Source organism: Agromyces sp. Soil535 (assembly GCF_001428255.1).
Classification (GTDB): Bacteria; Actinomycetota; Actinomycetes; order Actinomycetales; family Microbacteriaceae; genus Agromyces.
In genome coordinates this window covers 1-55,032 of sequence record NZ_LMRW01000009.1, presented here as the reverse complement: position 1 = coordinate 55,032, position 55,032 = coordinate 1, and the positions used below count along the sequence as shown (strand labels likewise).

Here is a 55,032-nt window from a genome sequence, read left to right as displayed (position 1 = left end):
GAACGCGCCCGTGAGCCGGAAGAGCGGGTCGGTCGTGGTCGGCCAGAACACGGCGGCGTCCATCACCCGCAGGTCGCGCGACGGGAGCACGTAGTCGGCGCGCAGGTTCCCCGGCGCGGTGTCGGCGAAGTCGGCGGTGTCGAGACTCGGATCGCCCTCGTGCGTGAGGTTCGCGCCGCCCTGGAGCACGGATGCCTCGGCCGCCCCGTCGGACATGGGCATGGAGTCGGTCACCCGCGGGTGGTCGAGCAGTTGGTGGATCGCGACCTCCACCGAGTCGCCGTCGAACGGGTCGGCGTTCTGGTCGCCGAGGATCACGAACGACTCGCCGGGCTTCAGCCCGCCCGCCTGCCCCGCGTCATCCGTGATGTACCGCGATGCCGGACCGGGCGTGATGTAGTCGGCCCAGAACCTGATCTCGTCGTGGTTGCGAAGCCCGTTGCGGTCCTCGGGGCCGTCGAACACCGGTGGCGTCGGGTGCGCCGCGAGCACGTGCACGGTGCTGCCGTTCACGTCGACCGGCACGTCCCAGTGCGACTTGCTCGAGAGGCGGAACACGTCGAGCTCCTCGGGGGAGTACCAGTCGGCGGGCGCGGCGGTGTTCGGGTCGTCGGGGAGCAGGGCGCCGGGCATGTCCTTCCAGAGGAAGTGCTGGAAGGTGCGCACGTCCTCCTCGAGGATCGGGTACTTCGACAGGACCGCCATGCCGAACTGGCCCTCGAACTGGCCGAAGCCGAGGGCGTCGTCGCCGTAGCCCGGCGCGAGCGGGGTGGTGACCGTCACGCCGTTGTTGTTGAGGTCGAAGCCGCTCGCGATGCCGGTGTTCGACGGTGCGACGAACGCGTACGGGTACTCGACCGGGTCGGCGCCGCCCTGCGACACCTCGAGGTAGTTGTCGCGGAAGAGGTCGGCCGCGAGCCCGTCGGGCACGAAGTCGAACTCGTTGAGCAGCACGATGTCGGGGTTCGCGCGCTGGATGATCTCCGCCACCGTCTTCGCCTGCACGTTCGCGCCGGTGGTGAGGTCGGCCACGAGCTGACCGGGCGCGTTCCGGTTGAGCGAAAGGTTGAAGGTCGCGACGCGGAGGTCGGTGGGGCCGAGCTCGTCGCCCGGCGGGGCGGCAGCGGCCGGGCCGGCCAGCGCCGTGACGGCGGCGGCTCCGATCAGGGTGGCGGTAGCGGTCAGTGCTGCGGTGGTGCGGCGGTGTCTCGTGGACATGCGCTTCTCCTTCAACGGCTTCCTCGGCGGTGTACGACTGATTACCTCACGCTAGGCGCGTCAGGTGTCGACCGGAAGAACCCACGGTGACCGGATGTCCCGTTCTCGGCAGCGAGCCGGGGGCCACTCGTCGCGGCTAATCAGGATCGCCGGGCATCTCCGCGAACGCCTTCAGCGCACGGAGCATCCGCTCGCTCTCGCGGGCGTAGCGCCCCACGACGATCGAGCGCACGAGCGCGAGCCGCCTGGGGATGCCAAGCTCCACCGTCCGCGTGACGCGCGCACCGATCGAGTTCGCGGAGACGGACATGGACACCGTGCTGTCGATCGTGCCGGCCAGGCTGGGGCGCAGGGTCATCGGCTGCCGGAACGCGACGACGTCGGGGCGTGCGAGCGCGATGACGACTCCGTGCCGGACACCGCGCCGGCTGCGCTCCACGTAGGTGGTGCCGACGGCCATCGGCGGGGGAGAGATCTCGCTCGTGCCCTCGTAGTCGCCGGCCGACGGCAGCCAGCGGCCGTAGCCGTGCAGGTTGCAGACGAGGTCGAACACGACTTCGGGTGATGCTGCGATGTCCACGTGGCGTTCGATCGTCGTCATGGTTCCAGCCTCCCACCGTCGGCGGGGCGCGCGTAGCGTTACGCGACCTCGGCCGCGGCCGCCGTCCGGACAGGCAGGATCACCGCCGACGGGTGGCCGGGGTCGTGGTAGACCGCTTGTTCGGCAGCCAGAAGGGTGGTCGCGCTGGCGATCGGCTCGCCGGTGCCGGGATTGCGGGCATAGCGCGGGAACGCGCCGCTCGAGACCTGCAGCCTGATGCGGTGGCCGCCCGCGAAGCGGTAGGCGGTCGGCCAGAGCCGTACGGTGGCACGGGAGAGCTCGTCGGCGCCCGAGAGGCTGATCAGGCCGTCGCAGATGTTGTGGGAGCGGCCGTCGGGGTCGACATCGCAGAGGCGGACGAAGACGTCGGCGTCGGCGAGGCTGGAGCGGAACCAGATCTCGGCGCTGACCTCGCCGATGATCTCGACATCCTCCTCGAGGACGGCGGTGGTGTACGTGAGCACATCGGTCCGGGCCTCGAGGGCGGTGTTGTCGACGCGACCGCCATTCGTGATGCTGATGCCGCCGGCGCCGGGAGTGGGATCGGCCGGGTCGTAGCGATACCGGTCGGGCTCCGATTCCACAGGCTGCTCGCCGGACAGTCCACCGTCGGCCTGCAGGTGGAAGCGATGCGGCTCGTAGCCCTTCGGCGGCCAGGAGTCGAAGTCGCGCCACGCGTCCTCGCCCATCACGAACAGCCGTACCAGCGCGCGGTCGGCCGGTTGCTCGCCGCGTGCGTGCGCGAGTCCGAACTCGACTGCCTCCAGCACGGTGACGTTCGTGAACTCCGCATGCGTCCACGGGCCGATGGTCAACCGCGCGGGACGGCCCGCATCGTTCAGGAGCCGGAAGTCGCGGAGCTGGCCGGGCAGGAAGATGTCGTACCAGCCGCCGATCGAGCTGACCGGTACGCTCACGTCGGCCACGCGGTGGGAGTGGTCGATTTCGGCCCAGTACTCGTCGGTCGCGTCGTGCGCGAGGACGTCGTGGATGTACGTGGAGCCGTGGCCGATGGCGGCGGCATCGGCTCGATCGAGCGGCAGCGTAGACATCGCGCGAGCGGTCTTCTTCGCCTGGCGCCCCCTCCGGAACATCGCCCCGGGGCGTTCCTGCACGGCGATCTGGACGCCCCACTCGAACGGCAGCTCGAGCGCCCTCCCGTCCGCACGCATGAACTCAAGGGTGAGCGCCGACTCGGTCACCTGCGGGATCATCGCCTTGACCTGCGGCGGCAACCGATCGGCCACCGCCCACTGCACGAACCCGAGGTAGCTCCCGCCGACGAGCACGATCGAGTCGCCGAACCAGGGCTGTTTCACGACCCAATCGAGTGTCGCGAGGCCGTCCGCGCGCTCCTGTCGCATCGGTGCGAAGGTTCCGCCGGAGCCGAACCCGCCGCGGACACTCTGCATCAGGACCTGGAATCCGCGCTCGGCCAGCGGCCTTGCCATGTATGCGCCGAAGATGCCCGCCCGCCCATACGGGGAGCGCAGGAGCGCGGTCGGCAGCCCCTCCCCGCCGTGCCGTGGAGCCCAAAGGTCTGCCAGCAACTCGACTCCGTCGGGCATCGGTACTCGAAGATCGCGTTGCACGACGAGGTCGCGTGTCAACGGCGGTGGCAACTCGAGCTTGCGCTCGAGGAGATGGCTCATCAGGTTCATGTGTCGGGCTCCATGTCGTGTCGTGTGGTCGAGTGGCGCAGTGCGGCGGTCGCGAGCGGCAGCATCCGCATGTGCCGATCGGTGAACTCCTCGGGGTCGAGCGGGTCGGCACCCTCGATGACCCACGTGTTGACGAAGGCGGCTCCGGCGCCGGTCAGGAACCTCGCCAGGTCGTCAGCGCTCTGCGGGTCGAGGGTGTCGCCGAACGCCCGCTGCACGAGCTGCCGGTTCACCGGGATGAACAGACCCGAGAGCGCCCTGTTCAGTGCGAACCCGCACGAGCTCGTCAGCATCGCCCGGTAGAACGCCCGGTGGTCGGCGAAGTGGCGTGCCAGCGCGAGCGCGCGCCCGTGGCTGGTCACGTCGTGATCTGGGTCGGCGATGCGTGGTAGCAGCTCGCGTTCCACCAGATCGAGCGCGCTCTCCAGGAGCAGGGTGTCGCGATCGCCGAAGTGCTGGTACAAGACCGGGCGACTCACGTCGGCAGCATCGGCGATCTCGGAGATGGCGATCGCGGCCGTACCCCGTTCGCTGACGAGGGCGATCGCGGCTCGCATGAGCGCCGCCCGCGAACGGCGTACCCGTTTGTCTTGGGATGCTGCCGTCGATTCGATCGTCATGTCGAGATACTATACAGCTGTCAATAAATTATCAAGTGTCAAGAAACGAACCCTCTCGCACGGCGGGGAGGCATCGGTGTCGACGCGTTAGGCTCGGCACCGTGCTGCGCTCGATGCTCAAGTCCAAGATCCACCGCGCCACCGTCACGCACGCCGACCTGCACTACGTCGGCTCGTTGACGATCGACCGAGACCTCATGGATGCCGCCGAGCTGCTGCCCGGCGAGCAGGTGGCCGTCGTCGACGTCACCAACGGGGCGCGTCTCGAGACCTACGTCATCGAGGGGGAGCGGGGCAGCGGCGTGATCGGCGTCAACGGCGCCGCCGCCCATCTCGTGCACGCGGGCGACCTCGTCATCGTCATCTCCTACGCGCAGTTCGACGACGCCGCGGCACGTGCCTGGCGGCCGCGCATCGTGCACGTCGACGACGAGAACCGCATCAGCGCCCTGGGTGCGGATGCCGCGGCGCCGCCCGAGCCGGCGGCCTGGCTCCGTCGCCCGCCGCTCGCCGTCTGAGCGGCGGCCTCAGCCGCTCGGCCGGCTGCACCGACCGGACACCCACCCCGCTGCGGCCCTCGCGTGACGCCGGTGGTGGATCCATTCCAATCCGGCGGGCGGGTCGGTGACGAACACCGATCAGGCGGCCACTCGGACCGCCCTTCCATCAGGAGGTTCTCATGCGTACTCGCACTCTCGCTGTTGCCGGGGTACTCGGCATCATGGCCAGCCTCGCCCTGGCCGCACCCGCCGTCGCTGCGGACGGAAGCAACTGCTGGGGCGTCGTCTCGTCGCAGGCGGCTCGCTCTGACGGGGGGCTCGGTGCCCACGCCAGCTCCTTCGACGAGCCGCGTCTCGGGATCGGCAATGTCGCGCGACTCTTCAACGTCGAAGGTCCCGGAGGTCTGGGCACGTTGCTCGCCTCGATCGATGGCAACGATGCGACGCACTGCTGACCCCCGCCATCGGGTGGAGAGGGCGCGCCGCGGTCGGGGCACGCCCTCTCTGCGTGGCATCACGATACGCCGCGGTCTGACGTGTCACGTCAGGTCGTCGCGGCACGAGCGTAGCGCTCGGCGAGCGTGCGCAGCCGCGGTCGGAGCTCGGCCGGCGACTCGACCGTGAAGTCCATGCCGAGCATGCCGATGTACGCGGCGATCGTGTCGAGCGAGTCGGCGCCGGTGACGAGCACGGACTCGGTGTCGGAGATCGACTCGACCACGCCGACTGTCGGGTTGATGCGGGCGAGCACCGAATCGGCGGGTGCGGCGACGCGCAGGCGCGCGTGCACCTTCCAGCCGCTCGCGGCGATCAAGCGCATCGCGAATGCGGTGTAGTCGCCGCCCGGCAGCGGCGTGGGGGAGAAGCGTCGCCGGGTCGGCATCCGCGGCTCGATCCAGTCGGCGCGGAACGTGCCCCATTCGCCCGATGAGGGGTCGCGCCCGACGAGGTACCACCGCCGCTCCCAGCTCAGCAGGCGGTACGGCTCGACGAGACGCGGTGTGCCGCGGTCGCCGAAGCGGAACCATTCGGCGTCGCGGATCGCGGCGGCGATGGCGGCGAGCACCGCGGGGTCGACCTCGGGATCCGGGGCATCCGTGCCGGTGTTCTCGGGTGCCCGGTCGACGACGGTCGCGAGTGCCGTCACCGTCGGTCGCAAGCGCGAGGGCAGTACCTGCTCGAGCTTCGCGAGCGCTCGGGCGCTCGACTCCTCGATGCCGGCGATGCCGGTCGCAGCGCGCAGCCCGATGGCCACCGCCACGGCCTCTTCGTCGTCGAGGAGCAGCGGCGGGAGCTTGCCGCCGGCGCCCAGCCGGTAGCCGCCGGCTGCGCCGCGCGTCGCGTCGACCGGGTAGTCGAGCTCTCGCAGTCGGTCGATGTCGTTGCGGATGGTGCGTGTCGTGACGCCGAGGCGCGCGGCGAGCTCGGTGCCCGTCCAGTCGGGTCGCGATTGCAGCAGCGAGAGGAGCGCGAGCAGGCGCGCGGCGGTGTCGGACATGTACCTGATTCTCCTCTTCTATTAGGAACTGAACGTGCCTATATGCACCGTACTGTCGAAGACATGACGAACATCACCGCAACCAGCACCGACATCCGCCCCTTCCGCGTCGAGGTCGCCGACGCCGAGCTCGACGACCTGATGGACCGACTCGCCCGCACCCGCCTGCCGCAGCCCGCGCCCGTCGACGACTGGGACGCCGGCACGCCGAACGCGTACCTGCGCGACGCCGTCGAGCAGTGGCGCTCGGGCTTCGACTGGCGCGCCGAGGAGGCCCGCATCAACGCCGTGCCGCACTTCATCACCGACGTCGACGGCCAGGCGATCCACTTCATCCACGTGCGCTCCGAGCACCCCGGAGCGACGCCGCTCCTGCTCGCGCACACCTACCCCGGGTCATCCGTCGACTACCTCGACCTGATCGACGAGCTCGTCGACCCGGTGGCCCACGGCGGTCGCGCCGAGGACGCCTTCGACGTCGTGATCCCGGATGCCCCGGGCTACGGCTTCTCCAACCCCGTCACCGAGGCGGGCTGGACCCTGGCACGTGTGGCGCGCGCGTACGACGAGCTCATGCACCGGCTGGGGTATGCCGAGTACGGCATCCACGGCTCCGACAACGGCGCGATGGTCGCCCGCGAGCTCGGCCTGCTGAGCCCTGACGGCTTCCTCGGCCTGCACGTGCTGCAGCTCTTCTCGTTCCCGTCGGGCGACCCGAGCGAGTTCGAGCGCCTCGAGCCGCAGGACTACGCGGGACTCGAGCACATGAAGTGGTTCCAGTCCGTCGGCGGCTACAACACGATGAACGCCAGCCGGCCGCAGACCGTCGCGGTCGGGCTCAGTGACTCGCCCGTCGGCCTGCTCGCGTACAGCGAGCTGTTCAACTCCTTCGGCAATGGCACGTCCCTCGTGCCACTCGAGAAGATCCTCACCGAGGTCTCCGTGAACTGGTTCGCGAATGCCGCGGCCGGCATGAGCCGGAGCTACCTCGAGAACGCCCGTGCCCAGGCCGAGCCGCAGGTGAACGCGGCCCCCACCGGAGTGGCGGTGTTCAAGGACGACTTCCAGACGATCAAGGTGTTCGCCGAGCGCGACAACTCGAACATCGTGCACTGGAGCCGCTTCGAGGAGGGCGGCCATTACGCGGCACTCGAGGTGCCCTCGGTGCTGGCCGGCGACATCAGGGCGTTCTTCGCGTCGCTGCGGGGCTGACCGCGAAGCCGGGATCGAGCGGATGCCGCGGGCGAGGGCTCGCGGCATCCGCTCGTCCGAGCGCGGAGGCGAGGAGCTCGGGTACGGGTGGGGTCCCCGCTCTCTTCGACGAGGGACGCTCAGCCCGTCGCGGCCACCGCCCTGCGGATGTCCTCTTCGACGAGGTCGGCGTTGATCGCGGCCCCCGCGAGGCTTCCGGCCGCCATCGCGACGGGCACCGACGATTGGGCGGTCGTGATGTTGCCCGCCGCCCAGACCCCCGGAACGTTCGTGCGACCGGATGGATCGACGAGCACCCAGTCGACGCCGTTCTGACGCATCGTGCGTGCGCCGAGCTCGAGCAGCAGCCCGTCGTTCGGCACCGGGCGCGGGGCGACGAAGATCGAGTCCGCCGGGTGCTCGGTGTCGTCGTCGAGGCGGACGCCCCGCAGGCCGCCCTCCGCGTCTCCGACCACCTCGACGACCGTGCGCGACTCGATCGCGATGCCGCGGGCCTCGAGTCCCGTGCGTGCCGGATCCGGCAGGCGCACCCCCTGCGTGTAGAAGGTGACCTGCGGCGAGAGCTGCCGCATGAGCTGCGCCTGATGCGCGTTCGCCGCCTCCGTGGCGATCACGGCGATGCGGCGGTCGCGCACCTCCCAGCCGTCGCAGTAAGGGCAGAGCGCGGCGTTGCGACCCCATTGCTCGGCGAGGCCGGGAATGTCGGGGAGCTCGTCGCGCAGGCCCGTGGCCACCAGCATCCGCCGGGCGAGGTGCCGTTCGCCGGAGTCGAGCTCGACCTCGAAGCTGCTGCGCCCCTCGACCGAGGCGGCCGAGGTGACCGTCGCGGACTCGACGGCGACGTCGGCGTACCTCGTCAGCTCGGCGCGTCCGGCAGCGAGCAGCTCGAGCGGGGAGGAGTGGTCGCGGCTCAGCACGCCGTGCATGTGCGACGCGAAGCGGTTGCGCGGTTCTCCGCCGTCGACGACGAGCACGCGACGGCGCGAACGGCCGAGCATCAGCGCGGCGCTCAGCCCCGCGCTGCCGCCGCCGACGATGACGACGTCCCATTCGGTGTGGTCCATGGCCCCACTCTCGCATGGGCGGTCACGGCGTGGTGGGCGGCGGTGTCGGGGAGTCAGCCGACGTCGACGGTGCGGCCCGAGTGGAGGGATTCGCGCGCCGCGACCGAGACCCGGAGGGCGAGGATCGCGGACTCGGTCCGGCAGTAGTCGGGCTGGACTCCGGCATCGACGCAGCGGAGGAAGTACGCGGCCTGTCGGGCGTAGGGGTTCTGCTGCGGGGCATCCGGATACCGGGAGGACGAGGTGCCCGCGTCACCCGTCACCTCGAGGGAGCTCGAGAAGGCCGAGCCGGCCAGCATGTCGGCGCAGGTCACCACCTGGCCGAGGCCACCCCCCTGGTACTCGACGGTCGTCTCCAGTCGGCCCGGCGATCCGGTCTCCACGGTGGTGACCGCCACGGGGCGCCCCAGGAAGAGGTTCAGCTGGTCGAAGTCGTGGATCGCGAAGTCGACGAGCGTGCCGCCGGATCGCGACTCGTCGGCGAGCCACGACGCCCACGCCGCCGCCGCCGACAACCGGCTCGCCCGCGCGGTCCGAAGGACCCCCAGACGTCCCGACTCCGCCTCGGTCCGCACTCGCTGGTAGCCCTCGAAGAACCGCACGACGTGCGCCACCATCAGGATGCCGCTGCTCTCGGCCGCCGCTGCGGCGATCTCCTCGGCCTCATCGGTGGTGAGGGCGATGGGCTTCTCGAGGAGGACGTGCTTTCCGGCGTCGAGGGCACGGATGGCGAGGTCGGAATGGGAGGGCGTCGGCGTGCACACCGAGATGATGTCCACTGCGGGGTCGGACAGCACATCGTCGAGGTCGGTCACGAACCTGGCCGAAGGCGCATGCGGAAAGGTGCTCCCGGGCCTCGGCGTGCAGATGAGTCGGATCCGGTCGCCGAGGCCGAGTTCCGACCAGGCTCCGGCGTGGGTGCGGCCCATGTTGCCTCCGCCCACGATCGCGATGGCGTGCATCAGCAGGCTGCTCCGTTGATCATCGAGCCATCATCTCCCGCTTTCCATGTCCAGCACGCCGATGCACGCAGCGAAAGGGCCTTCAGTCGTGCAGCCTGGAGGATTCGCGCACGATCAGCTCGGGCAGGGCCTGTATGCGCTGGACCGGCCGCCGCGGGCCCTCGTCGAGGCGGCTCACGAGCGTCTCGACCGCGAGCCGGCCGATGTGCGCCTTCGGCGGGCGGAGCGCCGTGATGGGCGGCTCGCCGTTCTCGGCGATCTCGTCGTCGTAGGCGACGATCGCGAGGTCCTCGGGGATCCGGAGGCCACGGTCCAGGCAGTGGTGCTCGAGGTGGATCGCCTGGGGATCCGAGTGCACGAAGAGCGCGGTCGTGCCCGTCGCGACGCATCGATCCACGAGCTCGGCCAGGTTGCGCTCGCGGTGCTCGCTGTCGAGGTCTTCGAGCGCATATTCGAACGTGGACGACGGGTCGAGACCGAGCTCGGACAGCCCCCGTGACCAGCCTCGTCGCAGGTGCTCCGAGGTGGGCGAATTGGGAGGCAGCGCGAGGCCGATACGGCGGTGCCCAGCCTGGTAGAGGTGGTGCACGGCGAGGATCGCGCCGAACTCGTGGTCGGTGGTCACCCATTCGAGTCGGCGCAGTGCCAGCGCGCTGGGCGCGCGACGTTCGACGAGCACCACGGGCATCGCCAGCTCCTCGAGCCAGCTCAGGATGGCTGCGCCGTCCCGGCCTGCGGTCTCGGGCCCGACGACCAGCCCGTGCACCGAACCCGATTCGACGAGCGCGGAGATCTGCCGTCGCTGGTCGGCCGGGTCGTATGACGCGCCCCGCAGCACGAGTTGCGACTGCGCGGCGGTCGCGGCGGCGCGCGCTCCGGTGACGATCTGCGGCCAGTAGTAGCTGAGCGAGGGCACGACCATGCCGATGCGGTACCGGGAGTGGCTGCCGTCGGTCCCGCGCGCGACCGTGCGATCGAGGGCGCTGCGCAGCGTGGCTCCACCGTGCACCCGCGTCACCAGCCCGCGGTCGGCGAGCGCGGCGATGTCGCGGCGGACGGTGATGTCGGTGACGCCGAGCTCCTCGGCGAGCTGCCTGACGGTCACCGAGCCGCGCAGCCGCAACTCGTCGAGGATCCGCTCGCGTCGGGCGATGGCGAAGAGCGGCGGATTCGATTCGTTCACGCGTGCGTCCCCCCGACGTCGTCGCCATCATCGGCGCGGAATCGCACCGTCATCGAACTCGCGCCCGGTGGCGGCGAGAGCCGCACGCGCGTGAGGCGCTCGCCCCACGAATGCGCGATCACCGGGTCGTCGATCTCGCGCACCTCGATCGCGACGGTTGCGGCGTCATGGTCGACGAGCACATCGCGCGATCCCGCGACCGGTCGGCGGATTCGGAGCGTGGTCGGGCCGGCCTCCTCCACGTCGGCCCAGGCGATCCACGTCGTGCGCGTGTCGGGATGCTCGGCGAGCGACCACTCGTCGTGCACCTCCGCGGCGGATGCCTCGCGGTCGAGCCGGATCCGCCTGATCCACCGTTCGCCGCCATCGGCTTCCAGCCCCCACGCATCGCCGAGGTCGAGGGCCCACTCGGCGATGCCGGACCCGTCGTCTTCGCCGCGGAGCTCGCCGGTTCGCCATCGGGCTCCCGCCTGCTGGAGTGCGCCGCGCGGTTCGGGCACGGAATGCCAGTCGCTTCGCATCGTCCAGAGCGTGTAGCGGTCGGGGCCGAAGGTGCGCGCGTCATAGGTCGGACGCCCGATGTCGATCACCGCGGGGATGCCGTCGAGGGTGACGGTGACACTTCCGAGGTCGTTGTGGTTGTGGTTCTCGTCGTTGTGTCCGCCCTTCAGGGAGATCGCGAGACCCTCCGGCGATCCGCTGCGCTGGCGGGCGAGGGCGAGGCGCAACGAAGGGAACACGACGGATGCCGGCAGCGCCGGCGCACCCGCGGATGCCCGCGCCCAGTCGCGGTCGGCCAGTGCACTGAGGATCCGGCCGAGTCCGACGTTCGGCGCGACCCCGTCAGGAGCTCCGCGCTCGAAGCCGCTCGCGTGTGCGACGACGTCGTCGAGGCCGAGGCGCCGGCCCCAGTGGTGCGGGATGCGCCAGGGGTGGTCGTTGGACGCACGAGGCTCCGCGTCGGCGAATCCGAGCACCCATCCGAGGCCAAGCTGCGAGCGCAGCGGGAATCGCAGCAGTTCGTCGAGTCCGGTGACCGCGCCGACGTCGAGCGTGCCGCCGGCCGCGCGGTCGAGCACCTCGAGGGCATCCAGCGCCCGCGCGGCACCGTTCCACCAGTAGCCGAAGCCCTCGTCGATCGCGCCGTCGGCCGGGAGGGCGGCGAGGTAGCGATCGATGCCCTCGACCGCGAGGTCGACGATCACGCGCGTGATGCCGGGATCCGCGAACGCCGCAGCCGCGACGATCACGTTCCCGTGGATCCACGGGTTCCAGTTGTGGATTCGCCCGTGCAGGCCGAGCCAGTGCCAGTCCCGTCGCTCGAGGAAGGGCGCGAGGATGCGCTCGTCGACCTCTGCGCCCATGCGGCGCGTGAGCCCGGGGAACCGGGCGTCGAGCGCAGCTCCGAGGGCGAAGCGCGCCCAGGCGAGCAGCGCGGCCATCTCGCCGGCACCGAGGTCGACGTAGGGGCGCGAGCGGTCGGCCACGACCTCGCCGCTGCGTGCGAACACGTCGTCGTGCGCCGGCCAGCACCAGGTGGACTGCTCGCAGATGGCGTACAGGCCGTCGGCGGCCTCGTCGAGGAACTCGACGCGCCCGGTCGCGACGGCGGCGACGACCGCCGTCGCGACCCGATCCATGCGGGCGAACGTCGCGGACTCGTAGGCGGAGCGATCGCCGTCCCGCGGGTATCGGGCGTAGTCGCTGAGGCGCACGTCGGGCCACGGCGTGCCGAGCGCACGGTCGGCGGTGGCGACGAAGCGCGCGACCGCCGTGGCATCCGGATCGATGGCCTCGGTGTCGTCGAGCAGGAGCGACTGCGGATGCCACTCGGCTCGGGCCCATGCCTCCACGAGCGCGCCTCGCGGCATGAGGAAGGCTCGATCGGTGTGCACTGGCAGCTCCTTGAGCGTTTGCGATCGACCATGTTCGAATCTGTTCGATCGCTTTGACTGAGATCGAGATGGAGTATTCACTATCACTCAGCCCGGCCGCAACCCACGAGGTCGGAACTCAACGAGGAGCACCATGACCCGCGAGCCCCGCCCCGCCGCGCTGATCGCGATGTGGCCCGAGGCATTCGCCCAGCAGTTCGACGAGGAGCGGATCGGCCGCCTGGAGTCACTCGTCGAACTCGTGACGCCGGGCCCGATCGGGGACCTCGACGATGCCTCGCTCTCCGAGGAGCTCGCTCGCGTCGAGGTGCTCGTCACCTCGTGGGGCAGCCCTCGGCTCACGGCGGAGCGCCTGGCGCGGATGCCCGCGCTCCGGGCCGTGTTCCACTGCGCCGGCACCGTACGCGCGATCACGACCGACGCGTTCTGGGATCGGGGCATCACGATCACGAGCGCCGCCGATGCGAACGCCATCCCCGTCGCCGAGTTCACGTTCGCCTCGATCGTGCTCGCCGACAAGCGCGCGCAGTTCCTCGCACGCGAGCCCCTCGCGCATCGAACGGAGGACTGGCGCACCCGCCTGGTCACTGACGGCTACTCGAACCTCGGCCGAACCATCGGCGTGGTCGGGTTCAGCCGCATCGGGCGACGGGTGGTCGCGCTGCTCCGCCAGCTCGAGGGCGTGCAGATCCTCGTGGCCGATCCCCACGTCGAGGTCGAGACGATCGCCGCAGCCGGAGCGACGCTGACCGCCCTCGACGAGCTGCTGCGCCGCGTCGACGTGCTCAGCCTGCACGCTCCTGAACTCCCCGAGACACGCCACATGATCGCCGCCGCCGAGCTCGCCCTGCTCCGCGACGGCGCGACCGTCGTGAACACCGCCCGCGGGAGCCTGATCGACACCGATGCGCTCATCGCCGAGTGCGTGAGCGGGCGACTGGACGCGGTGCTCGACGTCACCGAACCCGAACCCCTGCCGGTGGACTCGCCCCTGTACCGGCTGCCGAACGTGTCGATCACTCCCCACATCGCCGGCTCCCTCGGCAGCGAGACCCGACGGATGTCGGATGCCGCCCTCGACGAACTCGCCCGCTGGACGCTCGACCTCCCGCTCGAATCCGAGGTGGTCCTCGCCGACCTGGGGGTGAGCGCGTGACCGACTCGATCTCGCCCATCACCGGCTGGGAACGATGCGACTGGCTGGCGCTCGCCGACCGCATGCTCGACGCCGGCCGCCGGGTGGCGTCGCCGCGCCATGCGCTCCTCGCCTTTCCCGGCGAACCCGGCGGGTACGGCGCCGACGTCGACGCGCTCGAGGGCTTCGCGCGCACGTTCATGCTCGCCGCCTTCCGCATCGCCGGGTCGCACGACTCGACCGGCGCCCTCGCCGCCTGGTACGCCGAAGGCATCGATGCGGGCACCGATCCCGCATCGCCCGAGCGCTGGCTCCGCCCCGACGAGGTCGACCAGGCGAAGGTCGAGGCCGCGGCGCTCGCCATCGGACTGCACCTCACGCGCGACGTGCTCTGGGCGAACCTGCCGACGCGCGTGCAGGATCAAGTCGTCGACTACCTCTCCACCGTGATCGGCGGCACCTACCCGCCGATCAACTGGGTCTGGTTCCGCATCGTCGTCGAACAGTTCCTCGCGAGCGTCGGCGCACCCCATTCGCGGAGCGACATCGAGGAGGACCTCGCGCTCGCGGACACGTTCTTCCGCCAGGGCGGCTGGATCGCCGATGGCGCGGCTCGCTCGTTCGACCACTACACGGGCTGGGCCCTGCACCTCTACCCCGTGCTCTGGGAGACGATGCTCGAGGCCGACGATCCGTTCCGCGAACGGCTGCCGAGGTATCGCGACGCGCTCGACGAATTCCTCGTCGACGCGATCGCCCTCGTGGGGGCCGATGGCGGGCCATTGATCCAGGGCCGCAGCCTGACCTACCGCTTCGCGGCAGCCGCCCCCTTCTGGGCGGGAGCGCTCGCCGGATCGACCGCGGCGGCGCCCGGACTGCTCCGCCGTGCGGCGAGCGGCATCGTCTCGCACTTCGCCGACCGGGGTGCCCCCGACGCGGACGGACGCCTCTCCCTCGGCTGGCACGGCGCCTGGCGGCCGATCGCGCAGACGTATTCGGGCCCCGGATCGCCCTACTGGGCCGCGAAGGGGATGCTCGGTATCGCGCTGCCCGCGACGCACCCCGTCTGGACCGCCGTCGAACTTCCGCTGCCCGTCGAGCGGGGCGATTTCGTGCGCGGCATGGTCGCCCCGGGCTGGCTTGCCGCCGGCACGCGGGCAGACGGGATCGTGCGCGTCGTGAACCACGGCACGGACCACGCCATGGCGGGCGTGCTGGGCGTCGACGCCCCCCTCTACGCGAAGTTCGGGTACTCGACGGCGACCGCGCCGCTGCTCGTCGGGGCATCCGCCGAGGAACGTCCCGACCAGTCCGTCGCGATCGTCGCCGACGGGGTGGCCGGCGATCGATCGGGATTCACGACCGACGCGCTCGAGGAGCTCGTGTGCGACGACGGATCCACCGCGGGCTGGGCCGTCTCCACCGCGATCGCGCACTGGGTGAGCGATCGACCCGAGCATCCCGACCACGGCACGCCGTGGCCCGGCGGCGTCGTGCGGCGCGGCCCGCGGGTGACGACGGCGTCGCTCGTGCGCGGCGCGTGGGAGGTGCGGTTCGTGAGCGTCGCACGCGACGACGGGCAGGAGATCGACGGCGACGAGCTCCGCGTCAGCGGGTGGCCGGTGTCGGGGCACGACGTGCAGGCGGATGCCACCACGGGAACCGCCTTCGCGACCGGCGGACGCCTCACCTCCGGCATCCGCTCGCTTGCGGGGTTCACGGCGTCGGGCGTGCAGCTCGACGCCGACGCGACCTTCCTCGGGCCGCGCACGGGGACGCCGTGGCTCACCGCACCCCTCCCAGGTGATGCACGTTGGCGCATCGCCGCCATCGGACTCGCGGGCGTCGCCCTCGGATCGGCTCCCACCGTGGCCGTTCCCGACGACGCCCCGACCGCGCTCGTCGTGTGGGACGACGGCGCACGTGTCTCGGTCACCCTCCCGGAGGTGGGCTGAGCATACATCCTGCAGCACAGACGCCGCCCGGGCGTCGATTACCATCGCCAAGTCAAAGGAGAACACGCAATGAAGCGCACCATCACCGCAGCGGCCGCCACCGTGGCCCTCGCGGGCCTCGTCCTCACCGGATGCTCCGGCCAAGCCGCCCCGGCCGAGGAGGAGGGCCCCGTCACCCTGACGGTCTCGGTCTGGAACTACGACCAGACCCCCGAGTTCAAGGCCCTCTTCGAGGCCTTCGAGGCAGAGAACCCCGACATCACCATCGAGCCGGTCGACATCCTCGCCGACGACTACGCCGAGAAGCTCACGACGATGCTCTCGGGCGGCGACACGACCGACGTGCTCACGATGAAGAACGTCACCGACTACTCGCGCTATGCCAACCGCGGACAGCTGCTCGACGTCACGGACACGGTGAACGCGATGGACACCGACAAGATCGCGGGTCTCGATCCGTACCAGGTCGACGATGTGTACTACGCGGTGCCGTACCGCCAGGACTTCTGGCTCCTCTACTACAACAAGGGACTGTTCGACGCGGCGGGCCTCGACTACCCCGACCACATCACGTGGGACGAGTACGCCGACCTCGCGGCGAAGCTCACCGACGATGCAGCGAACCCGAAGGTGTACGGCAGCTACCAGCACACGTGGCGCTCGGTGACCCAGGCCACCGCGGCCGCGCAGACCGACGGCGACCTCCTGAGCGGCGACTACGGCTTCATGGACGACCAGTACGAGCTGTTCCTCGGCCTCCAGCAGTCGGGCTCCGCCCTCGACTACGCCACGGCCAAGTCGCAGCAGATCAGCTACCGCACGATGTTCGAGACCGGCCAGGCGGCGATGATGCCCATGGGCTCCTGGTACATCGCCGGCATCAAGGCGGCGATCGACGGCGGCACCTCCACGGTCGACTGGGGTGTCGCGCCGCTGCCGCAGGTCGAGTCCGGCGAGGACACCGTCACGTTCGGATCGCCGACCGCGTTCGCCATCAACACCAAGTCGGCGCACCAGGCCGCGGCGAAGAAGTTCCTCGAGTTCGCCGCGGGCGAGGAGGGTGCGAAGGCGATCGCCGCGATCGGCGTCGTGCCGGCCTACGGCTCCGACGCGGTCGCCGAGGCATTCACCGCGCTGCCGACCGATGACCTCTCGGTCACGACCTTCAACGAGCCGAAGACCGTCGCGCTCGAGATGCCGGTGAGCGAGAACACGTCCGACATCAGCACCATCCTCGACGAGGAGCACGACCTCATCATGGTGGGCGAGGCATCCGTGGGCGACGGCATCGGCGCCATGGACGACCGCGTCACCAGCGAGGTGCTCGGCTAGTCATCCGGCCGGGGTCCGCTCCCGCCGCGGAGCGGGCCCCCGCCGGCATCGCCGGATGCCGCGGCATCCGCCAATGATCGGAAGGACCACCATGGCCGTCACCGCCCCGGCGCCGCTCGCGACACGCGAGCGCACGAAGCGCAGGCGCCGACTCCGCGACATCGCCGTCGGCTGGAGCTTCATCCTGCCGAACTTCGCCGGCTTCGCCCTCCTCACGCTCGTGCCCATGGCGGGCGCCTTCGTGCTCGCGTTCATGGAGTGGGATTCGTTCACCCCGCCAGAGTGGGTCGGACTCGACAACTTCGAGCGCATGCTCGGCGACCCGACGTTCTGGATCGCGCTCGGCAACACCGCGTACTACGCGATCGGGCACATCCCCCTCACGATGGCCGCGTCGCTCGGGCTGGCGCTCCTCCTGAACCGCAGGCTCCGGGGACTCGGCTTCTTCCGCACCGCCATGTTCTTCCCATACGTCACCTCGCTCGTCGCGGTCGCCGTCGTCTGGAACATGCTGTTCAACCCGACGGCCGGTCCCATCAACCAGGCGCTCGAGTTCTTCGGCGTCGCCGACCCACCCGGCTGGACCTCGAGCTCGGCCTGGGCGATGCCAGCGGTCATCATCACCAGCGTCTGGCGGGACATGGGGTACTACATGGTGCTCTACCTCACCGGACTGCAGGCCATTCCCACCGAGTACCACGAGGCCGCCGAGGTCGACGGCGCGAATGCGTGGCAACGGTTCTGGAACGTCACCATCCCGTCGTTGCGGCCGACGACCTTCTTCGTGCTCGTCATGATCACCATCTCCAGCTTCAAGGTCTTCGACCTCATCGTCGTCATGACGGACGGCGGGCCGGGGCGCGCGACGACCGTGCTCTCGCAACTCATCTACCGGCAGGGCATCATCGAGAACCGATTCGGCTACTCGTCGGCCATCGCCCTCGTCCTCTTCGTGATCGTGCTGGCCTTCACGGCGGCCCAGTTCACGCTGCAGAAGCGCAAGGAGCTGTGATGACCGACACCAAGCTCGACGAGGAGACCCGGCTCGGCGCCTTCGAGTCGACGGTGACCGCCGCGATGACCGCGCCTGAGGCGGAGCGCGTCGTCGGCCGCCGCCCCCGCCGTCCCCGCGGCGGCCGGCGCGTGTCGGCGGCGAGGAAGGCGCTGCTCTACGCGCTTCTCGTCGTCGTCGTGGGGCTCGTGTTCGTTCCGTTCTTCTGGATGATCTCGTCCTCGCTGAAGCACGACAACCAGGTCTTCCAGATTCCTACGCAGTGGATCCCGACCGAGTTCGTCTGGTCGAACTACGTCGACATCTGGACGCAGATCCCGCTCGCGAACTACCTCAAGAACTCGCTGTTCCTCGCGATCGTGATCACGTTCCTGCAGCTGCTGACCGGGAGCTTCGCCGCCTACGGCTTCGCGAAGCTGCGGTTCCCGGGTCGCGACGTGCTGTTCGTCGCCTACATCGCGACGATCGCCGTGCCCTGGCAGGCGTACATGATCCCGCAGTACATCATGATGCAGCAGGCGGGGCTCGTGAACACCCACCTGTCGATCATCCTCCTGCAGGCGTTCGGGGCGTTCGGCGTCTTCCTCATGCGCCAGTACTACCTGACGATTCCCGACGAGCTGTGCGAGGCCGCTCGGATCGACGGCATGAGCGAGTACGGCATCTGGGCGCGGATCATCCTCCCGCTCTCGAAGCCCGCACTCGCGAGCCTCGGCCTGCTCACGTTCGTCGGGGTCTGGAACGACTACATGGGGCCGTTCATCTACCTCACGAGCAACGACCTCTGGACGGTGCAGCTCGGGCTGCGCTCGTTCGTCGGACAGTACGACGCGCAGTACGCGATGATCATGACCGGCTCCGTGATCTCGGTCATCCCGATCGTGATCGTGTTCCTCCTCGGCCAGAAGCAGTTCATCCAGGGCATCGCGACGACGGGTCTGAAGGGATGACGGGCGTGGCTGATGGAGCGGTGGCGCAGAGTGACGTGCGCGACCGTCGTCCGCACGGCCGGCTCCGGAGCCTGCTGTCACCGAGGCAGGAGGCGCTCGAGGCGCTGTTCGACACGGTGTATCGCGGACTCGGCGTCGGGATCGCGACGGGGATCGCCGGGGCGGCGCCGTTCACGTTCGCCCTCACGGTGCTCGCGCGTCCGCTCGAGGCCTGGCCGTTCCTGCTCGTGTGCGCGTTGCCGATCGGCCCGGCGATCGCCGCCGCCTTCGCCGTCTTCGGGGGAGCGGCGTCGAGTGATCGGGTGGCACCGTTCCGCGACTTCGTCCGCGCGTGGCGCACCCTCGCGATGCGGGCGCTCGGCATCTGGGCCGCGTTCACCGTCGTCCTGTTCGTGCTCATCGTCGATGCGGGCGTCATCTGGGGCACGGTGTTCGCCGCGCTGATCGGCCCGGTGACGGCAGTCATCGCCGTCGTCGTCGCGGCCGGCACGCTGCACTCCCTCGCGGTGCTGGCGTCGCGGCCCGGCGTCGGTGCGGTGACTGCGGCGAGGACCGGTCTCTTCCTCGCCGTGCGGCGGCCGCTGCCCACGCTGCTCTCCCTCGTCATCCTCCTCGCCTCGGCGATGGTGGTGCTCGCGCAGCCGGTGCTCGGCGTGCTCGGCCTCGGCGGCTTCGCCCTCCTCGTGTTGCACGCGAACTCCGCGGCAGCGCTCGCGTCGGTGGCGCCTGCAGCGGACCGGGAACCGGCGGATCCGGCCGAGTGATCCACGCCCTATTCTGTGGGTGCCACGGCGTGCACGCCGATGCGGACCACGACGAACTCGGTGGGCATGATCGGCGCGAACCCGACCACGACCACGAGCCGGCCCGCGTCGACGTCGTCCTGGGTCATGGTGTCGCGCCCGCAGCGCACGAAGAACGCTTCGGCCGGCGAGAGCCCCCGGAACGCGCCCGCGCGGAACAGGTCGAACAGGAACGTCTCGACCGTGCGGCGCACCGACGTCCAGAGCGGCTCATCATTCGGTTCGAACGTCGCCCACCGGAGGCCCCGCTCGATGCTCTGCTCGAGGAAGAGTGCCATCCGGCGCACGGGCACGTACTTCCATTCGCTCGCCGCGGTGTCGGCACCCGCCAGCGTGCGGGCGCCCCACACCACCGGCCCGCCTGGCGGCAGGTCGCGTAGCGCGTTGACGCCGCCGGCGGCGAGACGCGCGAGGTGTGCCGACCGCAGGTGCACGTCCACGCCGTCGGCACCGCGGAGCTCGGCGTCCCTTCCCGCTGGCGCCGTCCACACACCGCTCGTCGCGTCGGTGCGGGCGATCACCCCGGCCACCGCTCCGGATGCCGCGAACACGCCGTCGGCCCCGCCCCGCAGCGGGTCGGGCTGGCGCAGCCGCGGGGCGTACAGCGCGGCGTTGGCGCTGGTCGTGCCGATCAGGGCGCCGATGCCGCCTGGCGCCGACGTCGCCGCGAGGATGGCCTCCGCGCTCGTCCACGACGTCGGCGGGTCGAGGAGGAGCATCGCGCGCCGGCGCTCGCAGAACGCGGCGGCGGCGGCCACGGCCGCACGAGCGTCGGCATGGGTGTCGTCGGCGTTGGTGTCGGTGGCGTCGGCGTCGGCGGCATCCGGCGGCAGCACGAGGAGGTGCACGTCCACCGCGTCGAGTGCCGCGAGTCCCACGCGCACTGCCTCGCCTCCCGTGCCGTCGACACGGACCACGACGGCGCGGCTCCCGCCGTTCGCGAAGAAGTCCCGAACCTGGAACGCGAGGCTCACCCGCGCCGTGAGCCCACCGAACTCGCGTTCGAATGCGCCCCAACCGTCCACCGGAACGGCGCTGCCGACGGGACCCCGATCGGCGCGCCCGATGAACGCGGCCACCGAGGTCGCGACGGCCTCGATCGGGCGTGGCCCGCGCGGATGACCGGCGGACGAGCCTCGAGCGGTGTGCTGCGGCATCGTCGCCCCCTGCCTCGAGCGGATCCGTTTCCCTGCCCCCGGCGGATCCGAAATCGCATGACTCGCAGTGAGCCTGCTCTCGCCGCGGGAGCGGTGTCAAGGGGCCGAGGGCAGCGGATTGCCGCGGGCGACGGGTTCGCGGCATCTGCAGCGTCCTGCCCGCCCGTCAGAACCAGCGTCGCCGCTTCAGGGTGAAGAACGCCCAGAGCTCGAGGGCGATGATCACCGCGACGACCACGATCCACCCGAGCCGGAGCTGGGTCAGTGGAAGGTCGGGAAAGTTCATGCCGTAGAGACCGGCGACGACGGCGGGGATCGCCAAGATCGCCGCGATCGCCGCGATCGTCCTCGAGTCGGAGCCCTGCCGGCTGGCGATGGAGTTCTCGTGCGTGGTGATCACCCCGTCGAGGGCGGCCTCCTGGTCCGCGGTCAGCCGGGCGACGCTTACGAGGTCGTCGATGAGGTCGAGGACGTACGGGATCAGAGTCGGGTACTGTTCGGCGAAATCCTGGAGCTTGTCCCGGTTGTTCTCGAACGAGCTCGCGATCGTCGCGACGGCACGGCCCACCTTGCCCACGTCCCTGCGCAGGCTGTACAGGCGAGCCGCGTCATCCTCCTGGGTCTCGTCGAACACCTGATCCTCCAGCTGCTCGAGTTCGTCCTCGACGTACGCCCCGACCGCGACATATCCCTCGATCACCGCCGAGACGACGGAATGGAGGGCCCCGAGCGCATTCCCTCGCAGGGGTGGTGGCGCGGCGTCGAGCAACCTGGCGACGTCCAGTGGGGGAACCCCGGGTCGTGACCGTTCCACGGTGATGAGCAGGCCATCGCGGGCGAACAGGTAGAGCTCGGAGATGGCGACCGAGCGGTGTTCGTCCGTCAGGCGGAGCCTCCAGAGGACGATGAAGAGATGCTCGCCGAACCACTGGAGCTTCGGTTGCCGGCGCCCATTCACGGCATCCTCGACCGCCAAGGCGTGGAGGCCCAGGTCGTCCCGGAGCGCCTCGAGCTGTTCGGTGGGAGGGTCGACGGCTCCGACCCACGTGAAGCCGCCCGCCAGTTCGTCCGTCGTCTGCAAGCTGCGTGCCGCGCTGGCGATCACCGCCTCCGCGTCCTGCGCGGGGATAGTCCGAGATGTGCCATCGCTGAAGTAGCGGCGAATCATCAACGCGTCAATGCGGTCACCTTGGTCCACGCGTCCATCTTCGTCCCTCCCGGCGCCGGCGCCACCTGGCGAATACGCGAGACACGGGCGGCCCGTCCTTCAGGCCGGGTCGGTTGCGCTCAGCTCCGCGAGACGGGCCAGCCCGGGCTGAAGGTGGGCCTGCAGGCGATCGAGCGTGTCGCCCAACTCCGCGGATCCGGCCAGCTCGGGCGGGATCCGCGCCGGGTTGATCGCGACCCCGGACGCCCACGCCGCGATGTCGGGCTCGGACCCGAACGACATCGCGCCACGCGCGCCCATGACGGTCATCCGCGCCCATGCGGCCATCGAGTCGGGGTACGGGGACGGCGGGCACAGCCGGTTCTTCTCCTGGTCATCGTCGCGGGTCGCCTCGACGTACCCGGCGAGCGCTGCGCCGAAGCACGGGAACCCGGCCCGGATCGGCTGGAGCGTGATCGCCTCCGGACCCCAGATGGGCACGAGCGGCCGGTACTGGAGCCCCTCGGCCGCGCAGTGCACCACGATCGCGTCGTCTGCGATCGCGATCGACCCGGCCGCGAACACGACCCTTCCTCGGTCCACCCGCACGATGTGCCCGTGGCGTTCGACGCGCCCGATCGTGCGCAGGGCCTCGAGCTCCCACGCCGCAAGGGTGGGGGTCTTGGCCATCGTCGGAACCACCAACTGGTCGATGCGCAGCATGACGCCGGCGTCCTCCAGCCGGAGGAACAGGTCCGCCAGTGAGGCTGACGCCTCGGCTGCCTGCATCGTGTCGGCGACCATGCCGAGGAAGACCACCGGATCGGGCTGGACCACTGCGCGATTGAGCATCCACGGATCTCGAGGCCGCACCCAGCAGATCGCGTCGGGTTCGACGCCGCGCGCCAGCAGCCAGACGCACGCGTCGGTCGCGGTCTTGCCCGACCCGACGACCACGAACTCGCTCGGAGCCTCCTCGAGCCGTGCGAGGTCGTTGACCGGGATCACCCGGGCGTCGTCGGCGACCCCGAACGGCGGCGGCGTCTCCGCCGGGATCGCGGGAGCCAGATAGTGGGCGTCGACGATCCGGCACCGCTCGGGCACGGCGAACCACTCGCCCGAGATGCGGGAGACGAAGGTGCGATCCCCGACGTATTCGCAGCCGGCGAAGAACTCGACCCTGCCCGACTCCAGCATCCGGTCGGCCAGCATGCTCTCGTAGTAGGCGCAGATCTCCGAACGCGTGGCCCGCTCCTGCAGGCCGGCCTCGGGTCCGTGCCGCTGCAGACGGCCGCCGCCGAGCAGCGTCGACGCGACGCCGTAGAAGGCGGAGGCCTGGTGCAGGCGCACGAACGGGTAGGCCTCGAGCCAGTGCCCGCCGACACCGTGACGACGATCGACCAGTGCCACTCGCACGTCGGCGTGGTCGATCAGGGCATCGGTGAACGCCATCCCCGTGGCGCCGGCACCGACCACGAGATAGTCGGCATCGACCATGCGGGTCACGAGACCACTGAAGCACCACGACGGCGGCGTGTCTACGAAGGAGTGTCCGACCCTTCTTCACGCCGCCGTCCTGCCGCGTTGCGTCATGGTGTTGCGGCCCGGCTTCGCCGCTTGCAGCCGCCGACGCTAGGGTCGATGCATCCGTTGTCCGCCGCCGCGGCTCCGGCGCGCGTGCGCGCCCGTCGTGACGGCCTCGCGCCGGCCCCCACCGGAGAAGGAACCGCACCCGGAGATGACCGTGACCTCCTCGAAGCCCAGCCGCACCGCCCGAGCGCGCGACTGGTGGAAGGCCCAGCGCAAGCGCGTGCTCTGGTGGACGGTCATCTCCCTCGTCGCGTTCGTCGTCATGGTGCTCGTGGCGCGCTGGTTGCGCGGGCTGCCTGCGGTCGAGCAGTTCATCGAGAGCTATCCGGGTATCGTCCCGCCGCCCGAGGGCACGCCCGTCGGTATTCCGGCCTGGCTCGGCTGGCAGCACTTCCTGAACTCGTTCTTCCTGCTGCTGCTCGTGCGCACGGGATACCAGTTGCGTTCCAAGCAGCGCCCGCCCGGGTTCTGGACCCGCGACAACACGAGATGGCCTCGCACGAAGCGCAACCCGCGCCGGATGGGCATCCACCTGTGGTTCCACCTCTGGCTCGACGCGTTCTGGGTGCTCAACGGCATCGTCTACGTGGTGCTGCTCTTCGCCACCGGGCAGTGGCTGCGCATCGTGCCGACCGATTGGGCGGTGGTGCCAAATGCGGTCTCAGCGGCGCTGCAGTACGCCTCGCTGGAGTGGCCGACCGAGAACTCGTGGGTCGTGTACAACTCGCTGCAGCAGCTCGCGTACTTCACGATCGTGTTCATCGCGTCGCCGATCGCGATCCTCACGGGCCTGCGGTTGTCGTCGGTGTGGCCGCTGGATGGTCCGCTCGTGCGCGCCTTCCCCGAGAAGCTGGGCAAGTCCTTGCACTATCCCGTGATGCTGTTCTTCCTGGCGTTCACGTTCGTGCACGTCGTGCTGGTGCTTACGACCGGCGCGCTCCGCAAGCTCAACGAGATGTACGCCGCCCGCGACGCCGACGACTGGATCGGTTTCGGGGTCTTCGCGGCATCCGTCGTGGTCATGGTGGTCGCCTGGGTGCTCGCCAAGCCGCCGCTGCTGAAGCGCATCGCGGCGACGTCAGGTCGCGTGCAGGGCTGACGACTCAGCGTCGGAGCGGTAGCGTGCAAGGGTGGCGACCGCGCTGATCGACGACGCCGGGCTCGACGACCTCGAACGCGAGTTCCTCGGGCGCGTGCGCGGGCGCGTGCTCGAGATCGGCGCCGGCGACGGCGAGAACTTCGGCGCGTTCGACCCGGGCGTCGAGTGGCAGGGACTCGAGCCCGATGCGAAGCGGCGCGCCGAGCTCGCCACGCGCGCACGCGAGTGGCGGCACACGGCCACGCCCTTGGACGCCCGGGCCGAGTCGATCCCGCTGCCCGACCATTCGGTCGACGCGGTCGTGGGCACCTACGTGCTCTGCTCGGTCGACGATCCGGCGGCGGCGCTCGCCGAGGTGCGCCGGATCCTCGTGCCGGGCGGTCGGGTGATCTTCGTCGATCACGTCGTGGCGCCGCCGGGCACCCTGAAGCGCGCGGTGCAGTGGGTGGCGACGCCGATCTCGAAGCGGGTGTGCCACGGATGCCACTGGGACCGCGACACCGAACGGGCGCTCGCCGAGGCGGGGTTCGTCGGCGGCGACATCCGACGGTTGCGGGTGCGATCGATGCCGTTCGGACCGGTGCCGATGCTGCTGTTCGACGGGCGTGCGCCCGGCGGCGACTAGCCTTCGGAGGATGCGGCCGCCCTGATGACACCCATGACGGCCTGTCGAACCCGTCCGGCAGCTCCGTCGGGGTCGGGCTGGCCGGCGTCGAGCCACGCGATGATGGCCTCGATCGCCACGACCGGAGCCAGTTTCGACGCCCAGAGCGCCAAGCGCCGATCTTGGACGAAGGCGGAGATCTGCAGCAGCGCGGCAGTGGTCATATCGTCGCGGAACTCATCGACGCTCGCCCTGAACTCCGGTTCCCGGGCGGCGTGCTGGAACAGCAGCCGGAACCCGGCTGGGGACTCGAGCGCCGCAGCGAGCAAGCCGTCGATGCTGGTGTCGGTGAAACCGCCGACCGGCTCACCGACGTTGGCGGCCAGGCGGGCGCGCATGCGGTCGAGAACCGCTCGGTAGAGGTCGGTCTTCGAGTCGAAATGCCGGTACAGGATCACTCGTGAGATCCCGGCCTCGGTGGCGATGTCGTCCAGGCTGGTCGCTGCGAAACCGCTGCGTGCGAAGGCTTCCGTGGCGGCGGCGAGGATCTGCTCCCGCCGTTCGACGCGTGGCAGTCTCTGCTCCCGTTCAGCCTTCACCGGCTCAGTCATCGGTCCTCCCATTCGCGGCGGCTGGTCGACTCAGGAGTCGAGTGCGCCCGCGTATTGACATTGAAGTGTACTCGTGCATATGTTTACTATCTGTTATACAATGTGGAGTAAAGGAATGAAGCATGAGCAACGCGATCATCAGCGTCGAGCATCTGCTCAAGGCCTATGGCGAGGTGAAGGCGCTCGACGGACTGAGCCTCGACATCGAACGTGGGGTCATCTTCGCGTTGCTCGGCCCGAACGGCGCTGGCAAGACCACCCTCATCCGGATCCTTGCCACGTTGCTGCGAGCCGACGGCGGCACCGCCCACGTCGCAGGGTACGACGTTCGCCGGAACCCGGCTGAGGTCCGTCGGCGCATCGGCCTCGCCGGGCAATACGCCGCGGTCGATGACTATCTCACCGGTCGTGAGAACACCGAGATGACCGGTCGTCTCTACGGTCTTCCTCGACGCCAGGCCAGGGCCCGCGCCGGGGAGGTCCTGGAACGCCTTCACCTCGCCGATGCCGCAGACCGGCAGGTCAAGACGTACTCCGGCGGCATGCGCCGGCGCATCGACCTCGCCGCGTCGCTCGTCGGCGAGCCCGACATCCTGTTCCTCGACGAGCCCACGACCGGCGTCGACCCGGCCAGCCGCCGCGACATCTGGGGCCTGATCCATGACCTCGTCGACGGTGGCACCACGGTTCTGCTCACCACCCAGTACCTGGAGGAGGCCGACCAGCTGGCTGACCGGATCGCCGTCATCGACCACGGCCGCCTCGTCAGCGAAGGCACTGCAGAGCAGCTCAAGGCCCGCACAGGCGGATCGGTCCTGGAGCTGTCCGTGCCCGATGACCAGCGCGACTCGGCCGTCGCCATCCTCGGAGGCGTCGATGGCGGCCACGCCACGTACGACACCCACCGCGGCACGCTTGTCCTGCCCGCGCGCAGAGGAGCGAACACCCTACGCGAAGCCCTGCAACGGCTCGATGGCGCGGGCATCCGCCCTGACGACATCGGCCTGCATCAGCCCACCCTCGATGACGTGTTCCTCCACCTCACCGGCCGCGCGCCCGCCCCATCGGCTCTCGCAGAACGCACGATGGTATGAGCAACGCAGTCATCCACATCGGAGTCATCACCAAGCGCAACCTCCTGGCGAACCTCCGCCTGCCTGATGTCCTCGTCTTATCGACGATTCAGCCCGTGACGTTCATGCTCCTGTTCCTCTACGTGTTCGGTGGAGCCATCGAGAATGCCCTGCCTGCCGCGGCGCAAGGTGAGTACATCAACTGGCTCGTCCCCGGAATCCTCGCCCAGTCAGCCGTGTTCGGTGCCGCTCCGACCGCGTTCGGCCTCAACAGAGACCGTGCGAACGGCGTCATCGACCGATTCCGGTCCCTGCCCATGGCGCGCTCGGCCGTTCTCGCCGGTCGTACCCTCGCCGACCTGGTACGCAACGCGTTCATCCTCACCCTGCAACTCGGCGTCGGGATCGCGCTCGGCTTCCGACTGCAGACGAGCATCTGGCACCTGCTCGCCGCCATGGCACTCGCGCTCGCCTTCGGCTACGCCTGCTCCTGGATCATGGCGACTCTCGGGCTCGCGATGAAGAACGCCGAAGCGATCCAAGCAGCCGTCTACCTGGTCGTCTTCCCGCTCACCCTGACGAGCTCGGTCTTCCTGCCGACGAGCACGATGCCGGAGTGGCTCGCCACCTTCGCCGACCACCAGCCCATCACCATCGTCAGCAACGCGTTGCGTGGCCTCACCCTCGGCGAAGGAGCCCTCCCCGTCGGCCACACGATCGCCGGTGAGGTCCTCACCGCCCTCGCGTGGACCGTGGGAATCCTCGTAGTCTTCGTCCCCCTCGCGATTCGCACCTACCGCCGGGCCGTCAGCTGAGCAGGAGTGTCGAGCACCGAGCGCGCGAGCAGCGTCGAGCCGGCGACGGCGGCCGGCATCGTGATCACGGCGCCGAACGGGATCATGAAGCAGAGTTGTGTCGCGACGCCGAATCCGAGCAGCCGTGAGCGGTGGCCGCGGAGCAGCGCCCGGCGAGCAGCCCGGTCGATGCCGCGTGCCTCGAGCGGGCGCGAGCTCAGCTCCATCGCGAGCAGCCGCCCCGAGAGGATCACGCCGAGGGTCGGCGCGAGCACGGCGCCGACCACCGGCACGAATCCGGTGAGCGCGACACCGATCGCGGTGACGAGACCGGCCGCGATGAGCACGAGCGAGTCCCTCACGGATCGCCAGAACCCGACTCCCCGTTCGGGCACCTCCCCACCGAGTTCGAGCTCGACGGCGCGCCAGATGCGCTCGTAGAACGGGTCGCCGACGGCGAGCGTGAGCGCCGTGAAGGTGACGGCCGCGAGCACGACGGCGGCGCCGAAGATGATCGCGCCGATGGTCCCGCGGAACAGGGCCGGCCAAGGGTCGACCCACGCATCCGCGAACGGCGTCAGCCAATCGGTGAGCCCGGGCAGGCTGATCCCGAGTGCGACGAGCGCCGCGAGGACGAGGACGAAGACGACTGCCGCCGGGATGAGGCCGAGCAGCATCACGCCGGGGCGCCGGCCCCAGAAGGCGAAGCCGCGCAGCAGCATCCCCACGCCCGAGAAGAAGCTGCCCACCACCTGCACCACTCTAGGCTGGGCATCCAGGCGTTCGGCCGGGTTGACGGCAGGGGAGGCGGCATGATCACGGCCCTCGATGTGCGACTCGACGACGGACGCGTGCTGCGCGCGTACGACGGCGGAGCGGATGCCGCGTCGCGGCTGGTGCTCGTGTGGCACCACGGGTCGCCGCAGACCGGCGCCCCGCTCCACCCGGTGCTGGAGGCGGCGTCGGCGCGCGGCATCCGCGTGCTCTCGTACGGGCGGCCGGCATACGGCGGCTCGACCCCGAACCCGGGGCGCGACGTCGCCTCGGCCGCGGCCGACGTCGCCGCGGTCGCCGACGCGTTCGGCGTCGAGACGTTCGCGGCGATGGGGGCATCGGGCGGCGGTCCGCACGCGCTCGCCGGGGCGGCGCTCCTGCCAGAACGCGTCACGGGGGTCGTGACGCTCGCCGGCATCGCGCCGTACACCGACGCGTTCGGCTGGTTCGACGGGATGCGCTCGTCTGGGGCACTGCGCGCGGCGATGCAGGGCCGCGAGGCGCGGGCTCGGTTCGCGGAGACCGAGGAGTTCGACCCCGACCAGTTCCTGCCGGCCGACTTCGCCGCGCTGGAGGGTCCGTGGGCGGCGCTCGGCGCCGACGTGGCACGCTCGGAGGTGTTCGGCCCGGATGGGCTCATCGACGACGACGTCGCACTCGCCTCGCCCTGGGGGTTCGAACTCGAGCAGGTCGTCGCACCCGTGCTCCTGGTGCAGGGCGAGCAGGACCGTGTCGTGCCGCGGCGGCACGCGTCGTGGATGCTCAGCCGGCTGCCGGATGCCACGCTGTGGATGCGACTCGACGACGGCCATGTGTCTGTGCTCGACACCGTCCCCGATGCGATGGACTGGCTGCTCGAACGCGCGACCTGAGCGCGGGCGCTCGGCGACCCTCAGCTGACGGCGTGCTCGTCGGCAAGCTGCACCGAGGGTCCTTCGATCCCGCGATCGGGCTGGGAGAGCGCCGCGATGGCGGCACGGCGGAAGTGGCGCATCGCGCGCCCCCAGTAGTCGGCGGGCCTGATGCCGCACGCGCGGAGCGCTGCGCCGTGGTCCACGGCCAGCACCGTCGCGGCGCCCGCCGCGATGACGCCCCAGCAGATCCCAACGAACACCCGCGCAGCCGAGGGCGTGGACGCGAAGCCGGCTCTGAGGCGGTCGACCTGGAAGCGCAGGTGCTCGACCTCATCGGTGAGGATGCGGCGTCCGATTCCGCGTATGACGGCGTCCGGCCCGGCAGTCGCGAGCGCGTGGAAGTACTCGATCGCCGTCGACTCGGCGATGAGGAACAGGGCGAGCTCGGTGCGAAGTCCGAGCATCCGGCGGAGGCGCGTGAACGTCGCATCCGACCAATGCGACCTCAGCCGTGGAGCACCGAGGTGCGAGAGGCCCCGGGCGAACAGCGCGGAGTGCCGCTGTTCCTCCTGCACGAGGAGGGTGAGCGCGGCGAGGTACACGGGATCGCCGGCATCCGCCGCCTTCGCGAGCAGGCGCAGGCCATCGCCTGCCTCGCCGAGCTCGAACCGCTGGAATGATCGCGCGTACGCGCGGCGCATCGCCTCGGGCATCGTGCAGGGTGCGTCCCAGTCGACCGACGCTTCGATGCGCCGCTGCCGAACGGTATTCCGCTCGTAGTAGGTGCGCCACGCCTCGAAGCCCATGACTCAGCCGAGCGAGTCGAGCGTGTCCAGTGCCGCCACGAGATCCCGGTGCAGGTCGTCGACGTGCTCGAGACCGACCGAGAGCCGCACGAGCCCTTCGGGGATCGTGGGCTGCTCGAGCGGCCAGCGGCGACGCCGCTCGAACGTCGACTCGACCCCGCCGAGGCTCGTGGCGTGCACCCAGAGGCTCGTGCGCTGCACGAGCGCGTCGGCGGGCTCGGCGCCGCCGCGCACCACGATCGACACGATCGCGCCGAAGCCGGGGTAGCGCACCTCGTCGAGCGCCGGGTGGCCGGCGAAGCGGCGCACGAGTTCCTGCGCGGTCGCCTGCGCGCGCTCGAGGCGAACGGGCAGGGTGCGCAGGCCCCGCAGCGCGAGGAACGTCTCGAGCGGTGCCGGGATGGCCCCGTAGAGCGAGCGGCGCTGCACGAGCGCAGCCGCGAGGTCGTCGGATGCTGCAACGGCGGCACCCATGAGCACGTCGCTGTGGCCCGAGATGTACTTGGTCGCGGAGTGCACGACGAGGTCGGCGCCGAGCTCCAGCGGGCGCTGCAGCAGCGGGGTCGCGAACGTGTTGTCGACCGCGACGAGTGCGCCGTGCTCGTGCGCCGCCCGTGCGATCGCGGCGATGTCGGCCACCTCGAGCGCGGGGTTCGTGGGCGACTCGAACCAGACCATCGCGGCATCCGTGCTCGCCGCCGCCACCGCCGCGGTGTCGGTGATGTCGACGAACACGGCCTTCGCGCGCCCGTGCTCCTCGCGCTCGATGAGGGCGGCGACGGTGCCGGTGTACGAGTGGCGCGGCGCCACGATCGTGCCCCCGGGCTCCACCAGGTCGAACGCCGCGGCGATCGCGGCCATGCCCGACGCGAAGGCCACGCACCGGCCGCCCTCGAGCGCGCCGAGCGTGTCCTCGAACGCCGTCCACGACGGGTTGCCGTAGCGGCCGTACTCCAGGTCGCCGCCGGCGACGTAGGTCGAGGTGAGGTGCACCGGGACGCTCATCGGCTGGTCGGGCTCGTGCGGCGGCCGGCCCGAGACGATGGCGACGGTGTCGGGGTGGAGGGCGGATGGTGCGGTCGGGTTCGCGTCGTGCACGTTCGGTACCTCTCGGACTCGAGGCGCGGATGCCGCAGCAGCGGGCGCGCGTCCCGGCCAGCGTATCCCGGGGCGGCACGCGCGGCCTTTCCGTCGACCCAGCCGCGCTGGGTCGACGAGGCGCTCCTCGTCGTGCGAGCCGGGTCGTAGGGTGATGCCATGAGCCTTCGACCCACGCCGTCGCCCCGTCTTGGACAGATCTGGGCCGATCGGCTCGGCAGGTGGAGCATCCGGAGCCTGCAGGTGCTCCTCGGCGTCGCGCTCGTCGCGCTGGGCGTGTGGGCGCTCGTGCAGGTCAAGCTCGTCGTCATCCCCGTGCTGATCGCACTCATCCTGGCATCGGCGGCCGCCCCGCTCCTCAGGTGGCTCCGCGGCCGGGGGATGTCGCCGGGCCTCGCCGCCTGGATCACGATGATCGGCAGCATCCTCGTGCTCGGCGGCGTCGTGACCGCGATCGTCGTCGCCGTGCGCAACCAGTGGGGGAGCCTCGTCGAGTCCGCGACGGAGGGCTTCGAGGACGTGCAGGAATGGCTCGAGGACGTGCCGTTCCCCATCGACCAGCGACAGGTCACGGAGGCACGCGACGCGATCGTGGACTTCGTCACGAGCGCCGAGTTCGGCGTTGGGGCGGTCCGGGGCGTCTCGGCGGCCGCCGAGTTCGTCACCGGCGTCACGCTCGTGATCGTGGTGCTGTTCTTCTTCTTGAGGGACGGCGACAAGATCTGGGAGTTCTTCCTCCGTCCGTTCCACGGCGCGCGGGTCGAGCGCGGCCGCCGCATCGGAGTGACCGCGGTCAAGGTCTTCGGCGGCTACCTGCGGGGCACCGCGATCGTCGGATTCGTCGACGCGTTCCTCATCGGCATCGGCCTCGCGATCCTCCAAGTGCCGCTCGCGCTCCCGCTCGCGGTGATCGTGTTCCTCGGCTCGTTCATCCCGCTCATCGGCGCGACCGTGGCGGGCATCCTGGCGGCGCTCGTCGCGCTGGTGGCCAACGGGCCGGTCGTGGCGCTCATCGTCGTGGCGATCGTCATCGTGGTGCAGCAGCTCGAGGGGGACCTGCTGCAACCCGTGGTGATGGCCCAGTCCCTCAAGCTGCATCCGCTCGTCATCCTCATCGCGCTCGCCGTCGGCACGATCGTCGCGGGCATCGCGGGGGCCGTGCTCGCCGTGCCGATCACCGCGGTGGCCTGGGCGATCATCAAGGTGTGGGACCACCCCGATCCCTCGATCGATGAGCGCAAGCACTTCCGCCGCAGGCGCACTCGAGCGGATGCCGCGCCCGGATGATCCGGACGTAGTGCAACGGCCCGGTCAGCGTCTCCTGCCCCGAGCGCCGTTGCGCGGGCGTCCGGTACCATATGTGAAAGCTGCATTCATATATGAAAGCGAGTCGAGATGTCGGAACTCCTCGAACGCGGCGCCGCCCGCATCGCCTGGATCAGGTCGCGGATGCCGCTGCTCGCCGCGACCCGCCGCGACTTCGCCGAGCGCCGGCCGTTCGCCGGCCGCCGCGTGGGCATGTCGCTGCACGTCGAGCCGAAGACCGCCGTGCTGCTCGAGGTGCTCGCCGCGGGCGGCGCCGAGGTGGTGGCCACCGGCAACCACGGGTCGACGCAGGACGACATCGCCGCCTTCCTCCGCGATTCGGGCATGACCGTGTTCGGTCGTCGCGACGACACGCTCGAGCAGCACGAGGCGAACGTCGCCGCCGTGGTCGCATCGCGACCCGACATCCTGCTCGACAACGGCGCCGACCTCGTGGCCGGCATCGTCGCCGCCGGCGCGGCCGGCTCGGTGATCGGCGGTACCGAGGAGACGACGAGCGGCGGGATCCGCCTGCGCACGGAGCTCGCGGGCCGCGTGCCGTTCCCGACCATCGTCATCAACGACAGTCCGCTGAAGGCGATCGGCGAGAACCGGCACGGCGTCGGGCAGTCGGTGGTGGAGAGCATCATGCGCATCACCAACCTGATGATCCCCGGCCGCCGGTTCGTGGTGGCCGGCTACGGCTGGTGCGGGCGCGGCATCGCGCAGTACCTGCGGGCCTTCGGCGGACGGGTCGCCGTGGCCGAGATCGACGAGATCAAGGCCTTCGAGGCCGCGCTCGACGGGTACCGCGTCGACGACATGCGGAATCTCGCCGAGTGGGGCGAGTTCTTCGTCACGGCCACGGGGCACCCGGGCATCATCACCGACGAGGTGTTCGACCTGCTGTCCACAGGTGCGGTGCTCGCGAACGCGGGGCACTTCCCGTGGGAGATCGACACCGAGGCGCTCTACGCCCGCGCGACCGCCGTCACGGAGCTCGACGCGGCGATCGAGCGCATCGACCTGCCGGACGGACGCGAGCTCATCCTGCTCGCGGGCGGCCGCATGGTGAACCTCGCCGGGCGGGAGCCCAAGGGCAACTCGCTCGAGGCCATGGACCTCGGATTCCTGCTGCAATCGCTCTCGCTCGAGCGGGTCGCCACGGCGGCGGCGTCGCTCCCGCCGGGCGCCCAGCCCGTGCCCGACGACCTGGAGCGCGAGATCGCGCGCCGCTTCGTGCGGGCCATCGGCGCCCACCGCTGACCGCCGATCCGCTGGAGGCATCCGCATGGCCGAACGCATCGCAGATCGCACCACCGACTACTCGGCTCCTGCGCTCGACAAGGCGCTCGACATCCTCGAACTGCTCGCCGGGGAGGCTCGCGGGCTCACGCAGACCGAGATCGCCGAGTCCGTCGGGCGCAACGTCAGCCAGATCTACCGCGTGCTCGCGACGCTCGAGCGGCGGGGGTACGTGACCCGCGACGACCGATCGGGCCGCTACGTCCTCTCGATGGCGCTCTTCGACCTGGCGCACCGGCACCCACCTCTGCGCGGTCTCGTGCAGCTCGCCGCAGGGCCCATGCGGGAGCTCGCCGACGCGATCCGGCAGTCGTGCAACCTCAGCGTCGACGACGCCGGTGTCGTGCGCATCATCTCGCAGGCCGAGTCGCCCGCCGACTTCGGGTACCACGTGCGGGTAGGCGCGCGCTTCCCCGTCGAGAGCACGGCGACCGGTGCCGTGCTGGCCTCGCAGGTCGCAGCGGATGCCGGTGCCCTCACGCCGGCCGAGGCCGGGCAGCTCGCTGCGGGGTATCTCACCCGCACCGATCGCCTGCAGGCGGGCATCACCGACGTGGTCGCCGCGGTCACGGATCGCACGGGTGCGACGGTCGCCGCCCTCACGGTGCCATACATCGGCACGTCGTACAGCGCGGTGGGGCTCGACGACGTGGTGGCTGCGGCGAGGGCGACCGCCGCGGCGATCTCGGCGCGGCTCGGAGGCGGCATCCGCTGAACGGGCGGCGGGCTCAGGCGATGGTGCCCTCGGCGAGCAGCGCCTGCAGGCCGCGCCGGAACTCCTCCCGACCGCCGTGCGCGGGGTGCCGCACGCGCGGGACCGACATCCCGCTTCTCGCCAGGCTGGCGTGCGCGACATTGCCGACCGCGACGACCGACCGAATCGACATGACGTCCATCAGCGCCTGCCAGGACCATGACCATTCCGAGGTCTCGGCCACCGACGGCGTGCGGTTCGACATAGGGTCGCCAGGGCGGTGGGGATGCAGCGGGAAGGCGCTCCACAGCACCGGCAGGAAGTCGAGCGCCACGAGCGTCTGCCACATCACGGTCGCCGTCGGCTCGGCGGCGACGCCCGGCACATCCGGAATCGCATAGCCGTTCGCGGTCCCGAAGAGCCCGAAATGCGGGATGCCCCGCCGCAGGAGCACCGTGTTCGTGAACGGGACGCCCGTGATCGCCATGCCGCGATAGCCGGGTGCTTCGCCCACGAGGAGCACGCTGGGGCGTCGTTCCGCCAGCTGCTCGAGGTACAACGCCAGGTTCCGACGTCTGATCGCGTTGTCGCGGCGCGAGCGATCGAACGGGTTCACGCTGTTCGGGCCCGAGCGGCCCGCCGCGAGCCGCTCGACGAAGGCGTCGATCGAATCCGGCATCATCAGCCGCATCCTACGGCTAGCCTCGAAGCATGAGCCGTACCGTCTGGACCGTCATCGGCGTGATCGTCGCGGTGATCGTCGCCTGGTTCCTCGTCGACGTCCTGTTCAGCCTGCTCTGGTTCATCGGCAAGCTCGCGATCGTGGCCGTGGTCGCGGTGGTCGTCTTCCTCGTGCTCCGGAACCTCATGCGACCCTCCGACGAGCAGAAGTCGATCGAGCGATGACACGGCGGGCCGGCATCCCGCGGTCGACGCCCGGGCGCACGATCGGCCGTGTCCTGCTCGCCGCCGGTCTCGTCTTCGCGGGCGTGAGCCACCTGTTCTGGGCGCGCCGCGAGTTCCGGTCGCAGGTGCCGCCGTGGGTGCCGATGGACGCCGACGCGGTCGTCGTCGGGTCGGGTGTCGCCGAGATCGGCCTCGGCGCGGCGCTCGTCGCGCTCCCGCGCGAGCGGGAGCGCATCGGCACGATCGTCGCGGCGTTCTTCATCGCGGTCTTCCCCGGCAACCTCGCCCAGTGGGCCGAGCGCCGCAGCGCCTTCGGCCTCGCGACCGACCGCGCCCGCTTCATCCGCCTGTTCTTCCAGCCCCTGCTCGTCGCGCTCGCCGTCTGGTCGACGCTGCCCGCCGACCGGCGGCGTTGACCAGGCGCTCAGCCCAGAGCGCGCCGCGGGTGCCGCGGCATCCGCTCAGTTCGCCATGAGGCGCGCGGTCATCGGGATGACGATGGAGCGCGGCATGATCCGCGCCAGCACGGCCGCCGCGCTGTTGCGGCCACCCGACACCACCGACGACGGCGTGCGCCGAGCGTCGAGTGCGCGTATCGCCGTGGCGACGACCTCCTCCGGGGTCTGGTAGTCGCCGACACGCGCCTCCTGGGTGCCGACGACGTCGAAGAACTCGGTGCGGGTGGCGCCGGGGCAGAGCGTGGTGACGCGCAGTCCGCTCTCGCGGGTCTCGTAGGCCACCGCCTCGGTGAAGCTCAGCACGAACACCTTCGTCGCACCGTAGACGGCCATGTACGGCAACGGCTGGAACGCGGCGGTGCTCGCGACGTTCACCAGGATGCCTCGACCCGACGCCGTCATCTCGGGCAGGAAGGCGCGGGTGAGCGAGACGAGCGCGCCGACGTTGAGGCGCACCTGCTCGTCGATGCGCGCGGCATCCGCCTCGGCGAGCTCGCCGTGCATGCCGAAGCCGGCGTTGTTCACGAGCGAGTCGATGCTGAGGCCGCGCTCACGCACGAACGTCGTGACGGCTTCGACCGCGCCAGGTGCGGCGAGGTCGAGGGCGAGCGGATGCGCGTCGACGCCGTGCGCGGCGGCGAGCTCGTCCGCGAGTGCGGTGAGCCGGTCTGCGCGTCGCGCGATGAGCACGAGGTTCGCGCCCCGTGCGGCGAGGGTGCGGGCGAACTCGGCGCCGAGGCCCGAGCTCGCGCCCGTGACGATCGCGGTGGTGCCGGCGTGGTTGCGGGCCATGGTGGTGTTCCGATCGGTTCGAGGTCAGGGACTGGAAGTAGTCAGTGACAACATGATGCGCCTCGCGCGCCGTGTTGTCAATGCCTACATCTGCACTAGACTCGCCCTGTGTCGGCCGCCTACCACCACGAGAACCTCCGCGAGACGCTCCTCGAGCTCGCCGAGCGCAGTGTGCAGCGGTCGGGCGTCGAGGCGCTCTCGCTCCGGCAGCTCGCCCGCGACGCGAACGTCAGCCACGCGGCGCCCGCCCGGCACTTCCGCGACAGGCGTGCCCTGCTCGACGCGCTCGCCCTCGACGGCTTCCAGCGCCTCAATCGGGCGATGGCGGATGCCGCGGCCACGCCCGGCACCTTCGACGCCCGCTTCCGCGCCATCGCGAGCGCCTACGTGACGTTCGCCGTCGACAACGCCGCCCTGCTCGGGCTCATGTACACGGTCAAGCACGAGGCCGACGCGAGCGATGCCCTCGTCGAGGCGGGCCGCGGCAGCTTGCGGGCGGCGGTCGAGCTGATCGCCGAGGCGCAGGCGGCGGGCGCCGTGACGGCAGGCGACGACCCCGAGCGACTCGCGCTCGTCGCGTTCGCGAGCGTGCACGGCGTCGCCGCCCTGGCGACCGGCGACCTGCTGGACGGCGTCTCGGTGGCGGAGGCGACCGACGCGACCGTCGACCTGCTCCTGCGCGCGATCGGCGTCACGCAGACGGCCCGCGACTGATCCGTCGCGTTCGCCCCCAGGGCTTGAAGACCGACAACGTCATCGCGACGATGAGGGCGGTCGACGAGACGACCGGCGGGAACACGAGGGTCGCGCTGACCGCGGGTGCGTCACCCTCGGCCAGGGCCGCGCGACCGGCGTCGCCGAGGTTCACGATGCCGGGCCAGAGCACGAGCACGACGAGGGTCACGAGCACCACGTTGATCACGAGCTTCACGAGCACCCAGCGGTAGCGCACGAGCCCGTACTTCGTGCCGAGTCCCAGCAGCACGCCGGAGACGAGGGACACGAGGCCGACTATCACGATCGGCCAGGTCGCCACGGCGGCGAGGCTCGCCGCGGCGGCCCCCGCTCCGGTCGGGTCGCCCGTGATCGCCGTGAACACGAGGATGCCGAGCACGAGGTCGAGGCCGAGCCACACTCCCGCGGCCGCGATGTGCACGAGCAGCAGCAACTTGCGTGCGCGGGCTGAGAGCGGCATCCGGATGGCCCGGGCGTCGGCCCGCGGGCGGGGTGTCGTTCGCGTGGTGGTGGTAGCGGTCATGCCTCCACGATGCCGAGGGCGCGCCGCCGGGGCATCCGCTCGTGGGAGTCACTCGCCGTACGCCTGTCGGCGTACGGCCTCCGGCGCCCCAATGCAGGAAGGTTCGAGCGACACGCCGTCGGAAGGCCCTGCACTCGCCGCGGGGCGCCCGATTCTTCCTGCAGTGGGCGCAGGCCAGGGGTGGACGCGGTTCAATGGGAGGCATGCGCATCGTCGTGCTCACCGGCGCCGGCATCTCGGCCGAGAGCGGCGTGCCCACGTTTCGCGACGCGGGCGGACTCTGGGAGGGGCACCGCGTCGAGGACGTCGCGACGCCGGAGGCGTTCGAGCGGGACCCCGATACCGTGCAGCGCTTCTACGACCAGCGACGGCACGCCGTCGCGCGTGCCGAGCCGAACCCCGCGCACGACGCGCTCGCCCGGCTCGAGCGCGAGCTCGGCGACGACCTGCTCGTGGTCACCCAGAACATCGACGGCCTGCACGAGCAGGCCGGGTCGCGCCGGGTCCTGCACATGCACGGCGAACTGCTGCAGGCGCTCTGCGCGCGGTGCGGCGCCCGCTCGCCGGTCATGGCCGACCTCCTCGAGCGCCCGCCCTGTCCGACATGCGGTGAGCGGATGCTGCGCCCCGACGTCGTCTGGTTCGGCGAGCTGCCGTACCACCTCGACGAGATCGACGAGGCGCTGCTCGCCTGCGACGAGTTCGCCGCCATCGGCACCTCGGGTGCCGTCTACCCGGCGGCCGGCTTCGTGATGACCGCAGCAGACTGGGGCGCGCACACGATCGAGCTGAACCTCGCGTCGAGTGAGATCGCCCCGCTCTTCGACGAGGTGCGACACGGTCCCGCGAGCATCGTGGTGCCGGCGTGGGTCGACGAGGTGCTGGCCGCGCGGGCCTGAGCGTCCACGCCGCCGACTCAGTCGACGAACGCGACGGCGCGCGCGGGGGCACCGTCACCAGCGAGGCGCAACGGGAACACTCCGACTCGCACGCGCATCGGCAGGCCGTCGAGCCGACGGAGGTGCGCGGACTGCGGCTCGAACTCGAGGGGATGCGCGACATCGCGTGATGGGCGCCCGCGCCCGCCGCTGGCAGGCGTCGGTCGGCACCCGTAGACTCGCGAAATCGACGAAGGAGGATCGCATGTCGTTCCAGGCATATCTCGACAACATCGAGGAGAAGACCGGGCTCACGCCCCGGCAGTTCATCGAGCTCGCACACGAGAAGGGCTACGACGACCCTTCGGTCAAGGCGGGGGTCATCGTCGACTGGTTGAAGGCCGACTACGACCTCGGGCGGGGGCACGCGATGGCGCTCGTGCACGTCATCAAGAAGGGGCCGCAGATCGACGCGAAGCACGTGGACTCGGGCGGCACCCACAGCGACCCGAGCGACATGCTCTGGCTCGACGGCAAGGCCACGAAGCCCGAGTAGTCACCCCGCAGCGCGCTCGTCGCGCTCCCGGCCCGCCTCCAGCGCCAGGATGAGCGTCGCCGAGTCGTACGGGCCGACGTGCCGGCGCTCGCCGATGAAGAAGGTCGGCGTGGCGTGCAGGTCCATGAGCTCGGCGTCGAGCATGTCGTCCTCGACGCGTCGCACGACGGCCGGCGAGCGCAGGTCGTCCGCGAAACGGTCGAGGTCGAGGCCGAGGTCGCGGGCGTGCTGGCAGAGGTCGTCGGTGGTGAGACGGTCCTGGTGGGCGAACAGCGTGCGCGCCATGTCCAGGAAGCGGCCCTGCAGCGCCGCCGCCTCGGCCGCCTGCGCGGCCTCCTTCGCGTGCGGGTGCACGGTCTCGAGCGGCAGGTGACGGAACACCCACCGCACGTCGTCGCCGAAGTGGGCGATCACCGCGTCGATCGAGCCCGTCGCCCGGCTGCAGAACGGGCACTCGAAATCGCCGTACTCCACGATCGTGTAGGGCGCGTCGGGCCGGCCCTTGAAGTGGTCGCGCTCCACGTCGACCGGGCGCGCGAGCTTCGCGCCCACGGGCATCGGCGGCTGGAGCCGGTCGCCCACCGCGAAGATCGCCCAGCCCAGCACGAAGGCGATGACGGATGCCGCGAGCACGCCCACGCGCGCCAGGTCCTGCGTCTCGGGGTCCTCGATCGCGAGTCCCACGATGAACAGCGCGATCGTGAATCCGATGCCCGAGAGGGCCGCGCCTCCCGCGATGCGGGGCATGGTGAGCCCCGGCGCCAGGCGACCGAGGCGCAGCCTCCGCACCAGCGCGGTGGCACCCGTGATGCCGACGAACTTGCCGACCACGAGGCCCGCCACCACGCCCCACGTGAGCGGCGAGACGACGGCGTCGGCGAGCGTCGCCGGGTCGAGCCGTACGCCGGCGTTCGCGAGCGCGAAGATCGGCAGCACGATGAACGCGATGTACGGCGACCACGCCGCCTGCAGGCGCTCGTTGATCGAGATCGAGTCGCGCAGGCTTCGGGTCGCCGCGCGCGCGTACGCCGTATTGGGCGATTCCCGGAACGCGCGGGTGATCTCGGCAGCGCGCTCGACGTCCATGCGCCGCGGCGGGAACACCGGGATGAGCAGCGCCACCGCGACGCCCGCGAGCGTCGGGTGCACGCCCGCCGCCGCGACCGCGAGCCACAGCCCGAAGCCCAGCACCGCGTACGCGGGGCCGCGCCCGACGGGCAGGAATCGCACGAGCGCCAGCGCCACCAGCAGCACCGCGACGATCGCGAGCGGCAGTGCCTGCAGCCCTTCGTTGTAGAACACGGCGATCGCCACGAGCGCCCCGATGTCGTCGACGACCGCGAGCGTGAGCAGGAACGTGCGCAGCCGCGCCGGGAACCTGGGCCCGATGATCGCGAGCGCGCCGAGCAGGAAGGCGGTGTCGGTGGAGATCACGATGCCCCACGCGTTCGCCTGGCCCGTCCCGGCGTTGAGCAGCAGGAAGATCGCGGCAGGCAGCGCGAGGCCCGCGATCGCGGCGATCACCGGTACCGCAGCTCGTGACCGGTCAGTGAGCTCGCCGATCGTGAACTCGCTCTTCACCTCGAGTCCGACGGTGAAGAAGAAGAACGCCATGAGGCCGTCGTTCACGAGCTGGTGCAACGTGAGGTGGGCGGCGAACTCGCCGATGACGATCTCGACCTCGGTGTCCCAGAACTCGTCGTACGTGGCGCCCCACGGGGAGTTCGCCCAGACGACCGCGATGACCGTGAAGCAGAGCAGCAGGAGCGCCGACGTGCGATCGGTCGTGCCGCCCTTGCGGATGACGCGGCGAATCGCCTGTGCGGTGGTGGTGGCGGCGCTCGTCATGCCGTCAGTTCACCGCGAGCATCAGTATCCGCGCGGCGCGCGGATGAGCGCCCACAGGGCCGCGAGGAGCAGGACGCCGCCGACGACGCCGTACACGCCGAGGATCGACCAGAGCACGGTTTCCATGGACATCGCGCACCTCCAGTGTCTCCGCTCATTCTGGCCTGCGGGACGGGTGCACACCAGTGCCGATCTACCGGAGGGACCCCTGCCGGCCGCAGCACAGGTGAGGCTCACCTTACTAAGAAATCCGCGCTGATCTGCGAAAAAAACCGCTCGGGGTACTGCGCTCGATCCGCTCGCTGGTCTACCATCGCCCTATTGCACAGTCGAAACCGCTTCTGGAGGTCACCATGAGCATGACGCTCGACGATCTGCCCGCCGTTGCCGAGTGTTCGGTGGCCGGATGCTCCTACAACGACCATTCGCACTGCCACGCGGCCGCCGTGACGATCGGCGGATCCGTGGGCGACGCGGAGTGCGCCACGTTCATCCCGCTCGGTGTCAAGGGCGGCCTCGACAAGGTGCTCACGCACGTGGGCGCGTGCCAGCGTCCCGAGTGCATCCACAACTCCTCGCTCGAGTGCCACGCGGCATCCGTGCGGATCGGGCCCGGCGCCGACGACGCCGACTGCCTCACGTACCAGCCGGCCTGAGCCGGCCTCGACGCCCCGGCGTCCGCGACGAGCGGCGCCGGGGCGTTCGCGCGCCTACGCGGCCGTGGCCAGGGTCGTGCGAGCGTCGCGCACGCTCTTGAGGGCCGACGCCCACGGCACGAGCTGGTCGAGCTGCGTCGCGAGCATGCCCTGGTGGTAGGCGGGCGGCGTGAACGACGTGTAGTGCTCGAAGTCGGTCATCAGCGAGAACGAGACCTGCTGGCGCACGTCGGCGACCTGCAGCTCGCCGAGGATGAGGCGGAGGTGCTCGGCCGCGCGGGTGCCGCCGGCGGCGCCGTAGCTCACGAGCCCGGCGGCCTTGTCGTTCCACTCGGCGTACACGAAGTCGAGGGCGTTCTTCAGCGCGCCCGACGTGGAGTGGTTGTACTCGGGGGTCACGAAGATGTAGCCGTCGAACGAGTCGACCTTCTCGGCCCACGCCTTGGTGTGGTCGTTGGCGTACTGCCCGAGGCTCGGCGGCACGGCCTCGTCGAGGTGGGGCAGGGCGAAGTCGGCGAGGTCGACGAGTTCGAACTCGGCATCGGTGCGCGCCGACGCGTGCTCGAGCACCCACCTCGCGACCTGATCGCCGACCCGTCCGGGGCGAGTGCTGCCGATGATGATGCCGATCCTGACTGCGGTCATGGGGAGTCCTTCCGAGAGAAGTAGTTGACGCGTCATCATAACTCCGAAAGATGACGTGTCAACCAAAGTTCGGTAGGCTGGCGTCATGTCCGAGGTGTCCGAGATCGATGAGGCCGAGTGGTCGCTCTGGTCCGACTTCATGACGATGCACCGCGAGCTCATGCGCGAGCTCGACCGTCGGCTCCAGCGCGACGCGGGCATCTCGCAAGGCGACTACGCCGTGATGCTCACGCTGTTCAAGGCGCACGGGCGACGCCTGCGCCCCGGTGCGCTCGGCGAGGCGATCGGGTGGGAGAAGAGCCGGCTCTCGCACCAGCTCACGCGCATGGCCGCCCGCGGGCTCGTCGAGCGTGCGGACTGCGACACCGACGCGCGGGGCTCGTGGGTCGTGCTCACCCGCGCTGGCCGGCTGGCGCTGCTGGGCGCGATGCGCGACCACGCGACGGCAATCCGGAACCTGTTCCTCGACGTGCTCCAGCCCGACGAGAAGCGGGCGATCGCGGATGCCGCGTCGCGCGTGCGCGACCGGCTCGACGCGTCGCCTGTGCCCGAGGCCGGCTGAGGCGCGCCGGCGGCAGACGCACGGCGCGGCGATTCTGCCCTGAGCGGATCGACCTGCCGAGCGCGGCATCCGGCGATTAGCCTCGCCACATGGGCAAGGTCGTCGAGTTCACGCGGGCCATCGGCCCGCGCGCGTCCAAGCCGCTCTGGCGGCACGTGCTCGGCGAGGTGCTCCGCGGCGAGCGACTCGACCAGGAGCGCATCCTGACCGAGGTCGCCGCCACGGCGGGCGTCTCGCCGCAGTACCTCTCCGAGATCGAGCGCGGCCGCAAGGAGCCGTCGTCGGAGATCCTCGGCTCGGTCGCCGACGCGCTCGGGCTCGAGCTCCTCGACGTCGTGCGCCGCGTCGGCGAACGCCTGGGCGCCCGGCTCGACGAGGAACGACGCCAGGCGGATCGGCGCGAGCGCCTCGTCGTCGAGGCGTCGTTCGCATTCCGGGCGGACGCGCTGCCCGGGCATCCGCTCGACCTGTCGGGCACGGATGCCGCGGGCACGGTCGTCGTGACCGGCGCCGAGGTCCCAGCCCCGAGCGACGTGTTCCTGCTCGCCGCCTGACCCCCTCGCGGGTTGAGGAGCGGCGGAGCCGCGTCACGAAACCCGCGTTCGAGATGGCGTTCGCGGGTTGAGGAGCGGCGAAGCCGCGTCTCGAAAACCCGCTTCCGCCGAGCCGGGGTTTCGAGACGCCCGCTTCGCGGGCTCCTCAACCCTCAGAGTCAGGTCGTGAGCACGTGGTCGGCGAGGCCGTAGGCGACGGCCGCCGCCGCCGGGAGGATGAGTTCGCGGTCGGTGTCGTGGCGCAGCGTCACCACGTCGCGACCCGTGTCGGCCGCGAGCGCCGCCTCGAGCTCGGCGCGAACCCGCACCACCTCGTCGGCGTGGATGATCAGGTCGGGCACCGTGCCGCGTCCCTGCGTCGATGGCTGGTGCAGCGTCACCTTGCCGTGCGGGAGGATTGCGCGCTGCCCCTTGGCGCCGCCCGCGAGGAGCACCGCGGCCGGCCCGCCGGCCTGCCCCACGCACGTCGTCGCGACATCCGGCCGGATGTGCTGCATCGTGTCGTACACCGCGAGCGCCGCGCCGGGCGAGCCGCCGGGGGAGTTGACGTAGAGGCTGATGGGCGTCTCGCTCGACTCCGACGCGAGGTGCAGGAACTGCGCGATGAGCACGTTCGCGACGCCGTCGTCGATCTCGGTGCCGAGGTACACGATGCGCTCGGAGAGCAGGCGGCTGTACACGTCCATCGTGCGCTCGGCGTTGCCGCGCTTCTCGACGACGTAGGGGATCGTGTAGGAGCTCATGCGGGCACCCGCAATCCGGTCATCGGGTGGGCGGTGCCGCCGTACAGCTCATCGGACCCGTGCACGACGCGGTCGATGAAGCCGTACTCCACGGCCTGCTCGGCGGTGTACCAGCGATCGCGCAGCGAGTCCTGCGCGATGCGCTCGAGCGGCTGCCCGGTGAGCTCCGCGGTGATGCCGAGCACGACGTCGCGCGTGTAGCGCAGGTCGTCGGCCTGGAGCTCGACGTCGACGGCGGTTCCGCCGATGCCGGCCGAGCCCTGGTGCATGAGGATTCGCGCGTGCGGCAGTGCGAACCGCTTGCCCGGCGTGCCCGCGGTGAGCAGGAACTGGCCCGCGCTCGCCGCCCAGCCGACCGCGATGGTCGCCACGTCGTTCGGGATCGCGCGCATCACGTCCATGATCGCGAGCATCGCCGGCACCGAGCCGCCCGGCGAGTTGATCCAGAAGCGGATGTCGCGGCGCGGGTCGTCGGCGGCGAGGGTGAGCAGTTGCGCGATGAGGCGGTTGCCGCCCCCCTGGTCGAGCTCGTCGCCGAGCACGATGACGCGCTCGTGGAACAGGCGCCGGGTGAGCTCGGCGTCGATCGGCTGGATCGGTGGGGTCTCGTGATCGCTCATGCGTCCAGCCTGCGTCGACGACGGATGGCGCGGGGCGGATGCTGCCGACGGCAGTGCTGCCCGCAGCAGAGGAACTCAGCCCATGCGGGCGGCGGCCGGACCCTCGCTGAACTGGCAGGACGTGGCGGTCAGGCGCTCGTCGGGGTCGAGTCGCGTGAGCACGGCGCCCGCGATCGAGTAGAGCTGCTCGAGCTGCTCGGGCGTGAGCGCGTCGAGCACGTTCTGGCGCACCGTCTCGACGTGGCCGGGCGCGGCCGACGCTAGCAGGTCGAGCCCCGCCGGCGTGACGGTGGCGTTCGTGGCGCGCCGGTCGGTGGGACATGGGAAGCGTTCGATGAGCCCGCGCTCCTCGAGGCGGCGGGCGACGTGGGAGAGACGAGGCAGCGTCGCATTCGTGCGCGAGGCGAGCTCGGTCATGCGCATGGTGCGGCTCGGCGCCTCGCCGAGGGCCATGAGCACGCCGTACTCGAAGTGGGTGAGGCCGGCGTCGCGCAGGAGCTGGGCGTCGAGCGCGCCGGGCAGCAACTCGGCGAGCGCGACGAGGCGCACCCAGGCGGCGGACTCCTCGGTGCTCAGCCATCTCGTGTCGCTCATGACGCCAAGTGTACCGCAATGGTTGACGCAACAACTGATTTGCCCTAGTGTGTTGGTTGTATCAACAAGTAATCGCGTCGGATGACGACGCGGAGAGGAACGACATGACCACCGTCAGCATCATCGGTTCCGGCAACATGGGCAGTGCGATCGGAGGCATCGTGGCCGCCGGCGGCAACACCGTCGAGTACGTCGGCCGCGACACGTCCGACGCCATCACGGGCGACATCGTCGTGCTCGCCGTGCCCCACCCTTCGCTCGACGACATCGTCGCGAAGCGCGGCGCCGAACTCGCCGGCAAGATCGTGGTCGACATCACGAACCCGCTGAACTTCGAGACCTTCGATTCGCTCGTCGCCCCCGCCGACGGGTCGAAGGCGAGCGAGCTCCAGGAGGCGCTGCCCGACTCGCGCGTGCTCAAGGCCTTCAACACCAACTTCGCCTCGACGCTCGCCGCGAAGACCATCGGCGGCCAGCCCACCACGGTGCTCATCGCCGGTGACGACGCCCTCGCGAAGCAGGCGCTCGTCGACGTGGTGCGTGCCGGCGGCATCGCCGCGGTCGACGCCGGCTCACTCGCCCGTGCGCGCGAGCTCGAGTCGGTCGGCTTCCTGCAGCTCACGCTCGCGGTGCAGGAGAAGATCAGCTGGACGGGCGGCGTCGCGCTCGTCGCCTGAGCCGCACCCGGATCAACGGATGCCACGGGGTTACGCCCGCCCGCGGAGGTACACGAGCTGCGCTCGAACGGATGCCTCCGCGGCGGGCCGCACCGCGGCATCCGTGTCCGCGTAGACGAGGTCGGTGACCTCGTCGACCGTTGCGTCGGGTCCGAGCTCGCGGAGCGCCGCCCGGATCTGGTCGAGTCGCTCGGCGCGGTGGACGAGGTAGTCGTCGCAGATCGACGCGAGGTCGCGGAGCACCGGGCCGTGGCCGGGCAGCACCGTGACCGCGCCGCGCGCTGCCCGGGCGAACGACTGCAGCCGCCTGAGCGAGTCGAGGTAGGGACCGAGGGCACCGTCGGGATCGGCGATGATCGTGGTGCCGAGCCCGAGGATCGTGTCGCCCGTGAGCACCGAGCCGTGGTCGCCGTCGTCGGGCAGCACGAATGAGACCGAGTCGGCCGTGTGCCCGGGCGTCGCCATCACCTCCAGCTCGAGACCCGCGAGCTCGATCAGCTCGCGGTCGGCGAGCGGCGGCGCGTCGATGCAGTACGCCGGGTCGATCGCGCGCGCAGGGGCCCCCACCAGGCCCGCGAACTCGGCGAGCGCCTCGCGATGGTCGGCGTGGCGGTGCGTGAGCAGCACGAGCTCGACCGGCCCGAACGATGCGAGCCGCTGGAGGTGCGCGGCATCCGAGGGCCCGGGGTCGACGACGACGACTCCGGCCGAGCCGGGCGCGCGCAGCACGTACGAGTTCGTGCCGTCGAGCGTCATGGGTCCGGGGTTCGGCGCGCGCACGAGCGTTGCGAGGGGCGACACGGCCTCCTCGTCGACGCCTCCGAGTCGGGGCAGGTGCATGCCCGAAGTGTACCGAGGGGATGGCCGGCGCGCCCGCGTTCGCACCGGTGCGCTCCCCGCCCGACCGGCCTAGTCTGGGGACATGGACAGCGACCTTGAATCCCTGACGAACGACGAGGTTCCGGGGGCCGCCGCCACCGTGGTGCTGCTGCGCGACGGCGAGCGCGGCCTCGAGGTGCTTCTCGCCGAGCGGCCCCGCGACCGCGGCTCGTTCGCGGGCGCCTGGGTCTTCCCGGGCGGCGCCGTCGACGACGCGGACGCCCTCGGCGGTTCGATCGACACCGAGGACGCCGCGCGCCGGGCGGCCGTGCGCGAGACGCGCGAGGAGATCGGGCTCGGGCTCGACCGCTACGACCTGGTGCCGTTCTCGCACTGGACGCCGCCGAAGGGCTCGCCGAAGCAGCTGCGCACCACCTTCTTCGCCGTGCGCGTGCCCGATGGCGAGATCCGCCCCGCGCCCGGCGAGGTGGCCGCGGTGGAGTGGCTCCGTCCTGTCGACGCGCTCGATCGGCACGCGGCCGGCGCGATGACGCTGTGGCCGCCGACGTGGGTGACGCTGCACGGACTGCAGCGCGCGGCATCCGTCGACCAGGCGCTCGCCGAGCTGCGCAGCGGTGACGTGAAGCCCTACGTCGGGCGGTTCAGCGAAGACGGCACCGCCATCCTCTGGCAGGAGGACGACGAGTACGAGGCCGACCGGGAGCGCGAGGCGAACGACCCGGCCGTTCCGGATGACGCGCCCGACGCCGAGGGCAACCAGCACCGGCTGATGATGGATCGCCTCCCCTGGGTCTACGTCAACACCATGGGAGCCGGATTCTGAGGCCCTCGACCGACGTCACGGTCGTCGGGAGCGGGCCCAACGGGCTCGTCGCCGCGGTCGTGGCCGCGCGAGCCGGCCTGTCGGTGCGCCTGCTCGAGGGTGAGGCGTCGATCGGGGGCGGCGTACGCTCGGCCGAGCTCACCCTGCCGGGATTCATGCACGACGTCTGCTCGGCGGTGCATCCGGCGGCCCTCGCGTCGCCGGTGTTCCGCAAGCTGGGTCTCCTCGACCGCCTCGAGTGGATCGTGCCAGAGGTCTCGTACGCGCATCCGCTCGACGGCGGGCGTGCCGGGATCGCCTGGCGCGACCTCGACCGCACCGTCGAGGGGCTCGGCGCCGACGGTCGGGCCTGGCGAAGCCTCATCGCGCCGCTGCTCGCGCGGCAGCGCGGCGTCGTCTCGTTCACGGGCTCGCAGCTGCTGCGCGTGCCACGAGACCCGATCGCGGCGTTCCGGTTCGGCCTGCGCGCCCTCGAGCAGGGCACGCCGGCGTGGAACACGCGCTTCGCGGGCGACGTGGCGCCGGCGTTGTTCACCGGCGTGGTCGCGCACGCCGCCGGGGGAATGCCGACGCTCGCCTCGGCGGGGGCGGGCCTGCTGCTGGCGATGCACGCGCACGGAGTGGGCTGGGGCTTCCCTGCGGGCGGATCGCAGGCGATCGCCGACGCGCTCGCCGAAGAGCTCCGCTCCCGCGGCGGTGAGATCGTGACGGATGCCCCGGTCTCGCGCCTCGACGAGGTGACCGGCGGGCCAGGGGTCGTACTCCTCGACACCGCGCCCGAACTGCTGCTGACCGCCGACCTCCCCGGGAGCTACGAGCGGGCCATCCGCCGCTACCGCTACGGCTCGGGCGTCGCGAAGGTCGACTTCGCACTCGACGGGCCGGTGCCGTGGACGAATCCCGAGGTCGGACTCGCCCCGACCGTGCACCTCGGCGGGAGCCGCTCCGAGATCGCCGCGGCCGAGAACGCCGTGCGCCGGGGCTACCAGCCCGGCGTGGACGATGCGGCGCCGCGGCATCCGTACGTGCTCGCGACGCAGCCGACCGTCGTCGATCCCACGCGCGCACCGGCGGGCAAGCACGTGCTCTGGGCGTACACGCATGTGCCTGCGGGGTCGACGCTCGACGCGACCGAGCTCGTCACGCGCGAGGTGGAGCGCTTCGCTCCGGGATTCCGCGACGTCGTGCTCGCGTCGTCGCAGCGCACCGCGACCGACCTCGCCGCGCACAACGCGAACTACGTCGGCGGCGACATCTACGCCGGTGAGCTCACCTTCGCCCAGTTCGTGAAGCGTCCCGTGGTGTCGACCGCGCCGTGGCGCACGCCGTTGCCCGGGGTCTACCTGTGCTCGAGCGCGACGCCGCCGGGGCCGGCCGTGCATGGCATGAACGGATGGTGGGCCGCCAAGCTCGCGCTGCGGGAGCGGTTCGGCATCCGCTGATCTGCGGGTTGAGGAGGCGCGAAGCGCCGTCTCGAAACCCGACGCCGCGCACGAGGGTTTCGAGACGCCCGCTGCGCGGGCTCCTCAACCCGCGGTCCACGGCGTAGGTTGTGCACGTGGACTGGCTCGACTGGTTCGACGCGCACGACTACGAGATCGCCCGCCAGGTGCTGCAGCGGGGGGTCGGGGCGCTCGCGTTCGTGGCCTTCCTCTCGACGCTGAACCAGTTCCGGCCGCTTCTCGGCGAGCACGGCCTGCTGCCGGTGCCGGAGCTTCTCCGGATCGCGCAGAGGCTCCGGGGGCCGAGCGTGTTCCGCTGGGGGTACACCGACCGCCGGCTCGTCGCGGTCGCGATCACCGGGCTCGTGCTCGCGGCAGCCGTCGTGGTCGGGCTTCCACAGCTCGGCCCGCCGTGGGTGCCCATGCTCGTCTTCCTCGCCCTGTGGATCCTGTACCTGTCGATCGTGAACGTCGGCCAGACCTTCTACGGGTTCGGCTGGGAGATGCTGCTCTGCGAGGCGTTGTTCACCCTCGCGTTCCTCGGGTCGAACGACCAGCCGCCGCCCATCACGATCGTCGTCGCGGTGTGGTGGCTCGTGTTCCGCCTCGAGTTCGGCGCCGGCATGATCAAGATCCGCGGCGGACGTGAGTGGCGCGACCTCACCGCGCTCACGTACCACCACGAGACGCAGCCGATGCCGAATCCGTTCAGCCGGCAGGCGCATCTGCTGCCGAGGTGGTTCCATCGAGTTGAGGTGCTCGGCAATCACTTCGCGCAGCTCGTCGTGCCGTTCTTCCTCTTCGTGCCCGGCCCGGTGGGCTCGACGGCTGCGGTCATCGTGATCCTCACCCAGCTCTGGCTCATCGTCACCGGCAATTTCGCGTGGCTCAACTGGATCACGGTGGTGCTCGCGGCATCCGCCATCACCGACTCGGCGTGGCACTGGCTGATCCCCGCGATCCCCGCCGACCTGGGCACGGATGCCGCGACGACGCCGCTGTGGTGGTTCCTCATCATCGCGGCGGTATCCGTCCTGCTGCTCGTGCTGAGCTACTGGCCGATCCGCAACCTGCTCTCGCGGCGGCAACTCATGAACTTCAGCTTCAACCGGTGGATGCTCGTGAACGCCTACGGGGCGTTCGGCACCGTGACGAAGCGGCGCATCGAGATCGTCGTGGAGGGCACCCTCGCCGAGGAGCCCGATGACGACTCCGAGTGGCGCGAGTACGGCTTCAAGGGCAAGCCCGGCGACCTTCGCGCCGTGCCTCGGCAGTGGGCGCCGTACCACCTGCGGCTCGACTGGCTGATGTGGTTCCTGCCGCTCGGGCGCATGTGGGAGCCGTGGTTCGAGATGTTCCTGCTGCGGCTGCTCGAGGCGGATACCCCGACACTGAGGCTCCTGCACACCGATCCCTTCGACGGAGCCGCGCCCAAGTGGGTGCGCGCCACCGCGTACCACTACCGCTTCACGACGCACGCGGAGTTCCGCGAGACCGGGCAGCGCTGGATCCGCACGTTCCAGCGCGAGGTCATCGGGCCGGCCGGCATCCGGTAACCGTGTCCGCGGGTTGAGGAGCCCGCGCAGCGGGCGTCTCGAAACCCGCTCCGGTAACCGTTCTCCCTCCCGACCCCGACACGTCGTCGGTCGAATGCCGGTTGTTCACCCACGCTCGCCAGCGTGTCATCCGGGAACGCTCCGCCCACTGGCGCACAGCGTGACGTTCCTGCTCGCCGGCATCGGCGTCGTGAGCATGCCCGCGGTGATCGTCGAGCCCGTGATCGCGTTGTCGATCGTGGAGGCGGCCGCGGCCACGCTCTCGCGTCGCGAGCTGCCCGACCGGGTGCGGATGCCCGTGGTGTTCGCCTTCGGCCTGCTGCACGGGCTCGGCTTCGCGAGCGCCCTGGGCATCGACGAGCCGTGGTCGTGGGAGCTGCTCCACTCGCTGCTCGCATTCAACCTCGGCATCGAGGCGTGCAGCTCGGGCTCATCGCGGTCGCATTCCCGCTCCTCGTGCTGCTGCGACGCACCGCGGTCGCGGATCCGGCGACGCGTGTGGCGGGCCTGCTGGTCGGCGTGGTCGGGCTCTTCTGGTTCGTCGTGCGCGTCGTCGCCGCGTTCGTGGGTTGAGGAGCGACCGGATTGAGGAAGCCGCGCCAGCGGCTGTCTCGAAATCCGGACGCGTCTCGAAATCCGGACGCGTCTCGAAACCCGGTCGTCGTGACAGCGGGTTTCGAGGCACCTCAACCCGCGGGCGCGGCATCCTGTTCGGCCGGACGGTGCTCGATGTCGTCGACGTGGCCGCGCGGCATCGCCACCGCACCCGCGATCGTCGCCACGGCAACGACGATGACCGCGAGGAACACGGCACTGGATGCCGCCTGGATGGCGACGGGGGAGTGCTCGCCGAGGCCCGACCCGGAGATGACGCCGTTCGCGATGGCGCCGAAGATCGCGACCCCGACGGCGCTGCCCATCGACCGGAGGAACATGTTCGCGCCGGTCACCACGCCGCGCTCCTCCCACGGCACCGACGACTGCGCCGCGATCAGCGTCGGGGACGCCACGAGCCCGAGCCCGAGGCCCACCACGAAGCACGAGATCGCGGTGGTCCACACGTTCGGCACGAACGAGGCGGCGAAGAGTCCTGCGGCGCCGAGCACCGCGACGCCGAGCCCGATGAACGCGGTGCTTCGGAACCCGATGCGCAGGAAGATGCGCCCCGACTGCGACGCGGAGATCGGCCAGCCGAGCGTGAGGGCGGCGACCGCCAGCCCGGAGACGATCGGCGTCGCCTCGGCCGTGATCTCGAGGAACGTGGGCACGTACGACGTGAGGCCGATGAGCGCGGCGCCGATGCCGAACGAGATGAGCGACGTCGTGAGGATGAGCCGTCGCGAGAACACCCAGAGCGGCAGCACCGGCTCTGCGGCCCGGCGCTCGATGATCACGAACGCCACGAGGAGCAGCGTCGCGAGGGCGAACGCGCCGATGCTCTGCCACGAGGTCCACGCCCATGCCTGCCCGCCCTCGAGCACGGCGAGGATCAGCAGGGTGAGGCCGACGGTGAGCACGACGGCGCCGGCGACGTCGATGCGGTGCCTCTGGCGCTCGACGGTCTCGTGGTAGGTGCGGACGATCATCCACGCCGCGATGAAGCAGAGGGGGATGTTCACGAAGAAGATCCAGCGCCACGTGAGGAACTCGGCGAACAGGCCGCCGAGCGACGGCCCGATGACGGATGACGCGGCCCACACGCTCGCGATGTAGCCCTGCACCCGGGCCCGCTCGCGCACGGTGTAGATGTCGCCCGTGATGGTGATGGACACCGGGAGCACCGCGCCGGCGCCGAGGCCCTGCACCGCGCGGAACACGATGAGCGAGGTCATGTCCCACGCGACGCCGCAGAGGATGGAGCCGACCAGGAAGGCGCCGATGCCGACGAGCATGATGGGCTTGCGCCCTATCGTGTCGGCGAGCTTCGAGTACACGGGCACCGACACTGCCTGGGCGAGCAGGAAGATCGAGAACAGCCACGGGAACTGCGAGAAGCCGCCGATGTCGGCGACGATCGACGGCACCGCCGTCGCGAGGATGGTCGCCTCGATCGCCACCAGGCCCGTCGAGAGCATGAGCGCGATGAGCACGGGCCCACGTTCGGATCGGAACCCCACGGCGGTCTGCTCGGTCACGTTCCTCCTCGATGCGGGGCACACATGCGTGGGCGCCACGGTTAACGCCAACGCGAGCGCCGACCGGGCATTCCCGCATTCGCGGCATCCGTTCCCGGTCGGCAACCGGCGCGGCGCGGCGCGGCGGACCGGCGACCGCGTAGCGTCGCACACATGTGGAGACGCAGGCCATCCCGGGTGATCGAGGAGCCGCCGGTCGCCGAGGTCACGACCGACGGCGACTCGCGCGGCCCCGAATTGAAGATCCGGGCGTTCCGGATCGGGTTCGTCGGCGCGCTGGGCGTGCTGCTCGCTGTGCTGCTCGGCAGCATCGTGGGCCAGCTCGGCACGGTCATCCTCTACGTGGCGCTCGCACTCTTCCTCGCGCTCGGTCTCGACCCGGTCGTGAGCTGGCTGCAGCGGCACGACATCCCGCGCTGGCTCGCGATCCTGCTCGTCTTCGTGGTCGTGATCGGCCTGTTCGTCGGACTCATCGCGGCGATCGTGCCGATCGTCATCGAGCAGACGACGATCATCGTCGGGGACTGGGACGCGATCGTCGAGAACGTGCGGAACAGCGACTTCGTGGCGTGGCTCAATTCGCTCACGGGCACCGGCGATGCCATCAAGGACGCGATCGACTCCGTCAGCGAGTGGCTCGCGGATCCCGCCAACCTCGGGGCCCTCGGCGGCGGCATCCTCGCCGTCGGCGCGGGCATCGCCGGGGGCTTCACGGGCGCGACGATCGTGCTCATCCTCACGCTTTACTTCCTCGCCTCGCTCGACGCGATGAAGCGCTATTCGGCCCGGTTCGTGCCCGCCACATCGCGGACCGGATATCGCGACGTGTCCGAGGAGATCACGGGGTCGGTCGGACGTTACGTCATCGGCCAGGTGAGCCTCGGCGCCATCAACGGCGTGCTGAGCCTCATCTACCTCACGATCATCGGGGCGCCAGCGCCGATCCTGCTCGCATTCATCGCCTTCCTCTTCTCGCTCGTGCCGCTCGTCGGCACCATCACGGGCGCCATCATCATCTCGCTCGTCTGCTTCGCGGCCTCGCCGGCCACCGCGCTCGCGGCCGCGATCTACTACCTCATCTACATGCAGGTGGAGGCCTACGTGCTGAGCCCCCGCATCATGAGCCGCGCGGTCGCCGTGCCCGGCGCCCTGGTCGTGATCGCCGCGGTCGCGGGCGGCACGCTCGGCGGGGTGCTCGGCGCGCTCGTCGCGATCCCGGTCGCCGCGTCGCTCATCATCATCGTCGAGAAGGTCGTCTTCCCCCGTCAGGACGCCATCTAACGAGCGGATGCGTCGCGACGCGAGCTGTTGCAGCTGCCACGGCATGACGGATGCCGCGTGCGTGACGTGCCCGTCGTGCAGCCGCCGCGACATCACGGATGCCGCGTGCGTGACGTGCGTGCATGCGGCTGCCGAGACATGACGGGTGCCCAGCGCTGCGGCCGCAGCGTCCGCCCCGGCATCTGAGCGCGGTGGGAGGCCGGGTCGGGGAGGGTCCGTCGCATCTGTTCGGCCCGGTGCTGACTTGTCCTCCACAGGGTGCGCTTCTCGAGCATTCTGCACAGGCGTAATGCCCGGTCAAGAGGTGTTTCCCGCACGATTGGAATGTCGGTGGGTGGGGGCAGGATCGAAGCATGGAACAGCCCCCGCAGCCCGAGCAGCCGCAGTCGCTGCCGCTGCCGGTGCCGGTGCCGTTGCGGGCACTCGAGGGTGATCTTGCCGCGTTGGGTGCGGTGTGGGCCGAGGCGGTGCCGGCGTTCGGCGCCACCGCCGGGGCGGCGCAGGTCGAGCTGGAGCAGATGAGCGACGCCGGGCTGGTCCGGGTCACCGACCTGCTCGCACGAGTACGCCGCGACGCCGACGCGCTGCTCGCCCGGGCCGCCGCCGAGGTGGCCACCCGCTCGGGGCAGGAGTTCGGCGACACCGGGCTCGCGAAGGCGCAGGGATTCCACAACCCGGTGCGGATGCTCGCCGCGT

58 protein-coding genes (1 of these 58 only partly in view) are annotated in these 55,032 nt (G+C 70.8%); 32 read left to right on the top strand and 26 right to left on the bottom strand.

The features are described 5' to 3' along the window. The 4 genes from ASG80_RS08525 to ASG80_RS08510 all read right to left on the bottom strand — a co-directional run. A protein-coding gene (locus tag ASG80_RS08525) for an endonuclease/exonuclease/phosphatase family protein (RefSeq protein ID WP_082589968.1) crosses the window boundary here: on the bottom strand, positions 1 to 1,218 show its 5' portion. Its footprint begins 57 nt before the window's first position; the window shows 1,218 of its 1,275 coding nt (coding positions 1-1,218); it begins with the start codon at positions 1,216 to 1,218; its stop codon lies beyond the left edge, outside the window. A 136-nt stretch (positions 1,219 to 1,354) separates the two neighbouring features. Further along, on the bottom strand, positions 1,355 to 1,819 hold the full coding sequence (locus tag ASG80_RS08520; protein WP_056729752.1) for an SRPBCC family protein: 465 nt from the start codon (positions 1,817 to 1,819) through the stop codon (positions 1,355 to 1,357). A gap of 38 nt (positions 1,820 to 1,857) precedes the next feature. After that, positions 1,858 to 3,480, bottom strand: coding sequence for a CocE/NonD family hydrolase (locus ASG80_RS08515; RefSeq protein WP_056729751.1), 1,623 nt, complete (start codon positions 3,478 to 3,480; stop codon positions 1,858 to 1,860). Next, positions 3,477 to 4,100 (bottom strand): TetR/AcrR family transcriptional regulator, encoded by a 624-nt coding sequence (locus ASG80_RS08510; RefSeq protein WP_056729750.1) that lies wholly within the window; start codon positions 4,098 to 4,100, stop codon positions 3,477 to 3,479. The genes ASG80_RS08515 and ASG80_RS08510 overlap by 4 nt, the downstream gene beginning before the upstream one ends. A 101-nt stretch (positions 4,101 to 4,201) precedes the next feature. Between ASG80_RS08510 and panD the strand changes: the two genes are divergently transcribed. Beyond that, on the top strand, positions 4,202 to 4,618 hold the full coding sequence (gene panD, locus ASG80_RS08505; protein WP_056729749.1) for an aspartate 1-decarboxylase: 417 nt from the start codon (positions 4,202 to 4,204) through the stop codon (positions 4,616 to 4,618). A gap of 161 nt (positions 4,619 to 4,779) precedes the next feature. Then, a complete protein-coding gene (locus tag ASG80_RS08500; RefSeq protein WP_156401729.1) occupies positions 4,780 to 5,055 on the top strand; it encodes a hypothetical protein in 276 nt (91 codons plus the stop codon). Positions 5,056 to 5,144: 89 nt separating this feature from the next. Here the strand turns inward: ASG80_RS08500 and ASG80_RS08495 are convergent, their stop codons facing one another. Beyond that, positions 5,145 to 6,098 (bottom strand): YafY family protein, encoded by a 954-nt coding sequence (locus ASG80_RS08495; RefSeq protein WP_056729747.1) that lies wholly within the window; start codon positions 6,096 to 6,098, stop codon positions 5,145 to 5,147. Between the two features lie 63 nt (positions 6,099 to 6,161). Here ASG80_RS08495 and ASG80_RS08490 point away from each other — a divergent pair, with 63 nt between their 5' ends. Next, on the top strand, positions 6,162 to 7,310 hold the full coding sequence (locus ASG80_RS08490; RefSeq protein WP_056729746.1) for an epoxide hydrolase family protein: 1,149 nt from the start codon (positions 6,162 to 6,164) through the stop codon (positions 7,308 to 7,310). 119 nt (positions 7,311 to 7,429) lie between these two features. Here ASG80_RS08490 and ASG80_RS08485 read toward each other — a convergent pair whose 3' ends face one another. From ASG80_RS08485 to ASG80_RS08470, 4 genes are all read right to left on the bottom strand, one after another. After that, positions 7,430 to 8,374 carry an NAD(P)/FAD-dependent oxidoreductase gene (locus ASG80_RS08485; protein WP_056729745.1) on the bottom strand — a complete coding sequence of 315 codons (945 nt, stop codon included), beginning with the start codon at positions 8,372 to 8,374 and terminating at the stop codon, positions 7,430 to 7,432. A 53-nt stretch (positions 8,375 to 8,427) separates the two neighbouring features. Further along, a complete protein-coding gene (locus ASG80_RS08480; RefSeq protein WP_056729744.1) occupies positions 8,428 to 9,336 on the bottom strand; it encodes a Gfo/Idh/MocA family protein in 909 nt (302 codons plus the stop codon). 82 nt (positions 9,337 to 9,418) lie between these two features. Then, on the bottom strand, positions 9,419 to 10,519 hold the full coding sequence (locus ASG80_RS08475; protein ID WP_056729743.1) for a LacI family DNA-binding transcriptional regulator: 1,101 nt from the start codon (positions 10,517 to 10,519) through the stop codon (positions 9,419 to 9,421). Next, the gene (locus ASG80_RS08470; protein ID WP_056729742.1) at positions 10,516 to 12,414 is read right to left on the bottom strand and encodes a heparinase II/III family protein; all 1,899 of its coding nucleotides are present in this window, start codon (positions 12,412 to 12,414) and stop codon (positions 10,516 to 10,518) included. The genes ASG80_RS08475 and ASG80_RS08470 overlap by 4 nt, the downstream gene beginning before the upstream one ends. A 133-nt stretch (positions 12,415 to 12,547) precedes the next feature. Between ASG80_RS08470 and ASG80_RS08465 the strand changes: the two genes are divergently transcribed. The 6 genes from ASG80_RS08465 (at position 12,548) to ASG80_RS08440 (ending at position 19,562) form a co-directional block, all read left to right on the top strand. Then, entirely contained in the window at positions 12,548 to 13,570 is a 1,023-nt protein-coding gene (locus tag ASG80_RS08465; protein ID WP_056729741.1) for a hydroxyacid dehydrogenase, read from the top strand. Next, a complete protein-coding gene (locus ASG80_RS08460; protein ID WP_156401727.1) occupies positions 13,567 to 15,504 on the top strand; it encodes a DUF2264 domain-containing protein in 1,938 nt (645 codons plus the stop codon). Before ASG80_RS08465 ends, ASG80_RS08460 begins: the two co-directional genes overlap by 4 nt. Positions 15,505 to 15,573: 69 nt before the next feature. Then, entirely contained in the window at positions 15,574 to 16,836 is a 1,263-nt protein-coding gene (locus tag ASG80_RS08455; protein ID WP_056729740.1) for an ABC transporter substrate-binding protein, read from the top strand. A 91-nt stretch (positions 16,837 to 16,927) separates the two neighbouring features. After that, positions 16,928 to 17,848: a carbohydrate ABC transporter permease gene (locus ASG80_RS08450; protein ID WP_056729739.1), complete on the top strand. Its 921-nt coding sequence runs from the start codon at positions 16,928 to 16,930 to the stop codon at positions 17,846 to 17,848. Next, complete coding sequence (locus ASG80_RS08445; protein ID WP_082589965.1) at positions 17,848 to 18,798, top strand: carbohydrate ABC transporter permease; 951 nt, start codon at positions 17,848 to 17,850, stop codon at positions 18,796 to 18,798. The genes ASG80_RS08450 and ASG80_RS08445 overlap by 1 nt, the downstream gene beginning before the upstream one ends. A gap of 5 nt (positions 18,799 to 18,803) precedes the next feature. Beyond that, complete coding sequence (locus tag ASG80_RS08440) at positions 18,804 to 19,562, top strand: DUF624 domain-containing protein (RefSeq protein WP_162256611.1); 759 nt, start codon at positions 18,804 to 18,806, stop codon at positions 19,560 to 19,562. An 8-nt stretch (positions 19,563 to 19,570) separates the two neighbouring features. On the opposite strand, the gene ASG80_RS08435 is transcribed toward ASG80_RS08440, so the two are convergent. The 3 genes from ASG80_RS08435 to ASG80_RS08425 all read right to left on the bottom strand — a co-directional run bounded on the left by ASG80_RS08435 (position 19,571) and on the right by ASG80_RS08425 (position 23,402). After that, positions 19,571 to 20,758 carry a phage tail sheath subtilisin-like domain-containing protein gene (locus tag ASG80_RS08435; RefSeq protein WP_056729737.1) on the bottom strand — a complete coding sequence of 396 codons (1,188 nt, stop codon included), beginning with the start codon at positions 20,756 to 20,758 and terminating at the stop codon, positions 19,571 to 19,573. Between the two features lie 166 nt (positions 20,759 to 20,924). After that, on the bottom strand, positions 20,925 to 21,839 hold the full coding sequence (locus ASG80_RS08430) for a CorA family divalent cation transporter (protein ID WP_162256610.1): 915 nt from the start codon (positions 21,837 to 21,839) through the stop codon (positions 20,925 to 20,927). A gap of 186 nt (positions 21,840 to 22,025) precedes the next feature. Beyond that, positions 22,026 to 23,402 (bottom strand): FAD/NAD(P)-binding protein, encoded by a 1,377-nt coding sequence (locus tag ASG80_RS08425; RefSeq protein WP_082589961.1) that lies wholly within the window; start codon positions 23,400 to 23,402, stop codon positions 22,026 to 22,028. 241 nt (positions 23,403 to 23,643) lie between these two features. Here ASG80_RS08425 and ASG80_RS08420 point away from each other — a divergent pair, with 241 nt between their 5' ends. Both ASG80_RS08420 and ASG80_RS08415 read left to right on the top strand, forming a co-directional pair. Further along, positions 23,644 to 24,594, top strand: coding sequence for a cytochrome b/b6 domain-containing protein (locus tag ASG80_RS08420; RefSeq protein ID WP_056729734.1), 951 nt, complete (start codon positions 23,644 to 23,646; stop codon positions 24,592 to 24,594). A gap of 31 nt (positions 24,595 to 24,625) precedes the next feature. Further along, positions 24,626 to 25,219, top strand: coding sequence for a class I SAM-dependent methyltransferase (locus tag ASG80_RS08415; RefSeq protein ID WP_056729733.1), 594 nt, complete (start codon positions 24,626 to 24,628; stop codon positions 25,217 to 25,219). On the opposite strand, the gene ASG80_RS08410 is transcribed toward ASG80_RS08415, so the two are convergent. After that, positions 25,216 to 25,809, bottom strand: a complete 594-nt coding sequence (locus tag ASG80_RS08410; protein ID WP_056729732.1) for a TetR/AcrR family transcriptional regulator — start codon at positions 25,807 to 25,809, stop codon at positions 25,216 to 25,218. The genes ASG80_RS08415 and ASG80_RS08410 overlap by 4 nt on opposite strands. Before the next feature lie 122 nt (positions 25,810 to 25,931). On the opposite strand from ASG80_RS08410, the gene ASG80_RS08405 reads away from it, so the two are divergent. Continuing rightward, positions 25,932 to 26,903 (top strand): ATP-binding cassette domain-containing protein, encoded by a 972-nt coding sequence (locus tag ASG80_RS08405; RefSeq protein WP_056729731.1) that lies wholly within the window; start codon positions 25,932 to 25,934, stop codon positions 26,901 to 26,903. Beyond that, positions 26,900 to 27,697, top strand: coding sequence for an ABC transporter permease (locus ASG80_RS08400; RefSeq protein WP_056729730.1), 798 nt, complete (start codon positions 26,900 to 26,902; stop codon positions 27,695 to 27,697). Before ASG80_RS08405 ends, ASG80_RS08400 begins: the two co-directional genes overlap by 4 nt. On the opposite strand, the gene ASG80_RS08395 is transcribed toward ASG80_RS08400, so the two are convergent. Further along, a complete protein-coding gene (locus tag ASG80_RS08395; RefSeq protein WP_235508246.1) occupies positions 27,676 to 28,428 on the bottom strand; it encodes an EI24 domain-containing protein in 753 nt (250 codons plus the stop codon). The genes ASG80_RS08400 and ASG80_RS08395 overlap by 22 nt on opposite strands. Positions 28,429 to 28,488: 60 nt before the next feature. Between ASG80_RS08395 and ASG80_RS08390 the strand changes: the two genes are divergently transcribed. Beyond that, on the top strand, positions 28,489 to 29,322 hold the full coding sequence (locus ASG80_RS08390) for an alpha/beta fold hydrolase (RefSeq protein WP_056729729.1): 834 nt from the start codon (positions 28,489 to 28,491) through the stop codon (positions 29,320 to 29,322). A 20-nt stretch (positions 29,323 to 29,342) separates the two neighbouring features. Here ASG80_RS08390 and ASG80_RS08385 read toward each other — a convergent pair whose 3' ends face one another. Further along, complete coding sequence (locus ASG80_RS08385) at positions 29,343 to 30,110, bottom strand: ferritin-like domain-containing protein (protein WP_056729728.1); 768 nt, start codon at positions 30,108 to 30,110, stop codon at positions 29,343 to 29,345. Positions 30,111 to 30,113: 3 nt separating this feature from the next. Next, positions 30,114 to 31,208 carry a PLP-dependent aspartate aminotransferase family protein gene (locus ASG80_RS08380; protein WP_056729727.1) on the bottom strand — a complete coding sequence of 365 codons (1,095 nt, stop codon included), beginning with the start codon at positions 31,206 to 31,208 and terminating at the stop codon, positions 30,114 to 30,116. Between the two features lie 159 nt (positions 31,209 to 31,367). On the opposite strand from ASG80_RS08380, the gene ASG80_RS08375 reads away from it, so the two are divergent. The 3 genes from ASG80_RS08375 (at position 31,368) to ASG80_RS08365 (ending at position 34,533) form a co-directional block, all read left to right on the top strand. Further along, positions 31,368 to 32,495, top strand: a complete 1,128-nt coding sequence (locus ASG80_RS08375) for an AI-2E family transporter (RefSeq protein WP_056729726.1) — start codon at positions 31,368 to 31,370, stop codon at positions 32,493 to 32,495. 108 nt (positions 32,496 to 32,603) lie between these two features. Next, positions 32,604 to 33,779, top strand: a complete 1,176-nt coding sequence (locus tag ASG80_RS08370) for an adenosylhomocysteinase (protein WP_056729725.1) — start codon at positions 32,604 to 32,606, stop codon at positions 33,777 to 33,779. A 25-nt stretch (positions 33,780 to 33,804) separates the two neighbouring features. Next, positions 33,805 to 34,533, top strand: coding sequence for an IclR family transcriptional regulator (locus ASG80_RS08365; protein ID WP_056729724.1), 729 nt, complete (start codon positions 33,805 to 33,807; stop codon positions 34,531 to 34,533). Between the two features lie 13 nt (positions 34,534 to 34,546). Here the strand turns inward: ASG80_RS08365 and ASG80_RS08360 are convergent, their stop codons facing one another. Then, on the bottom strand, positions 34,547 to 35,194 hold the full coding sequence (locus ASG80_RS08360) for a hypothetical protein (RefSeq protein WP_056729723.1): 648 nt from the start codon (positions 35,192 to 35,194) through the stop codon (positions 34,547 to 34,549). Between the two features lie 29 nt (positions 35,195 to 35,223). On the opposite strand from ASG80_RS08360, the gene ASG80_RS08355 reads away from it, so the two are divergent. After that, positions 35,224 to 35,418 carry a hypothetical protein gene (locus ASG80_RS08355; RefSeq protein WP_056729722.1) on the top strand — a complete coding sequence of 65 codons (195 nt, stop codon included), beginning with the start codon at positions 35,224 to 35,226 and terminating at the stop codon, positions 35,416 to 35,418. Next, positions 35,415 to 35,834 carry a hypothetical protein gene (locus ASG80_RS08350; protein WP_056729721.1) on the top strand — a complete coding sequence of 140 codons (420 nt, stop codon included), beginning with the start codon at positions 35,415 to 35,417 and terminating at the stop codon, positions 35,832 to 35,834. The genes ASG80_RS08355 and ASG80_RS08350 overlap by 4 nt, the downstream gene beginning before the upstream one ends. 45 nt (positions 35,835 to 35,879) lie before the next feature. Here ASG80_RS08350 and ASG80_RS08345 read toward each other — a convergent pair whose 3' ends face one another. Then, entirely contained in the window at positions 35,880 to 36,668 is a 789-nt protein-coding gene (locus ASG80_RS08345) for an SDR family oxidoreductase (protein WP_056729720.1), read from the bottom strand. A 108-nt stretch (positions 36,669 to 36,776) separates the two neighbouring features. Here ASG80_RS08345 and ASG80_RS08340 point away from each other — a divergent pair, with 108 nt between their 5' ends. After that, complete coding sequence (locus ASG80_RS08340) at positions 36,777 to 37,382, top strand: TetR/AcrR family transcriptional regulator (RefSeq protein WP_056729719.1); 606 nt, start codon at positions 36,777 to 36,779, stop codon at positions 37,380 to 37,382. On the opposite strand, the gene ASG80_RS08335 is transcribed toward ASG80_RS08340, so the two are convergent. Further along, positions 37,360 to 37,926 (bottom strand): DUF2269 family protein, encoded by a 567-nt coding sequence (locus ASG80_RS08335; protein ID WP_156401725.1) that lies wholly within the window; start codon positions 37,924 to 37,926, stop codon positions 37,360 to 37,362. The genes ASG80_RS08340 and ASG80_RS08335 overlap by 23 nt on opposite strands. Positions 37,927 to 38,129: 203 nt before the next feature. Here ASG80_RS08335 and ASG80_RS08330 point away from each other — a divergent pair, with 203 nt between their 5' ends. After that, a complete protein-coding gene (locus tag ASG80_RS08330; RefSeq protein WP_200952530.1) occupies positions 38,130 to 38,825 on the top strand; it encodes an NAD-dependent deacylase in 696 nt (231 codons plus the stop codon). 244 nt (positions 38,826 to 39,069) lie between these two features. Beyond that, complete coding sequence (locus ASG80_RS08320; protein ID WP_056729780.1) at positions 39,070 to 39,360, top strand: DUF4287 domain-containing protein; 291 nt, start codon at positions 39,070 to 39,072, stop codon at positions 39,358 to 39,360. Here the strand turns inward: ASG80_RS08320 and nhaA are convergent, their stop codons facing one another. Further along, entirely contained in the window at positions 39,361 to 41,208 is a 1,848-nt protein-coding gene (nhaA, locus tag ASG80_RS08315) for a Na+/H+ antiporter NhaA (protein WP_056729715.1), read from the bottom strand. A gap of 353 nt (positions 41,209 to 41,561) precedes the next feature. On the opposite strand from nhaA, the gene ASG80_RS08310 reads away from it, so the two are divergent. Then, entirely contained in the window at positions 41,562 to 41,864 is a 303-nt protein-coding gene (locus tag ASG80_RS08310) for a DUF1540 domain-containing protein (RefSeq protein WP_056729714.1), read from the top strand. Positions 41,865 to 41,918: 54 nt separating this feature from the next. Here ASG80_RS08310 and ASG80_RS08305 read toward each other — a convergent pair whose 3' ends face one another. Next, on the bottom strand, positions 41,919 to 42,509 hold the full coding sequence (locus ASG80_RS08305) for an NADPH-dependent FMN reductase (RefSeq protein ID WP_056729713.1): 591 nt from the start codon (positions 42,507 to 42,509) through the stop codon (positions 41,919 to 41,921). 85 nt (positions 42,510 to 42,594) lie between these two features. On the opposite strand from ASG80_RS08305, the gene ASG80_RS08300 reads away from it, so the two are divergent. After that, positions 42,595 to 43,071: a MarR family winged helix-turn-helix transcriptional regulator gene (locus ASG80_RS08300; RefSeq protein ID WP_056729712.1), complete on the top strand. Its 477-nt coding sequence runs from the start codon at positions 42,595 to 42,597 to the stop codon at positions 43,069 to 43,071. 89 nt (positions 43,072 to 43,160) lie between these two features. Then, positions 43,161 to 43,625: a helix-turn-helix domain-containing protein gene (locus tag ASG80_RS24105; protein WP_082589958.1), complete on the top strand. Its 465-nt coding sequence runs from the start codon at positions 43,161 to 43,163 to the stop codon at positions 43,623 to 43,625. Between the two features lie 158 nt (positions 43,626 to 43,783). Here the strand turns inward: ASG80_RS24105 and ASG80_RS08290 are convergent, their stop codons facing one another. The 3 genes from ASG80_RS08290 to ASG80_RS08280 form a co-directional block, all read right to left on the bottom strand. Further along, positions 43,784 to 44,368, bottom strand: coding sequence for a ClpP family protease (locus tag ASG80_RS08290; RefSeq protein ID WP_056729711.1), 585 nt, complete (start codon positions 44,366 to 44,368; stop codon positions 43,784 to 43,786). After that, complete coding sequence (locus ASG80_RS08285) at positions 44,365 to 44,988, bottom strand: ClpP family protease (protein ID WP_056729710.1); 624 nt, start codon at positions 44,986 to 44,988, stop codon at positions 44,365 to 44,367. The genes ASG80_RS08290 and ASG80_RS08285 overlap by 4 nt, the downstream gene beginning before the upstream one ends. Positions 44,989 to 45,063: 75 nt before the next feature. Beyond that, positions 45,064 to 45,582: a MarR family winged helix-turn-helix transcriptional regulator gene (locus tag ASG80_RS08280; RefSeq protein ID WP_056729709.1), complete on the bottom strand. Its 519-nt coding sequence runs from the start codon at positions 45,580 to 45,582 to the stop codon at positions 45,064 to 45,066. Between the two features lie 104 nt (positions 45,583 to 45,686). Here ASG80_RS08280 and ASG80_RS08275 point away from each other — a divergent pair, with 104 nt between their 5' ends. Continuing rightward, entirely contained in the window at positions 45,687 to 46,259 is a 573-nt protein-coding gene (locus ASG80_RS08275; RefSeq protein WP_056729708.1) for an NADPH-dependent F420 reductase, read from the top strand. A 30-nt stretch (positions 46,260 to 46,289) separates the two neighbouring features. On the opposite strand, the gene ASG80_RS08270 is transcribed toward ASG80_RS08275, so the two are convergent. Further along, positions 46,290 to 47,099 carry an MBL fold metallo-hydrolase gene (locus ASG80_RS08270; protein ID WP_056729707.1) on the bottom strand — a complete coding sequence of 270 codons (810 nt, stop codon included), beginning with the start codon at positions 47,097 to 47,099 and terminating at the stop codon, positions 46,290 to 46,292. 82 nt (positions 47,100 to 47,181) lie between these two features. On the opposite strand from ASG80_RS08270, the gene ASG80_RS08265 reads away from it, so the two are divergent. The 4 genes from ASG80_RS08265 to ASG80_RS22865 all read left to right on the top strand — a co-directional run bounded on the left by ASG80_RS08265 (position 47,182) and on the right by ASG80_RS22865 (position 51,509). Next, positions 47,182 to 47,922, top strand: a complete 741-nt coding sequence (locus ASG80_RS08265; RefSeq protein WP_082589956.1) for an NUDIX domain-containing protein — start codon at positions 47,182 to 47,184, stop codon at positions 47,920 to 47,922. Continuing rightward, complete coding sequence (locus ASG80_RS08260; protein WP_056729706.1) at positions 47,919 to 49,364, top strand: NAD(P)/FAD-dependent oxidoreductase; 1,446 nt, start codon at positions 47,919 to 47,921, stop codon at positions 49,362 to 49,364. The genes ASG80_RS08265 and ASG80_RS08260 overlap by 4 nt, the downstream gene beginning before the upstream one ends. A 116-nt stretch (positions 49,365 to 49,480) precedes the next feature. Further along, a complete protein-coding gene (locus ASG80_RS08255) occupies positions 49,481 to 50,920 on the top strand; it encodes a lipase maturation factor family protein (RefSeq protein ID WP_056729779.1) in 1,440 nt (479 codons plus the stop codon). A gap of 160 nt (positions 50,921 to 51,080) precedes the next feature. Further along, complete coding sequence (locus ASG80_RS22865) at positions 51,081 to 51,509, top strand: HupE/UreJ family protein (protein ID WP_235508244.1); 429 nt, start codon at positions 51,081 to 51,083, stop codon at positions 51,507 to 51,509. 97 nt (positions 51,510 to 51,606) lie between these two features. On the opposite strand, the gene ASG80_RS08245 is transcribed toward ASG80_RS22865, so the two are convergent. After that, positions 51,607 to 53,055 carry an MFS transporter gene (locus tag ASG80_RS08245; protein ID WP_056729704.1) on the bottom strand — a complete coding sequence of 483 codons (1,449 nt, stop codon included), beginning with the start codon at positions 53,053 to 53,055 and terminating at the stop codon, positions 51,607 to 51,609. Positions 53,056 to 53,208: 153 nt separating this feature from the next. Here ASG80_RS08245 and ASG80_RS08240 point away from each other — a divergent pair, with 153 nt between their 5' ends. Both ASG80_RS08240 and ASG80_RS08235 read left to right on the top strand, forming a co-directional pair. Further along, positions 53,209 to 54,336: an AI-2E family transporter gene (locus ASG80_RS08240; protein WP_200952529.1), complete on the top strand. Its 1,128-nt coding sequence runs from the start codon at positions 53,209 to 53,211 to the stop codon at positions 54,334 to 54,336. A 353-nt stretch (positions 54,337 to 54,689) separates the two neighbouring features. Continuing rightward, positions 54,690 to 55,032: hypothetical protein (locus tag ASG80_RS08235; RefSeq protein ID WP_056729703.1), on the top strand; the 343-nt coding region annotated here is incomplete at its 3' end.

Coding starts and splice junctions, on each gene's coding strand:
- ASG80_RS08520 (WP_056729752.1), bottom strand. CDS start 1,819: ATGACGACGATCGAACGCCACGTGGACATCGCAGCATCACCCGAAGTC.
- ASG80_RS08515 (WP_056729751.1), bottom strand. CDS start 3,480: ATGAACCTGATGAGCCATCTCCTCGAGCGCAAGCTCGAGTTGCCACCG.
- ASG80_RS08510 (WP_056729750.1), bottom strand. CDS start 4,100: ATGACGATCGAATCGACGGCAGCATCCCAAGACAAACGGGTACGCCGT.
- ASG80_RS08500 (WP_156401729.1), top strand. CDS start 4,780: ATGCGTACTCGCACTCTCGCTGTTGCCGGGGTACTCGGCATCATGGCC.
- ASG80_RS08495 (WP_056729747.1), bottom strand. CDS start 6,098: ATGTCCGACACCGCCGCGCGCCTGCTCGCGCTCCTCTCGCTGCTGCAA.
- ASG80_RS08490 (WP_056729746.1), top strand. CDS start 6,162: ATGACGAACATCACCGCAACCAGCACCGACATCCGCCCCTTCCGCGTC.
- ASG80_RS08485 (WP_056729745.1), bottom strand. CDS start 8,374: ATGGACCACACCGAATGGGACGTCGTCATCGTCGGCGGCGGCAGCGCG.
- ASG80_RS08480 (WP_056729744.1), bottom strand. CDS start 9,336: ATGCACGCCATCGCGATCGTGGGCGGAGGCAACATGGGCCGCACCCAC.
- ASG80_RS08465 (WP_056729741.1), top strand. CDS start 12,548: ATGACCCGCGAGCCCCGCCCCGCCGCGCTGATCGCGATGTGGCCCGAG.
- ASG80_RS08455 (WP_056729740.1), top strand. CDS start 15,574: ATGAAGCGCACCATCACCGCAGCGGCCGCCACCGTGGCCCTCGCGGGC.
- ASG80_RS08450 (WP_056729739.1), top strand. CDS start 16,928: ATGGCCGTCACCGCCCCGGCGCCGCTCGCGACACGCGAGCGCACGAAG.
- ASG80_RS08445 (WP_082589965.1), top strand. CDS start 17,848: ATGACCGACACCAAGCTCGACGAGGAGACCCGGCTCGGCGCCTTCGAG.
- ASG80_RS08435 (WP_056729737.1), bottom strand. CDS start 20,758: ATGCCGCAGCACACCGCTCGAGGCTCGTCCGCCGGTCATCCGCGCGGG.
- ASG80_RS08425 (WP_082589961.1), bottom strand. CDS start 23,402: ATGGTCGATGCCGACTATCTCGTGGTCGGTGCCGGCGCCACGGGGATG.
- ASG80_RS08420 (WP_056729734.1), top strand. CDS start 23,644: ATGACCGTGACCTCCTCGAAGCCCAGCCGCACCGCCCGAGCGCGCGAC.
- ASG80_RS08410 (WP_056729732.1), bottom strand. CDS start 25,809: ATGACTGAGCCGGTGAAGGCTGAACGGGAGCAGAGACTGCCACGCGTC.
- ASG80_RS08405 (WP_056729731.1), top strand. CDS start 25,932: ATGAGCAACGCGATCATCAGCGTCGAGCATCTGCTCAAGGCCTATGGC.
- ASG80_RS08400 (WP_056729730.1), top strand. CDS start 26,900: ATGAGCAACGCAGTCATCCACATCGGAGTCATCACCAAGCGCAACCTC.
- ASG80_RS08390 (WP_056729729.1), top strand. CDS start 28,489: ATGATCACGGCCCTCGATGTGCGACTCGACGACGGACGCGTGCTGCGC.
- ASG80_RS08385 (WP_056729728.1), bottom strand. CDS start 30,110: ATGGGCTTCGAGGCGTGGCGCACCTACTACGAGCGGAATACCGTTCGG.
- ASG80_RS08375 (WP_056729726.1), top strand. CDS start 31,368: ATGAGCCTTCGACCCACGCCGTCGCCCCGTCTTGGACAGATCTGGGCC.
- ASG80_RS08370 (WP_056729725.1), top strand. CDS start 32,604: ATGTCGGAACTCCTCGAACGCGGCGCCGCCCGCATCGCCTGGATCAGG.
- ASG80_RS08365 (WP_056729724.1), top strand. CDS start 33,805: ATGGCCGAACGCATCGCAGATCGCACCACCGACTACTCGGCTCCTGCG.
- ASG80_RS08360 (WP_056729723.1), bottom strand. CDS start 35,194: ATGATGCCGGATTCGATCGACGCCTTCGTCGAGCGGCTCGCGGCGGGC.
- ASG80_RS08355 (WP_056729722.1), top strand. CDS start 35,224: ATGAGCCGTACCGTCTGGACCGTCATCGGCGTGATCGTCGCGGTGATC.
- ASG80_RS08350 (WP_056729721.1), top strand. CDS start 35,415: ATGACACGGCGGGCCGGCATCCCGCGGTCGACGCCCGGGCGCACGATC.
- ASG80_RS08345 (WP_056729720.1), bottom strand. CDS start 36,668: ATGGCCCGCAACCACGCCGGCACCACCGCGATCGTCACGGGCGCGAGC.
- ASG80_RS08335 (WP_156401725.1), bottom strand. CDS start 37,926: ATGACCGCTACCACCACCACGCGAACGACACCCCGCCCGCGGGCCGAC.
- ASG80_RS08330 (WP_200952530.1), top strand. CDS start 38,130: ATGCGCATCGTCGTGCTCACCGGCGCCGGCATCTCGGCCGAGAGCGGC.
- ASG80_RS08320 (WP_056729780.1), top strand. CDS start 39,070: ATGTCGTTCCAGGCATATCTCGACAACATCGAGGAGAAGACCGGGCTC.
- nhaA (WP_056729715.1), bottom strand. CDS start 41,208: ATGACGAGCGCCGCCACCACCACCGCACAGGCGATTCGCCGCGTCATC.
- ASG80_RS08310 (WP_056729714.1), top strand. CDS start 41,562: ATGAGCATGACGCTCGACGATCTGCCCGCCGTTGCCGAGTGTTCGGTG.
- ASG80_RS08305 (WP_056729713.1), bottom strand. CDS start 42,509: ATGACCGCAGTCAGGATCGGCATCATCATCGGCAGCACTCGCCCCGGA.
- ASG80_RS08300 (WP_056729712.1), top strand. CDS start 42,595: ATGTCCGAGGTGTCCGAGATCGATGAGGCCGAGTGGTCGCTCTGGTCC.
- ASG80_RS24105 (WP_082589958.1), top strand. CDS start 43,161: ATGGGCAAGGTCGTCGAGTTCACGCGGGCCATCGGCCCGCGCGCGTCC.
- ASG80_RS08290 (WP_056729711.1), bottom strand. CDS start 44,368: ATGAGCTCCTACACGATCCCCTACGTCGTCGAGAAGCGCGGCAACGCC.
- ASG80_RS08285 (WP_056729710.1), bottom strand. CDS start 44,988: ATGAGCGATCACGAGACCCCACCGATCCAGCCGATCGACGCCGAGCTC.
- ASG80_RS08280 (WP_056729709.1), bottom strand. CDS start 45,582: ATGAGCGACACGAGATGGCTGAGCACCGAGGAGTCCGCCGCCTGGGTG.
- ASG80_RS08275 (WP_056729708.1), top strand. CDS start 45,687: ATGACCACCGTCAGCATCATCGGTTCCGGCAACATGGGCAGTGCGATC.
- ASG80_RS08270 (WP_056729707.1), bottom strand. CDS start 47,099: ATGCACCTGCCCCGACTCGGAGGCGTCGACGAGGAGGCCGTGTCGCCC.
- ASG80_RS08265 (WP_082589956.1), top strand. CDS start 47,182: ATGGACAGCGACCTTGAATCCCTGACGAACGACGAGGTTCCGGGGGCC.
- ASG80_RS08240 (WP_200952529.1), top strand. CDS start 53,209: ATGTGGAGACGCAGGCCATCCCGGGTGATCGAGGAGCCGCCGGTCGCC.